Source organism: Priestia megaterium (genome assembly GCF_009497655.1).
GTDB lineage: Bacteria > Bacillota > Bacilli > Bacillales > Bacillaceae_H > Priestia > Priestia zanthoxyli.
The window spans coordinates 3182134-3237850 of the sequence record NZ_CP023317.1 but is presented as its reverse complement, the minus strand read 5'-3'; the positions used below and the strand labels follow the sequence as shown (position 1 = coordinate 3237850).

67 protein-coding genes, 1 other RNA gene and 1 pseudogene (2 of these 69 running past the window's edge) are annotated in these 55717 nt (G+C 39.5%); 45 read left to right on the top strand and 24 right to left on the bottom strand.

Features of this window, described 5'->3' with window-relative positions; all coding sequences use genetic code 11:
* On the bottom strand, positions 1–385 hold the beginning of the coding sequence (locus CEQ83_RS16510) for a histidinol-phosphatase (protein ID WP_028414591.1). Its footprint begins 434 nt before the window's first position; the window shows 385 of its 819 coding nt (coding positions 1–385); its start codon is at positions 383–385; its stop codon lies off the left edge, out of view.
* 248 nt (positions 386–633) lie between these two features.
* Here CEQ83_RS16510 and rnpB point away from each other — a divergent pair.
* Positions 634–1022: RNase P RNA component class B (rnpB, locus tag CEQ83_RS16505), an RNA gene on the top strand.
* Between the two features lie 221 nt (positions 1023–1243).
* Positions 1244–1633, top strand: coding sequence for a VOC family protein (locus CEQ83_RS16500; RefSeq protein WP_028414590.1), 390 nt, complete (start codon positions 1244–1246; stop codon positions 1631–1633).
* 328 nt (positions 1634–1961) lie between these two features.
* On the opposite strand, the gene CEQ83_RS16495 is transcribed toward CEQ83_RS16500, so the two are convergent.
* Complete coding sequence (locus CEQ83_RS16495) at positions 1962–2834, bottom strand: LysR family transcriptional regulator (protein WP_098112413.1); 873 nt, start codon at positions 2832–2834, stop codon at positions 1962–1964.
* Positions 2835–2973: 139 nt separating this feature from the next.
* Here CEQ83_RS16495 and CEQ83_RS16490 point away from each other — a divergent pair, with 139 nt between their 5' ends.
* Positions 2974–3549, top strand: coding sequence for a LysE family transporter (locus CEQ83_RS16490; protein ID WP_098112412.1), 576 nt, complete (start codon positions 2974–2976; stop codon positions 3547–3549).
* 215 nt (positions 3550–3764) lie between these two features.
* On the opposite strand, the gene CEQ83_RS16485 is transcribed toward CEQ83_RS16490, so the two are convergent.
* Positions 3765–4982, bottom strand: coding sequence for an MFS transporter (locus CEQ83_RS16485; RefSeq protein WP_098112411.1), 1218 nt, complete (start codon positions 4980–4982; stop codon positions 3765–3767).
* Positions 4983–5235: 253 nt separating this feature from the next.
* Here CEQ83_RS16485 and CEQ83_RS16480 point away from each other — a divergent pair, with 253 nt between their 5' ends.
* Positions 5236–6120, top strand: coding sequence for a LysR family transcriptional regulator (locus CEQ83_RS16480; protein WP_028414586.1), 885 nt, complete (start codon positions 5236–5238; stop codon positions 6118–6120).
* A 32-nt stretch (positions 6121–6152) separates the two neighbouring features.
* Here CEQ83_RS16480 and CEQ83_RS16475 read toward each other — a convergent pair whose 3' ends face one another.
* Entirely contained in the window at positions 6153–6704 is a 552-nt protein-coding gene (locus CEQ83_RS16475) for a MerR family transcriptional regulator (RefSeq protein WP_028414585.1), read from the bottom strand.
* 345 nt (positions 6705–7049) lie between these two features.
* Here CEQ83_RS16475 and CEQ83_RS16470 point away from each other — a divergent pair, with 345 nt between their 5' ends.
* Positions 7050–7376, top strand: a complete 327-nt coding sequence (locus CEQ83_RS16470) for an MGMT family protein (RefSeq protein WP_028414584.1) — start codon at positions 7050–7052, stop codon at positions 7374–7376.
* A 22-nt stretch (positions 7377–7398) separates the two neighbouring features.
* Here CEQ83_RS16470 and CEQ83_RS27645 read toward each other — a convergent pair whose 3' ends face one another.
* The gene (locus CEQ83_RS27645; RefSeq protein ID WP_260503756.1) at positions 7399–7533 is read right to left on the bottom strand and encodes a hypothetical protein; all 135 of its coding nucleotides are present in this window, start codon (positions 7531–7533) and stop codon (positions 7399–7401) included.
* A gap of 108 nt (positions 7534–7641) precedes the next feature.
* Positions 7642–8259, bottom strand: a complete 618-nt coding sequence (locus CEQ83_RS16465; protein WP_028414583.1) for a LysE family translocator — start codon at positions 8257–8259, stop codon at positions 7642–7644.
* A gap of 137 nt (positions 8260–8396) precedes the next feature.
* Between CEQ83_RS16465 and CEQ83_RS16460 the strand changes: the two genes are divergently transcribed.
* The 5 genes from CEQ83_RS16460 to CEQ83_RS27150 all read left to right on the top strand — a co-directional run bounded on the left by CEQ83_RS16460 (position 8397) and on the right by CEQ83_RS27150 (position 12399).
* Entirely contained in the window at positions 8397–8942 is a 546-nt protein-coding gene (locus tag CEQ83_RS16460; RefSeq protein WP_028414582.1) for a helix-turn-helix domain-containing protein, read from the top strand.
* Positions 8943–9113: 171 nt separating this feature from the next.
* Positions 9114–10046, top strand: coding sequence for a class A beta-lactamase (gene bla, locus CEQ83_RS16455; RefSeq protein ID WP_028414581.1), 933 nt, complete (start codon positions 9114–9116; stop codon positions 10044–10046).
* A gap of 101 nt (positions 10047–10147) precedes the next feature.
* Positions 10148–10411 carry an excalibur calcium-binding domain-containing protein gene (locus CEQ83_RS16450; RefSeq protein WP_028414580.1) on the top strand — a complete coding sequence of 88 codons (264 nt, stop codon included), beginning with the start codon at positions 10148–10150 and terminating at the stop codon, positions 10409–10411.
* Between the two features lie 239 nt (positions 10412–10650).
* Positions 10651–12048, top strand: a complete 1398-nt coding sequence (locus CEQ83_RS16445; RefSeq protein WP_098112409.1) for an NCS1 family transporter — start codon at positions 10651–10653, stop codon at positions 12046–12048.
* Positions 12049–12249: 201 nt separating this feature from the next.
* Positions 12250–12399: a hypothetical protein gene (locus CEQ83_RS27150; protein WP_013058052.1), complete on the top strand. Its 150-nt coding sequence runs from the start codon at positions 12250–12252 to the stop codon at positions 12397–12399.
* 77 nt (positions 12400–12476) lie between these two features.
* Here the strand turns inward: CEQ83_RS27150 and bglA are convergent, their stop codons facing one another.
* Positions 12477–13916 carry a 6-phospho-beta-glucosidase BglA gene (gene bglA, locus CEQ83_RS16440; protein ID WP_155017407.1) on the bottom strand — a complete coding sequence of 480 codons (1440 nt, stop codon included), beginning with the start codon at positions 13914–13916 and terminating at the stop codon, positions 12477–12479.
* Positions 13917–13929: 13 nt separating this feature from the next.
* A complete protein-coding gene (locus CEQ83_RS16435; RefSeq protein WP_098112407.1) occupies positions 13930–15816 on the bottom strand; it encodes a beta-glucoside-specific PTS transporter subunit IIABC in 1887 nt (628 codons plus the stop codon).
* Between the two features lie 168 nt (positions 15817–15984).
* Here CEQ83_RS16435 and CEQ83_RS16430 point away from each other — a divergent pair, with 168 nt between their 5' ends.
* From CEQ83_RS16430 to CEQ83_RS16420, 3 genes are all read left to right on the top strand, one after another.
* A complete protein-coding gene (locus CEQ83_RS16430) occupies positions 15985–16695 on the top strand; it encodes a GntR family transcriptional regulator (RefSeq protein ID WP_014459154.1) in 711 nt (236 codons plus the stop codon).
* Between the two features lie 169 nt (positions 16696–16864).
* The gene (locus CEQ83_RS16425; protein ID WP_223546684.1) at positions 16865–17047 is read left to right on the top strand and encodes a hypothetical protein; all 183 of its coding nucleotides are present in this window, start codon (positions 16865–16867) and stop codon (positions 17045–17047) included.
* 23 nt (positions 17048–17070) lie between these two features.
* Entirely contained in the window at positions 17071–17562 is a 492-nt protein-coding gene (locus CEQ83_RS16420; protein WP_098112406.1) for a GNAT family N-acetyltransferase, read from the top strand.
* 82 nt (positions 17563–17644) lie between these two features.
* On the opposite strand, the gene CEQ83_RS16415 is transcribed toward CEQ83_RS16420, so the two are convergent.
* Positions 17645–18073, bottom strand: coding sequence for a hypothetical protein (locus tag CEQ83_RS16415; protein ID WP_141483523.1), 429 nt, complete (start codon positions 18071–18073; stop codon positions 17645–17647).
* Between the two features lie 160 nt (positions 18074–18233).
* Complete coding sequence (locus tag CEQ83_RS16410) at positions 18234–19127, bottom strand: DMT family transporter (protein ID WP_098112404.1); 894 nt, start codon at positions 19125–19127, stop codon at positions 18234–18236.
* Between the two features lie 114 nt (positions 19128–19241).
* Between CEQ83_RS16410 and CEQ83_RS16405 the strand changes: the two genes are divergently transcribed.
* From CEQ83_RS16405 to CEQ83_RS16395, 3 genes are all read left to right on the top strand, one after another.
* A complete protein-coding gene (locus CEQ83_RS16405; RefSeq protein ID WP_098112403.1) occupies positions 19242–20114 on the top strand; it encodes a LysR family transcriptional regulator in 873 nt (290 codons plus the stop codon).
* Positions 20115–20244: 130 nt separating this feature from the next.
* Complete coding sequence (gene fabI / locus CEQ83_RS16400) at positions 20245–21024, top strand: enoyl-ACP reductase FabI (RefSeq protein ID WP_013084067.1); 780 nt, start codon at positions 20245–20247, stop codon at positions 21022–21024.
* A 149-nt stretch (positions 21025–21173) separates the two neighbouring features.
* Complete coding sequence (locus CEQ83_RS16395) at positions 21174–21710, top strand: complement C1q domain-containing protein (RefSeq protein WP_049165631.1); 537 nt, start codon at positions 21174–21176, stop codon at positions 21708–21710.
* 107 nt (positions 21711–21817) lie between these two features.
* Here the strand turns inward: CEQ83_RS16395 and CEQ83_RS16390 are convergent, their stop codons facing one another.
* Positions 21818–22036, bottom strand: a complete 219-nt coding sequence (locus CEQ83_RS16390; RefSeq protein WP_028414570.1) for a hypothetical protein — start codon at positions 22034–22036, stop codon at positions 21818–21820.
* A gap of 158 nt (positions 22037–22194) precedes the next feature.
* On the opposite strand from CEQ83_RS16390, the gene CEQ83_RS16385 reads away from it, so the two are divergent.
* From CEQ83_RS16385 to CEQ83_RS16335, 11 genes are all read left to right on the top strand, one after another.
* Positions 22195–22512 (top strand): hypothetical protein, encoded by a 318-nt coding sequence (locus tag CEQ83_RS16385; RefSeq protein WP_028414569.1) that lies wholly within the window; start codon positions 22195–22197, stop codon positions 22510–22512.
* 343 nt (positions 22513–22855) lie between these two features.
* Positions 22856–23215, top strand: coding sequence for a sulfurtransferase (locus CEQ83_RS16380; RefSeq protein ID WP_098112402.1), 360 nt, complete (start codon positions 22856–22858; stop codon positions 23213–23215).
* Positions 23205–23465: a metal-sensitive transcriptional regulator gene (locus CEQ83_RS16375; RefSeq protein WP_098112401.1), complete on the top strand. Its 261-nt coding sequence runs from the start codon at positions 23205–23207 to the stop codon at positions 23463–23465. The genes CEQ83_RS16380 and CEQ83_RS16375 overlap by 11 nt, the downstream gene beginning before the upstream one ends.
* Before the next feature lie 92 nt (positions 23466–23557).
* Positions 23558–23785 carry a sulfurtransferase TusA family protein gene (locus tag CEQ83_RS16370; protein ID WP_045290688.1) on the top strand — a complete coding sequence of 76 codons (228 nt, stop codon included), beginning with the start codon at positions 23558–23560 and terminating at the stop codon, positions 23783–23785.
* A gap of 46 nt (positions 23786–23831) precedes the next feature.
* Positions 23832–24314, top strand: coding sequence for a DsrE/DsrF/DrsH-like family protein (locus CEQ83_RS16365; protein ID WP_013058040.1), 483 nt, complete (start codon positions 23832–23834; stop codon positions 24312–24314).
* 27 nt (positions 24315–24341) lie between these two features.
* Positions 24342–24698: a rhodanese-like domain-containing protein gene (locus CEQ83_RS16360; RefSeq protein ID WP_098112400.1), complete on the top strand. Its 357-nt coding sequence runs from the start codon at positions 24342–24344 to the stop codon at positions 24696–24698.
* 22 nt (positions 24699–24720) lie between these two features.
* On the top strand, positions 24721–25017 hold the full coding sequence (locus tag CEQ83_RS16355; RefSeq protein WP_098112399.1) for a rhodanese-like domain-containing protein: 297 nt from the start codon (positions 24721–24723) through the stop codon (positions 25015–25017).
* A 55-nt stretch (positions 25018–25072) separates the two neighbouring features.
* Positions 25073–25624 (top strand): sulfurtransferase TusA family protein, encoded by a 552-nt coding sequence (locus CEQ83_RS16350; RefSeq protein WP_098112398.1) that lies wholly within the window; start codon positions 25073–25075, stop codon positions 25622–25624.
* Positions 25625–25686: 62 nt separating this feature from the next.
* Complete coding sequence (locus CEQ83_RS16345) at positions 25687–26814, top strand: MBL fold metallo-hydrolase (protein ID WP_049165625.1); 1128 nt, start codon at positions 25687–25689, stop codon at positions 26812–26814.
* Between the two features lie 24 nt (positions 26815–26838).
* Positions 26839–27063, top strand: a complete 225-nt coding sequence (locus tag CEQ83_RS16340; protein ID WP_048019562.1) for a sulfurtransferase TusA family protein — start codon at positions 26839–26841, stop codon at positions 27061–27063.
* 70 nt (positions 27064–27133) lie between these two features.
* Complete coding sequence (locus CEQ83_RS16335) at positions 27134–27910, top strand: sulfite exporter TauE/SafE family protein (RefSeq protein ID WP_098112397.1); 777 nt, start codon at positions 27134–27136, stop codon at positions 27908–27910.
* A 26-nt stretch (positions 27911–27936) separates the two neighbouring features.
* On the opposite strand, the gene CEQ83_RS27145 is transcribed toward CEQ83_RS16335, so the two are convergent.
* The 3 genes from CEQ83_RS27145 to CEQ83_RS16325 form a co-directional block, all read right to left on the bottom strand.
* Complete coding sequence (locus CEQ83_RS27145) at positions 27937–28113, bottom strand: hypothetical protein (RefSeq protein WP_165573543.1); 177 nt, start codon at positions 28111–28113, stop codon at positions 27937–27939.
* A 95-nt stretch (positions 28114–28208) separates the two neighbouring features.
* Positions 28209–28748 (bottom strand): DUF2812 domain-containing protein, encoded by a 540-nt coding sequence (locus CEQ83_RS16330; RefSeq protein WP_028414559.1) that lies wholly within the window; start codon positions 28746–28748, stop codon positions 28209–28211.
* Positions 28749–29075 carry a PadR family transcriptional regulator gene (locus CEQ83_RS16325; protein WP_028414558.1) on the bottom strand — a complete coding sequence of 109 codons (327 nt, stop codon included), beginning with the start codon at positions 29073–29075 and terminating at the stop codon, positions 28749–28751.
* 458 nt (positions 29076–29533) lie between these two features.
* On the opposite strand from CEQ83_RS16325, the gene CEQ83_RS16320 reads away from it, so the two are divergent.
* The 3 genes from CEQ83_RS16320 to CEQ83_RS16310 all read left to right on the top strand — a co-directional run bounded on the left by CEQ83_RS16320 (position 29534) and on the right by CEQ83_RS16310 (position 32067).
* The gene (locus CEQ83_RS16320; protein WP_098112396.1) at positions 29534–30736 is read left to right on the top strand and encodes an aminotransferase-like domain-containing protein; all 1203 of its coding nucleotides are present in this window, start codon (positions 29534–29536) and stop codon (positions 30734–30736) included.
* Positions 30737–30742: 6 nt separating this feature from the next.
* Positions 30743–31345, top strand: a complete 603-nt coding sequence (locus CEQ83_RS16315) for a dienelactone hydrolase family protein (RefSeq protein ID WP_155017406.1) — start codon at positions 30743–30745, stop codon at positions 31343–31345.
* Between the two features lie 107 nt (positions 31346–31452).
* Complete coding sequence (locus CEQ83_RS16310; protein ID WP_098112394.1) at positions 31453–32067, top strand: GNAT family N-acetyltransferase; 615 nt, start codon at positions 31453–31455, stop codon at positions 32065–32067.
* A 48-nt stretch (positions 32068–32115) separates the two neighbouring features.
* On the opposite strand, the gene CEQ83_RS16305 is transcribed toward CEQ83_RS16310, so the two are convergent.
* The 4 genes from CEQ83_RS16305 to CEQ83_RS16290 all read right to left on the bottom strand — a co-directional run bounded on the left by CEQ83_RS16305 (position 32116) and on the right by CEQ83_RS16290 (position 36603).
* Positions 32116–34062, bottom strand: a complete 1947-nt coding sequence (locus CEQ83_RS16305; protein WP_098112393.1) for an ABC transporter permease — start codon at positions 34060–34062, stop codon at positions 32116–32118.
* Positions 34052–34813, bottom strand: coding sequence for an ABC transporter ATP-binding protein (locus CEQ83_RS16300; protein ID WP_098112392.1), 762 nt, complete (start codon positions 34811–34813; stop codon positions 34052–34054). Before CEQ83_RS16300 ends, CEQ83_RS16305 begins: the two co-directional genes overlap by 11 nt.
* A 100-nt stretch (positions 34814–34913) precedes the next feature.
* Positions 34914–35918: a sensor histidine kinase gene (locus CEQ83_RS16295; RefSeq protein ID WP_098112391.1), complete on the bottom strand. Its 1005-nt coding sequence runs from the start codon at positions 35916–35918 to the stop codon at positions 34914–34916.
* Positions 35911–36603, bottom strand: coding sequence for a response regulator transcription factor (locus CEQ83_RS16290; protein ID WP_098112390.1), 693 nt, complete (start codon positions 36601–36603; stop codon positions 35911–35913). The genes CEQ83_RS16295 and CEQ83_RS16290 overlap by 8 nt, the downstream gene beginning before the upstream one ends.
* 168 nt (positions 36604–36771) lie before the next feature.
* Here CEQ83_RS16290 and CEQ83_RS16285 point away from each other — a divergent pair, with 168 nt between their 5' ends.
* Positions 36772–37686 carry an NAD(P)-dependent alcohol dehydrogenase gene (locus tag CEQ83_RS16285; RefSeq protein WP_154973820.1) on the top strand — a complete coding sequence of 305 codons (915 nt, stop codon included), beginning with the start codon at positions 36772–36774 and terminating at the stop codon, positions 37684–37686.
* Between the two features lie 46 nt (positions 37687–37732).
* On the opposite strand, the gene CEQ83_RS16280 is transcribed toward CEQ83_RS16285, so the two are convergent.
* A complete protein-coding gene (locus tag CEQ83_RS16280; protein WP_155017405.1) occupies positions 37733–38956 on the bottom strand; it encodes an acyl-CoA dehydrogenase family protein in 1224 nt (407 codons plus the stop codon).
* Between the two features lie 42 nt (positions 38957–38998).
* Positions 38999–40072 carry a dimethylsulfone monooxygenase SfnG gene (sfnG, locus tag CEQ83_RS16275; RefSeq protein WP_154973816.1) on the bottom strand — a complete coding sequence of 358 codons (1074 nt, stop codon included), beginning with the start codon at positions 40070–40072 and terminating at the stop codon, positions 38999–39001.
* Positions 40073–40518: 446 nt separating this feature from the next.
* On the opposite strand from sfnG, the gene CEQ83_RS16270 reads away from it, so the two are divergent.
* Both CEQ83_RS16270 and CEQ83_RS16265 read left to right on the top strand, forming a co-directional pair.
* Positions 40519–41871, top strand: coding sequence for an LLM class flavin-dependent oxidoreductase (locus CEQ83_RS16270; RefSeq protein WP_155017404.1), 1353 nt, complete (start codon positions 40519–40521; stop codon positions 41869–41871).
* The gene (locus CEQ83_RS16265; RefSeq protein WP_155017403.1) at positions 41849–43033 is read left to right on the top strand and encodes a M20 family metallopeptidase; all 1185 of its coding nucleotides are present in this window, start codon (positions 41849–41851) and stop codon (positions 43031–43033) included. Before CEQ83_RS16270 ends, CEQ83_RS16265 begins: the two co-directional genes overlap by 23 nt.
* Here CEQ83_RS16265 and CEQ83_RS27825 read toward each other — a convergent pair.
* Both CEQ83_RS27825 and CEQ83_RS16260 read right to left on the bottom strand, forming a co-directional pair.
* Positions 43030–43227 (bottom strand): annotated as a pseudogene (locus CEQ83_RS27825) (hypothetical protein); the annotation flags it as partial. The gene CEQ83_RS16265 and the pseudogene CEQ83_RS27825 overlap by 4 nt on opposite strands.
* Before the next feature lie 312 nt (positions 43228–43539).
* Entirely contained in the window at positions 43540–43977 is a 438-nt protein-coding gene (locus tag CEQ83_RS16260) for a hypothetical protein (RefSeq protein ID WP_228123013.1), read from the bottom strand.
* Between the two features lie 93 nt (positions 43978–44070).
* Between CEQ83_RS16260 and CEQ83_RS16255 the strand changes: the two genes are divergently transcribed.
* From CEQ83_RS16255 to CEQ83_RS16245, 3 genes are all read left to right on the top strand, one after another.
* The gene (locus CEQ83_RS16255) at positions 44071–44613 is read left to right on the top strand and encodes a GNAT family N-acetyltransferase (protein ID WP_155017402.1); all 543 of its coding nucleotides are present in this window, start codon (positions 44071–44073) and stop codon (positions 44611–44613) included.
* A gap of 569 nt (positions 44614–45182) precedes the next feature.
* Positions 45183–46781 (top strand): FAD-dependent oxidoreductase, encoded by a 1599-nt coding sequence (locus tag CEQ83_RS16250; protein WP_154973811.1) that lies wholly within the window; start codon positions 45183–45185, stop codon positions 46779–46781.
* Positions 46781–47110, top strand: coding sequence for a 4Fe-4S dicluster domain-containing protein (locus CEQ83_RS16245; RefSeq protein WP_014459184.1), 330 nt, complete (start codon positions 46781–46783; stop codon positions 47108–47110). Before CEQ83_RS16250 ends, CEQ83_RS16245 begins: the two co-directional genes overlap by 1 nt.
* Positions 47111–47139: 29 nt before the next feature.
* Here CEQ83_RS16245 and CEQ83_RS16240 read toward each other — a convergent pair whose 3' ends face one another.
* On the bottom strand, positions 47140–48528 hold the full coding sequence (locus tag CEQ83_RS16240; RefSeq protein WP_155017401.1) for an alpha/beta fold hydrolase: 1389 nt from the start codon (positions 48526–48528) through the stop codon (positions 47140–47142).
* Between the two features lie 176 nt (positions 48529–48704).
* Here CEQ83_RS16240 and CEQ83_RS16235 point away from each other — a divergent pair, with 176 nt between their 5' ends.
* The 3 genes from CEQ83_RS16235 to CEQ83_RS16225 all read left to right on the top strand — a co-directional run bounded on the left by CEQ83_RS16235 (position 48705) and on the right by CEQ83_RS16225 (position 51754).
* On the top strand, positions 48705–50315 hold the full coding sequence (locus CEQ83_RS16235) for a gamma-glutamyltransferase family protein (protein ID WP_155017400.1): 1611 nt from the start codon (positions 48705–48707) through the stop codon (positions 50313–50315).
* 288 nt (positions 50316–50603) lie between these two features.
* The gene (locus tag CEQ83_RS16230; RefSeq protein ID WP_115654403.1) at positions 50604–51104 is read left to right on the top strand and encodes a CBO0543 family protein; all 501 of its coding nucleotides are present in this window, start codon (positions 50604–50606) and stop codon (positions 51102–51104) included.
* Positions 51105–51142: 38 nt separating this feature from the next.
* Positions 51143–51754, top strand: a complete 612-nt coding sequence (locus tag CEQ83_RS16225) for a CBO0543 family protein (RefSeq protein WP_115654402.1) — start codon at positions 51143–51145, stop codon at positions 51752–51754.
* Between the two features lie 29 nt (positions 51755–51783).
* On the opposite strand, the gene CEQ83_RS16220 is transcribed toward CEQ83_RS16225, so the two are convergent.
* The gene (locus CEQ83_RS16220) at positions 51784–52122 is read right to left on the bottom strand and encodes a hypothetical protein (protein WP_014459189.1); all 339 of its coding nucleotides are present in this window, start codon (positions 52120–52122) and stop codon (positions 51784–51786) included.
* A 246-nt stretch (positions 52123–52368) separates the two neighbouring features.
* Here CEQ83_RS16220 and CEQ83_RS16215 point away from each other — a divergent pair, with 246 nt between their 5' ends.
* The 6 genes from CEQ83_RS16215 to CEQ83_RS16190 form a co-directional block, all read left to right on the top strand.
* Positions 52369–52533 carry a hypothetical protein gene (locus tag CEQ83_RS16215; protein WP_228123012.1) on the top strand — a complete coding sequence of 55 codons (165 nt, stop codon included), beginning with the start codon at positions 52369–52371 and terminating at the stop codon, positions 52531–52533.
* Positions 52534–52565: 32 nt separating this feature from the next.
* Complete coding sequence (locus CEQ83_RS16210) at positions 52566–52766, top strand: hypothetical protein (RefSeq protein ID WP_115654400.1); 201 nt, start codon at positions 52566–52568, stop codon at positions 52764–52766.
* An 87-nt stretch (positions 52767–52853) separates the two neighbouring features.
* Positions 52854–53192 (top strand): zinc ribbon domain-containing protein YjdM, encoded by a 339-nt coding sequence (locus CEQ83_RS16205; protein WP_154973800.1) that lies wholly within the window; start codon positions 52854–52856, stop codon positions 53190–53192.
* Positions 53193–53394: 202 nt separating this feature from the next.
* Positions 53395–54639, top strand: a complete 1245-nt coding sequence (gene gltP / locus CEQ83_RS16200) for a glutamate-aspartate/proton symporter GltP (protein WP_029715022.1) — start codon at positions 53395–53397, stop codon at positions 54637–54639.
* A gap of 253 nt (positions 54640–54892) precedes the next feature.
* Positions 54893–55372, top strand: coding sequence for a DUF2798 domain-containing protein (locus tag CEQ83_RS16195; RefSeq protein ID WP_155017398.1), 480 nt, complete (start codon positions 54893–54895; stop codon positions 55370–55372).
* A 191-nt stretch (positions 55373–55563) separates the two neighbouring features.
* Positions 55564–55717 carry the beginning of a general stress protein gene (locus tag CEQ83_RS16190; protein WP_154973796.1) on the top strand. 332 nt of this gene lie beyond the right edge of the window, so the window shows 154 of its 486 coding nt (coding positions 1–154); its start codon is at positions 55564–55566; the stop codon falls past the right edge of the window.

Below are 55717 nucleotides of genomic sequence, written 5' to 3'. Positions count from 1 at the left end.
TTTTATGAAAGATACTGATTTCATCAACTTGATGAACAGAGCCGATTATGTAGTCAAACGGATATTTTTTATAGTAGCTCTGATATATTTCCGCATGCTCGGGAAAGAAATCAGACTCCACGCCTAACAGCACTTCAATTTTCTGTTTATATTCTTCTTTTAGTTTCAAAATCTCAGCTACATATCCGGAGAATGCGCTTTTTCCCATCGCAATGTGAGGAAACGGCTGGTCTTCTTCGCTCGCAAAATAAGGAGAATGATCCGAAATCCCAATGATATCAAGGCCTTTATCAATAGATGCCTCTATATAATCTCGAATTGTTCCGCGAGCATGTCCGCATCGGTCGTGATGGGTATGAAAATCAAATTTTAACTCAGCGTTCATGTTTCATCACCTCTGTCATCTTTTTATGTGGTTTATAGAATATTCTACAAAGAAACAAAGTATCCCCCGTAGAAATGGATGAAGAGAACATTTCTTGAATTTGCTTGTAATTCACCTACTAAAAAGAGTGTACAGAAACAAGTTATTTTATTTAATTTGCTGTAAAAATTGAATTGGAATCCATACCAAAAGTTACATTTGATTCGGCAAGCTAAAACGCATATACTACTCATACACGATCTGAAATAACGTTCAGGTAATTGCTGCATCATTTGATGTAGAGGAAAGTCCATGCTCGCACGGTGCTGAGATGCCCGTAGTGTTCGTGCCTAGTGAAAAAATAAGCTAGGGCAGCTTGGCTTATAGCTTAGCTGACGGCGGGAAAAACCACCTAAGTCCTCGGATATGGTCGAGTATCCCTGAAAGTGCCACAGTGACGAAGCTTTGCTGGAAACAGCAAAGGTGGAACGCGGTAAACCCCACGAGCGAGAAACCCAAACAATGGTAGGGGAACTGTCTTGAAGGAATTTAACGGAGAGACGGACGATTACATGCGTAATCGTAGATAGATGATTACCGCCTGAGTACGAGATTAAAATCGCTTGCAGTACAAAGGTACAAAACATGGCTTATCGAACGTTGTTGAAACAGAGACTGACTATAAAATACGTAACCAAAACAAACCAATGAGGTTTGTTTTTTTGTTTGTTATTTTTCAACTCATAGCCGACTCATTGATAGAGTGCTTGAATTTTTTTAACCATAGTATCAGGATTCAAGGTATATGGAAATACATATTGCCTAAATTGCGGTATAGTTTACTTGTACTTACTAAATACGGGGAAAGGGAGAAGATCGATGATTAAAAAAATGGAGCATACAGCAATTATTGTTGGAAATATGGATGAGACGATTCACTACTACTGTGATATGTTTGGCTTTAAAGTTCGCCTTCAAGGATCTACCGAAAAAAGAGAGATGGCTTTTTTGTATCTTGAAGAACAGCCGGGGATCGAAATTGAGCTCATTCGAGATATTGATCCAATTGGCGAATACAACAAAAGCGGGATTGTTAACCATCTTGCCTTTACGGTAGAGGATATAAATAAGGCGATTCAACATTATAAGAGCAAAGGAATTGAATTTTTATCATCTGAGCCTCAGCCAACGCTTGAAGGCGGACGTATGATTTTATTTCACGGACCAAATGAAGAATTGCTGCAGTTAGTAGAAAGAGTTAAACTCTAAAAAAGGTTACTTTAAAGGGGTACATACAATAAAGAATGTGTTTTGCAGTCAGGTTTTTAATAAAATAGCCTTGCCAAAATACACCTATAGCTAACACGAACGCTATTGATAGCAAGTAGACAGTAAACTTAGGTCATAGATTGGCATCAGTTCGTTCCACGTATCATTATATAAAAACGGCTTGTATTCATCTAGAAATTTACCACTTTTAACTTGGTTTCGAGTATGTGCTGTGATAAAAAAACTGGCCCCTCTAATTAGAATGACTGACAACTGGAGGGGCAGTTTTGTATGCAAAAAAGTTTATTAATTTTTATCGAGGCCGTGTTTATACGGATTCTAGAGTTAACTCAATAAATTTTTCAACAGCAGGAGATTGCCACTTTTTTGACTTGACGAGTAGATGCGAGTAAAAGGGCACAAATTGTTCATTGTGTTCAAGAATGTTTAATAATCCTTTTTCAACCTCATTTTTTACGGTGATATAAGGAAGTACAGAAAACCCTAATCCGCTCATTACCGACTGTTTGATTGCTTCTAAACTCCATAGCTCCATTGTTTGAAATTTAGGCAGTTTATGAGCAGCCAGATACTTTTCAAACATCGAACGATAACTGCATCCCTCTTCGTTTGTTATAAAGAAGTCAGTAGTTCTATCGGTTTTATAATCATCAAAGTGCTGATTTTTATCCGGGCTTGTAATTAAAACAATTTCTTCTTTATGCAACTCATGATGAATGAAATTATCTGCTTCTAATTTTGGCCAAACCATAAACGCAACATCAACATCTCCGCTCATAAGATCTGTTTGATTTTGCCCGCAAGTTCCATTGCTTAATATAACCTTAACATCGGGATACTTAGTTGAATATTTTTTTAGAATAGGTCCTAATCTTGAAATAGTTAGGGACTCAGGTGCAGCAATTTTCAGCTCGCCGCTGACCTTATTATGAGTTTTCAGATGAGATATACGTTTATACGTATATAACAGTTCGTCGGTTAAAGGTATTAATTCTTTTCCTAGAGCAGTCAATTTTAACTCTCGTTTAGTATAAGTGAATAACTCTCCGCCAACTTCGCGTTCTAATGCTTTAATATGAGAAGTGATAGTTGACTGAGTATAGCCTAATTTTAGAGCCGCATTTGTATAGCTCCCCACATCGATAATCGTTCGAAACGTAGTAAATTGTCGTATCTCCATTGGTCATAAACTCCTCTTATCTATTTAAAAAAACGATAGTAGTTATTTGTTATTTCAATTTTACCGATAGATAGGCTTATATTACAATGAAGCACGTAACTCATTCAACAATTTTTTAGTAAGAGGAGAAATTAACTATATGAATTTTACAGCATTCCTTTCCTATTTAATTATTACATCTTTTACTCCAGGCCCAAGTAATATCTTGGTAATGAACGAAGGGAGAAGGTTTGGATTCAGAAGATCCCTACGCTTCAGCGGTGGAATTATGTTGGGGTTTATTATTCTAGGTGTAGTAACTGCATTATTAGCAACAAGTCTGTATCAGTGGATACCAATGGTAGAACCTTACTTTAAGATCGTTGGTGCGGCCTATTTAGTTTACCTAGCATGGCAAATGGCTTTTTCTAAGAAGAAAAAAGAGGATGATTCCTGTACACATTCTTCTTTTTTTTCGGGGCTGTTTTTTCAAATTCTCAATGTAAAAAGTATTTTGTATTTTTTAACGGCCATGACAACTTTTGTGCTCCCTTATGCTAATTCAAAACCAGCTGTACTCTTTTTGGTGTGTCTAACGATATTTATAGGGTGCACCGCATTGCTACTGTGGACTGCATTTGGTTCTGTATTTAAAAAACTATTTGCAAAATATGATAAAAAAATAAATGTAATAATGTGCGTGTTGCTTATTTATTCGGCAATTGTAATTTTCTAAAACTTGCTTGTTTATAAATTCATCTTGTATTAAATGGTGAAATGTGCGCAAAAGAATCAACTGCAAGAGGTAAGTAGGATTTAGGATAAATAAGTAATATAAATAGTTACATAATGACTGCATCAAAAAAGACCTTTTTTAGGGGGTCTTTTTTGATGTGTATTTTTCTACTTCTTGATCTAGATAATAGGACATCCCAATTAGCTTTCCTTCATTTAATAACTTTCCTTAACATTTGTAACGCGTCTTGCCTTTACTGAGCTTTTTAAAAGAAAACCGGAAAGGATAAAAGCAATCAGTAAAAAAACAATAATCATACAAATAAGGCCTTTCCAGCCGAACATCGACCAAAAGACTCCTCCGAGCGTTCCGCCTACGCTTGACCCCGTGTAATATAGAAACAAATAAAGTGAAGAAGCCTGAGCTTTATTTGTTAAAGCGCGCTGACCTACCCAGCTGCTGGCAATCGAATGGCTGCCGAAAAACCCAAACGTAAACAAGCCCAAGCCAGCTACTTTAGCAAGTAAAGCAGGATCTAACGTTAAAATCACACCAGCTAGCGTAATCGAAAGGTTGATCATAAGTATTTTTTGTTTTCCGTAGCGGTCTACCAGTCTGCCGGTCCACACCGAACTAAACATTCCGATAATAAGAATTAAAAAGACCCAGCTGACAATCGTTTGGCTTAAGGAATAAGGTGGAGCCGTTAGTACATACCCAATATAGTTAAATAAGGCGACGTTGCTGCCTAACAACAAAAATCCTAAGCCATATAAACAAACTAACCTCGGATCTTTAAGATGATCAAGTAACGATTTCCCTAACTTTCCAACTTCTAATTTACGAGATTGAAAGTGCTGTGAAGGAGGGAGGCTAATCCAAAAGATAACGGTCGCTGCTATACTTATAATACCAATTCCTGCTATTGCACCGTGCCAGCCGAAATACTCACTAAGCGTTCCGGAAATCACTCTTCCGCCAACGGCGCCAATTGCATTGCCGCTTATATAGAGGCCCATTGCTGAACCAAGGCTTTTAGCTTCGATTTCTTCCCCTAAATAAGCCATTGCCACTGAAGGTAGACCGGCTAGTGTAATTCCTACCATTATTCGGAAAAATAGCAGAATATGAAAAGTAGGGCTCCATGCAGTCAACAGGCATAATAAAGAAGCGGCAAGCATGGAATAGACCATGACAGGCTTTCTTCCCCAAACTTCCGATAGCGAACCGAAAATAAGCATACTAATAGCCAAAGCTATGGTTGTAACGGAAAGTGATAGGCTAGAAGTTGTTGGAGAAATATGAAATTCTTTTGTGAACGCCAGCATTAAAGGCTGTGCGCAGTATAAAATCGCAAATGTATTGAACCCGGCTGCAAAAAATGCAAAGCTCGTTTTGCGAAAAACGGGCGTTCCTTTTTTTATGTAACTCATAGAGCAACCAGCTTACGCTTTCTCAGATGTACGATACGTTTCATAACAAATCCTTCTTTCTGCTAGAAAATGATGATTATAAAATTTTGTAGGAGCTGTATACAGCAGTCGTTAAAAGAAACTAAAAACATCCTCGAGTATGTTTCCATTTTTTATCGTAACACCTGCTATTTATAATGTATAATTCATTATAATCATATTTTTCATACATCTATGTAATGAGTAGAGCCGCTTGATAAGGAGATGGTACAAAGTGGAATGGCAGCAGTTTAAATATTTTCAAACGCTAGCACGTACGCAGCATATGACGCGCGCAGCAGAAGAGCTGTTAATTACGCAGCCTGCGCTCAGTCGTTCAATCGCTCGTTTTGAAGAGGAAGTAGGAGCACCGCTATTTGACCGGCAAGGACGTTCCATTATATTAAATCAATATGGTAAAGTTTTTTTAAAGCGTGTAGATAACATAATGAAAGAATTTGATAAAGGACAAGAGGAAATTCAAGCGCTGCTAGATCCTGAAAAAGGGCAGGTGTCACTTGGATTTTTACATACGCTCAGCACGGATTTGATTCCAGATTTAATCGCTTCGTTTCGCAGTTTATATCCTAAGGTGAATTTTCAACTGAGGCAAAGTCCTTCGCACGTGCTCCTTGAACAGCTGGAGCTCGGCGAACTGGATCTTTGTTTGATTGCGCCGATGGAAGAGAAATCGTTCATTAAATGGCAGCATCTTTGGAGTGAAGAGCTGTTTGTAATCGTACCGAAAAATCACCGGTATGCTGATCGTGAATGTATTGCACTAGAAGAAATTGCTGAGGAATCATTTATTCACTTAAAAGAAGGCTTTTCTCTTCGTCTTACGTTTGAGCAGTTATTTGAAGAGTCAGGAAGAATGCCTCACATCATGTTTGAAGGAGAGGAAGCTGATACCGTAGCAGGACTAGTAGGAGCCGGCTTAGGAATTTCTATCCTTCCAGATTTACACGGAATAGATCAAAGCAAAATAGTGAAAATCCCATTAGCTAAAGCCAACTGCCACCGAGTAATTGGACTAGCATGGATTGAAGGAAGATATCTATCGCCGGCTGTTAAACAGTTTAGAAACTTTGTTTTACATAAATTCCATGACCAGAAATAAAGGTGTTTTTTAACCTAGGCTCGTATACAAGCTTAGTCCTTTTTTCGTTTGAATAACCGTTTTAAAATCGATCTCTTTTTACCTACTACGCTGCTTTCTTTTGAAGCTTCTACTAATTCTGAAATGGCCTGCTGTTCACGCAGACTTTTACGCAAAGATTGAATAAGCTGCTTATCTTTTTCCTGAAGAATTTGTTTTGTATCAGGCTCTTGTTGGGGTGAAGGCTGTACCGGCTGTTCGGGAGGTGTCGGCTGCTGGTCATCGGCTTCGGGCTGGTCATCGGCTTCTGCTGTGTTCTCTGTGTCCTCTTTGTCTTCGTCTAGAGACACGGCAGCTTGATCCTCGCTTGTAGTCAAAGAGAATTCTTTTTGCAGCGCTTCATTGATTTCTTCTGCTTGACAGCCTTCATCATAAAGCTGCTTAATTTTCAGTAAAACGGTCGCAGCTGCAGCTTCATATTGTTTTGGTCGATGATCTTCTTTTTGTATAAAGAAATCTTCGAATTTATCTATGTATCTTCTGATAGTTGAAGTAGGAATACTCGTTTCTTCAGATAATTCTTTTACACTAAGCCATTTTGTCATTTTCTCACCACTTTTTAAATGATTACTTATTCGTCAGCATCAATTTGAAATTGTACTAGTATCTACTGTTTATCTTATCACGTAACGCTTCTACGTACTTTGCTGTGTTGATTTCTGTAACGTTTTTATAATCACAGTGTCATAAATAAGGGATAAGCTGCCACTCGCGCAAAGATTTGCTAGTTGAAGAATAGGAAATACAAGCATTTACCTGAAGAATGTTGCACAATGATGAGCGTACTTCTTATGTATTATCTTATAATGTTGCTGAAGAAAAATCGAGTGATTACTTCACTGTTTATTAATTATGGTAATGTTGTACTAAAGAATAAAAGGAGGGGCAGCATGAGTTTTACAGAGCGAACAGTAGCACTTATTAAACAAATTCCTCATGGGAAAGTCATGACATACGGACAAATTGCCCGCCTGGCTGGAAGCCCTCGAGGTGCAAGACAAGTTGTACGAGTACTGCACTCAATGAGTAAGAAACATAATCTTCCTTGGCACCGAGTCATCAATTCCAAAGGAGAAATTGGATTTAAAGATGAAGAAATGCATGTTGTCCAAAAACTTTCACTCGAAGCGGAAGGAATACTCGTTTCTTCGGATGGAAGACTTGATCTTAAAGTCTATCTCTATGAACCTGACGTGCATAAACAACAATTGAGATAAATGATTGAGTATGAATTGCTTGTTACACGTCTGTTGATTTCCGTGCAAGACTTCGCTTTCCGCAGACGGCCGATGAGCCTCCTCGTCGCTTGCGCTCCTGCGGGGGCTCATCTATTCCGCTTTTCCTGCAGGAGTCTTCGCCTTGCCCTTCAATCAACGGCTAGAAGCACCTGCATTTACCCTATTAATAAAAAAATCCGAACGAGTTTGATTCTCCATCAAAAATCAAACTCGTTCGGAACTTTCTTCAACTAACTTATTTTTGTTATTTATGTTTTTCAAAAGCGAGCTTTAATCCAAACCCGATTAACACGACGCCCGTTGCTTTATCCATAAAGCGCTGCACGCTAGGTGTTGTAAGCCATTTTCGTAAATAGTTAATAAAAAAGACGAATACGAAAAACCACGTGATAGCCAGGATCGTATACGTTATTCCCATAAGAAGCAATTGAAGCGTTACGTTTTGATCGCTTTGAACAAATTGAGGTAAAAAAGTTAAGAAAAACACGGCTACTTTTGGATTAAGTACATTTGAGACAAGGCCTTGACGAAAAGCGGATGTTTCTTTTGACTTTTCCTCTTTTACAGAAGAAGATGCATTGCTTTTTTTAGAAAGGAAGGCCGAGATGCCTAAGTACATTAAGTAAATGGCTCCTGCGTATTTTACGATTTCAAATGCCAAAGCTGACTGAAGGAGAAGAGCCGATAAGCCAAACGTGGCGGCGAGCGTATGAACTAAAGAGCCGCTCGCTAAGCCTAATGCCATTTTATAGCCGCCCGTTTGTCCGTCTGCCATCGTTCGTTTCGTGATAAGGGCGGTATCGATACCAGGGCTCATAATAACAAACAATGTAAGAACCAAAAAGGTCAAGATGTCATTCATTTTTTTCTTCCTCCTCGCTGTGATAAAATTAAAATATACTTTATTTATTAAATATAATTTAACACACTTAACTCAGTTTATTAAGTTTAATTTAATAAAATTAAATATAATTAAACATCTTTTACGGAGGAATCATCATGGAAAACATAGATATTGGAAAAAAAGTAGAGAAATTTCGAAAAGAAAAGGGACTAAGCAGTCGTGAATTAGCAAAATTAGCGGATGTCACGCCGTCTATGCTAAGTCAAATTGAACGAGGGTTAGCTAATCCGTCTATTTCAACGCTTAAGATTTTAGCTAAATGCCTCGACGTGCCTACTTTTAGCTTTTTGCTTGAAGACATAAATACCTCTCATTTAGTCGTACGGTCAAACGAGCGTAAAACGATGAAGGTAAAAGAGTTAACGTATTCGCTAGTATCACCAGATTTTACTGGAAATCTAGCTACGGCGATTATGGAAGTCCCTCCCATGATGTCTTCATCTGAAACTCCTTTAGCGCATAAAGGGGAGGAAGTGGCATACGTTTTAGAAGGAAAAATTAAAGTGTATTTGGACGAGGAAGTATACGTGCTAGAAAAAGAAGATAGCGTCAAAATCCCTTCGCATCTTAAGCACAAATGGGACAATCCGTTTGATGAGAAAGCCGTTATTTTATTTTCCGTTACGCCGCCGGTATTTTAAATTTATTAATAGGTGGTATGCTAGTTATTCTTCATTATCGGGTACTTTATTATATAAATGTGATAAAACTATCATGTTTGTGAGAGTAAACAATTGATAAAATAGAATTGTTGGTAACCTCTACCTAAGAGACTACATACTAAATACTTTTTGGAAAGGTGTTGAAAGGTAATGAAGAGATGGAAAGAGATGTTTTACACTTCAAAGCTTAAAAAAATGATGCCTGCACTGGCTCTATCATGCGCGGCGGTTGTAGGCTTTTCAAGCAGCGGAGTACAGGCTGAAACGGTGAAGTGTCAAAAACAAGAAACTAAAAGTGATCGAGAGTTTGCTAAGCTTGAAGAAAAATATGATGCGAATCTTGGCATTTATGCATTAGATACCGGTACAAATAAAACGGTAACGTATCACCCGGACGAGCGTTTTGCTTATACGTCTACTCATAAAGCGCTTGCTGTCGGTGCACTTTTACAGCAGAAATCAATTGAAGATCTCAACGAGCGAATCTTTTATACGCGCGATGACCTTGTGAACTATAACCCTATTACAGAAAAACACGTGGATACAGGCATGACTCTTAAAGAACTCGCGGATGCATCGCTTCGCTACAGCGACAATACGGCAGGGAATTTAATTCTGCAGCAGCTGGGCGGACCGGACGGATTTAAAGAAGCTTTAGAAAACATAGGAGACGATGTAACGCTGCCTGAGCGGTTTGAGCCCGATTTAAATGAAGTGAATCCAGGAGAAACCCACGATACAAGTACACCAAGAGCACTTGCTGCAAGCCTTCAAACGTATGTACTTGGACAGGCACTTCCTGAAGACAAACGTGCACTTTTAACGGATTGGATGAAACGAAATACGACAGGGGATGCCTTGATACGAGCGGGCGTGCCAAAAAGCTGGGAAGTAGCCGATAAGACAGGCGCAGGCTCCTACGCGACGCGAAATGATATTGCCATTCTTTGGCCGCCAAACGGAGATCCAATTGTTCTTGCGATCCTTTCCGATCGTACGGAAAAAGATGCGGAGTATCATGATAAACTGATTGCAGAAGCGGCTAAACAAGCGGTCAAGGCTCTTAAAGTTACTCATAAATAAAAAATGGATAATAGTAGTTTAAATGTAAAAAAAAAAGATTGAAAAGATTGATAGAACATTCTATTATTAATGAGACAAAATATAGGAAGGAAGTATCTCTTATGAAAAAGATTTTTCCAATTGTTCTATCTTTCGGTTTATTAACAAGCGTATCTTTTGGCATGGTTTCAAACGTAGATGCGGCAGCTAAATCTTACAAAAACTGTACCGAATTAAACAAAGACTACAAAGGCGGCGTAGCTCGTGCGGCTAATGTAAAGAATAAAGGCGGCAAAACAAAGTACAAACCGTACGTATCAAAAGCACTGTATGATGCCAATACAAAGCTAGATCGAGATAAAGACTACATTGCCTGTGAAAAATAAATACTGAGTGACTCATCCAAGCGCTTATTGTAAGCGCTTGGATTTTTTATTATCAACTTTTGTTTGTTACGAACTGAGGTCAACAATTAGTCAAGTTGCACAAATTAATATCAGAAAATTCACATAAATAATGATGAACTTACACTGCAATTCGTATACACTATGTACATGTTAAGTTAACTTACATTTGATGTTAGGTTAGGGCGTGGAATCACCATAAAAAAGGAGTTGAGTGTATAGTGTCTACAAATGCAACAAGTACCGTTATAGAAGAGGTACATTCTCATCAAGATAGGGGTCTTGATCCGTCACTAAAGCCAAAAGCGGAAAGTGATCGAAAGCTAACACCGCTGTCCTATATGTTTATGTGGATTGGAGACGGCGTTAATTTAGGAAATATGACGCTTGGTGCGAGCTTAGTAATTGCGGGTACAGCGGTATTAAATCTTTTTCAAACGTTTGTGGCAGCCATTATTGCCATTGGTATTATTTCTACTTTTTTTGTGTTAAACGATCGAATTGGCTATAAGACGGGTATACCGTATGTGATGCAGCTTCGAATGTCTTTTGGAATAAAAGGATCCGTCATCTCGTCTCTTTTACGAGGTATTCCAGCTATCATTTGGTATGGTTTCCAAAGCTGGACAGGCGGTACAGCTTTAAACGAAATTGGTAAAATTGTGAGCAAAGGGTCTTTTGACAATCTTGTTCTTTGTTTTATTATCATTCAACTGCTGCAAATTGTTCTTTCGCTGTACAGCTTCCACGCGGTTAAATGGGTAGAGATGCTTGCGTCAATCATTATATTGCTTGGTCTTGTGTATGTATTTGGTGTTCTTTTAACGTCTCATAGTGAAGTAGTAGGGGAGAAGTGGGTACATACAAAAGGTTCGTGGGGACTTCCGTTCTTTTCTTTCATTATGATGTTTATGGGTAATTATGCGGCGATTTTTCTAAGCGCAGCCGATTACTCCAGAGAGCTAAAGCCAGGCATTAGCGACAAGAAGCGCGGATTTTTATACTTTACACCGATTCTAGTAGCCTACGGATTCGTTCTGACAATCGGAGCAATGCTTGCTTCTGCTACGGGTATTTCCAATCCAGTTAAAGCGTTCGCGGTTGTAGTCGATAATTCGTATATCACTGTTGCTGTATCAGCATTTATTGTGATTGGCGTGATTGCCGTAAACATGGTGGCAAACATTATTCCGCCTACGTATGTCATTACGCTGCTGACAAAAGCAAACTATAAAGTAGCGGTTACGATTACCGGGCTGCTTGCCTTTTGCTCGTTCCCTTGGGTGCTTGTTCAAGATTCATCAGCTGCAGGTCTTGGTTTGTTCATTTTGATTTACTCTGCTTTTTTAGGGCCGATTGTTTCTATTTTACTAGTCGATTACTATATTTTACGGAAGCAAAAAGTGAATGTAGAGGAATTGTATCAAGAAAAAGGGCCATTTTCCGGCTACAATCCATGCGCTTTGCTTGCGATGCTCATCGGTGCAGGTGCTGCGTTTATTGAAGTTGATTTAGGCTGGATTATAGGAGTAGTAGTCGCAGGAGTTGCGTATATTCTTTTAACGAAATTTGCTTTTAAACAGTCAAAGTTCAAAAAAGGAACCATCTTTGAACAATAACTCATGAGATAGATATTAGCCTTTGCTTGCCGCAAAGGCTTTTTGTGTGTCTTTTATCGCGTCAGAGCAAATCTCTTTGTCTAGTTTCCCAAAAAGTGGGTAAAGTAAAGAAGAGAAAAAGTTATCTCTATTATGAGTTGCTTTTAATAGGACCGCATCTAATGTATCGCATCAATCATAGCTTAAAGGAGAGGGCAGAGTATGTATGAATTTAGAGTGTATACTCTTCGAGATGGAAGCGAAAAGGTAATTAAAACGCTGAAGCATGAATCGTTTGCGGATGAAATTCAACGAGCGGGAATTAAGCAAACAGAAATTGCGCAAACGCAGCTAGTAGATAAACCGAGATAACGTATTTGCATTTATTTTTACATTTAAAAAAGCCGGTTTCCTGTGTCTTCACGCAGGAACCCGGCTTTTCTGATTTCTTACAGTTCTTCACCGTTTGTTTCAATCACATGTTTATACCAGTCAAAAGAATCTTTTTTGTAGCGCTCCATCGATCCGTTTCCTTCGTTGTCACGGTCGACATAAATCATCCCGTATCGTTTTTTCATTTCGCCTGTTGTAAAGGAAACAATATCAATAATTCCCCACGGCGTGTAGCCCATTAAATCAACACCATCGTACGTTACGGCCTTTTCTAACGCTTCGATGTGCGATTTTAAATATTCAATTCGCGATGCGTCATGAATGGAACCGTCTGCTTCAACCGTATCGATGGCGCCAAATCCGTTTTCTACAATGAATAGCGGAATTTGATAGCGGTCGTAGAAACGATTTAACGTATAGCGCAAGCCCGTTGGATCGATCGACCAGCCCCAATCGCTTGATTTGATATAAGGGTTTGGTACGCCGTTTGGCAATCCGCCGTTTACGATATCACCCGTATTATCAGCTTCAACGTCGCTTTTAACCGTTGTGGACATGTAATAGCTGAAGCCTAAATAATCTACTTTTCCGTCTCGTAAAATTTCTTCGTCACCTTCTTCAAACGGAATGTGATAGCCTTCTCGTTCGAATTCTTTTAACGCGTAGCTCGGGTAATAGCCGCGAACTTGAACGTCAGGGAAGAAGTAGCGCTGTCTCATTGTTTCTTCTGCTAACATCACGTCTTCAGGGTTTGAAGAATACGGATAAATTGGCACATGTGACACCATTGCTCCGATTTGGAAATCTGGATTAATTTCTTTTCCTTTTGATACGGCAAGAGCGCTTGCTAAAAGTTCATGATGTCCCGCTTGATACATCACTTCTTTTGCATTTTCACCAGGCTTTACAGAAACGCCTGAGTTCGTCCATAGAAATAGAGGATTGTTTACGTCCATTTTATTGTTGATTTCATTAAACGTCATCCAGTACGTGACTTTGTCTTTGTAGCGGTCGAAACAAACTTCAGCGAATTTCACAAAGCAATCTACCACTTTTCGGCTTCTAAATCCGCCGTATTCTCGAGCTAAATGCAGAGGCATTTCAAAGTGAGACAGCGTAATAACCGGTTCAATCCCGTGCTTTAACAGTTCATCAAATACATCGTCGTAAAATTTTAGTCCTTCTTTGTTTGGCTCAGCTTCATCGCCTTTAGGGAAAATACGGCTCCAGCCGATAGACGTTCGCAAACATTTTAAGCCCATTTCTGCAAACAGTGCGATATCTTCTTTGTAGCGGTGATAAAAATCAATCGCTTCGTGATTTGGATAAAATTTATCATCTTCCACTGTTTCAGTGATTTGTCGCGGTACACCGTGCGCACCTGCAGTCATAACGTCTACTACGCTCGGTCCTTTTCCACCTTGGTTCCATCCACCTTCAAATTGATGAGCTGCTAATGCGCCGCCCCATAAAAAATCTTTTGGCATTTTTGTCATTGTTAGTTCCTCCTTATTTCACTACGGTAAATAATGTTTGATTTAGTCCGCTATTTTCAACATCTTCAACGATTACTTCTCGGTAAGCGTTTGAATTTGTGATAATAACCGGTGTAATCGTTTGTAACCCTTGTGTTTCAATAAATTCTTTATCAAATTCAATTAGTAAATCGCCTTTTTTAAACTTTACACCGTCTTCTACGTGCAGGGTAAACGGCTTGCCGTCTAACGTAACGGTATCTAATCCAATATGAACAAGCAGCTCAACGCCGTATTCTGAACGAAGGCCGATAGCATGCTTTGTTGGCGCTACCATGACTACCGTTCCGTCAAAAGGTGCATAAAGCTTGTTATCTGAAGGATCAATCGCTAATCCTTCTCCCATCGCACCTGAGCTGAATACTTCGTCCGGTACGCTAGAAAGTGGGATAACTTTCCCACTAAACGGTGCGCTGATCGTTTCTTCATTTTCGTTCGGGTTGCTGACAGCTACTTCGTTTAAAGGAGCAGCAGCAGCAGCTTCTTTTGCTGCGTCTTCTCCGTAGCCGAATACTTGAATAAGCACAACTGGAAGAATAATCGCAATAGCACATCCAATTAAAATTCCCCAGATTGACATCGGATAGTCTTGGCTGATGCCGTTTACAATGGTCAACGGTCCAGGCAATCCTGCGTAAGCAAAGTAATATGGGTGAAAGAAACTTGCTACAACGGCACCAATAGCACCTGAAACGCATCCAAAGATAAACGGCTTTTTAAAACGTAAGTTTACGCCGTAGATAGCTGGCTCTGTAATACCAAATAATCCTGTTATTCCGGCTGATACGCTTACTTTACGTGCTTCTTGGCTTTTTGCTTTTAAAATAACCCCAAGCACCGCTCCAACTTGAGCTACTACGGCAATTGTTTGATACGCTTGAAATGAATCTCTGCCGTTTAAATCAAAGTTTGCAAGCACCATCGGCGTAATTCCCCAATGTACTCCAAAGATGACAACAATTTGCCAGAAGCCACCAATGATTGCTCCAGCTAAGGCAGGTACGTTTTCAGCTAAAAAGTTATAGCCGTGAGCGATTCCGTTAGCTCCCATCGTTGTAACGGGACCAATGAGTAAAATCGTTATAGGAACCATAATCACCATACATAAAAACGGAACAAACAGCGGTCTAACCACTTCATGAATGCTCTTGTTTAGGAACCTTTCAAGGTAAGACAAAATCCATACTAAAAATAAAGGCGGTAAAACAGAAGAAGTATAGATCGTTTCGGATAAGGGAAGACCTAAAAACGAAATGCTGCTTCCATCGGCAATTTTGGCCGCCATTTCTGCCCATGTTGGACTGACTAATGCGGCACAGCACGCCACTGCGATGTAGGTGTTGGTTTTAAAATGCTTGGATGCTGTGATGGCAATAAAGATAGGTAAAAAAACAAACGGTGCCCACGAAATAAAGCTTAATACTTGATAGGTGCCCGTTTTGGCAAAGCTATCCGAAAACAAATTAATTAAGATTAACGACCCCTGTAAAATTCCTGCCGCTGCTAAGATATATACAAATGGTGCAAACACAGCGGACATTGTAGCAATCACACGGTTTAAAATCGTGCCTTTGTTTTCAGTTTGCTCCTCTGCTGTATCCAAATTTACTAAACTAGCAAATTCTTCATAAACGTCTCCTACGTGCTGTCCAATAACGACTTGAAACTGCCCGCTGTTTTCAACAACCGTAATGACACCAGCCATAGAAGACACCTTACGTTTGGCTTCTGGCTTCGAGCGCTTTAATACAATTCGCAGCCTCGTAGCACAGCGTGTAGCGCTTACGATATTTTCTTCGTCACCTACTGCATCTAAAATATCTGCTGCAAGCTTGTGATAATCTCTAATTTTCCCTCCCATATGTTCAACCCCCTTGTTGAGTATACGCTTTCAGTATAATTGTACCGATACAATTTATCAATACCCAAATAAAATAATAATCAATAAATAATTTAAGTTTATGGGATGGAGTTAGATTATGGTATAATCGTGTTATTCTTGAGACAAATTCAGTAAAGAGGTATAGCTATGATCAAATACCAACAAATTGCAATTGAAATTGAAACCTATATTGAAGAACACAAGCTTCAGCAAGGAGACAAGCTGCCGGTATTAGAAACGCTGATGGCACAATTTGAGGCGAGTAAAAGTACGGTAACAAAGGCCTTAGATCTATTAGAGAAAAAAGGCGTTGTTTTTCAAGTAAGAGGAAGCGGCATTTTTGTCCGTCGTCATAAACGAAAAGGATATATTGGCTTGCTTTCCAATCAAGGATTTACAAGTGAACTTGAAGATTTTCAGTTAACGTCGGAAGTAATTGAGCTAGATGTACGGAAACCGACGCAAGAAGCGGCGTTAAATTTAAACATAGAAGAAAATAGCGACGTCTATTATGTAAAAAGAGTACGGTATATTAACGGCCAGACGCTTTGTCTGGAAGAATCGTTTTATAATAAGTCCATCGTTACGTACTTAAATAACGAAATTGTTTCTCAGTCTATTTTTCATTACATTAAAGAAGGCCTTGGCTTAAAAATCGGGTTTTCTGATCTATATCTTCACGTCGGCAAGCTGAACGAAGAAGAAGCAAAGTACTTAGGATTAAAAGAAGGCGATCCTAAATTATTTATTGAAACACTTTTTCATTTAGCGAACGGCCAGCCGTTTGACTTTTCAAAAGTGACATATAACTACGAACAGTCTCAGTTCTTTTTACAAGCAACGAGTCATGTTTTATAAAAAAGTGCCCGTCTCTCAATTACTAAGGAACGAGAGGCAGGCACTTTTTTTCATTTCTTTGATAAAAACATGAAAGAAGATAAAGATTGTAATAAATAGGAAATTAATATACGATAAAATGGTTACAGGGTTTATAGAAATAAGGAAATGAGGTGCTAAGTTGAAAAAGATGCTGAGTTATCTTATTCCAATGCTTTTTATGTTTGGTCTGCTTTCCATGAATTTATTTCAGCCGACTAAAGGCGATTTTATCGCTGTAGGTGTGATATCGATTCTTGCAGGTGCCGTAATTGGTTTTATAATGAACATAGGTTGTGCAGTATTAAAAACAGTCAAAAATAAGGTGGAGTAAACTGATTAGAGGCGGTGGAGGTTTTGAGTGAAAGTATCATCATTCAGCCATATGCTAGTAAGTATCAACAAGAAGTAGTGGACTTAATTCTTCCTATTCAGCAGCAAGAATATCACATTCCAATAACGGAGAAAGATCAGCCCGATTTATTTAAAATCGAAAGCTTTTATCAACAGGGCAACGGAAACTTTTGGGTTGCTGTTTGCAACGAAAAAGCAGTAGGAAGCGTAGCTTTAATAGACATTGGACACCGTCAAGTAGCGCTACGGAAAATGTTTGTAGCCAAACCTTATAGAGGAGCCACCTTCAAAACAGCTCACCGTTTATTGCATACAGCCATCGCGTGGGCAAAAGAGAGGGAAGTGGAAAGAATATACTTAGGAACGACGTTACAATATAGGGCTGCGCATCGATTTTATGAGAAAAATGGATTTCAACATATAGAAAAAGAAAAGCTGCCTGCAAATTTCCCAGTGATGAACGTAGATAAAAAGTTTTATACATATGAGGTATAAGCTTAGCCTTTATGCAAAATCATATCGGTTAGTGTAATGAACGATAGCGATGTGTCTGTAGCAAAGCATCTAAAAAGACGGTCTATGTATAATAGACCGTCTTTTTAGATAGCTTGTTTATGAGTATAGAAGATAACCCAAACGGCAATGAGCAGCTCAACGTTACAATAAGGATTCGCGGAAAGAGACTAAAAGCCGATATTCCGTCACTTAGCAAAAATAAAGTTAATACGGCGAGTGCTCCCACGATACCGAAAAGAAGATATAGGATTAGTTCAATTAATATTTTAAATGAAGCTATGTATTTCATGATGTTTGCTATAGCTATTGAACAAGGGATGCCTACTATAATAATAAATGGAGCGGTAAGATACACACCAATAAGCAAAGTCGATAAATAATCTACTATACTTGTATAGCCAAGGGAATTTAATTCAAATATTTCGATGCAAACCACACCGCCGCATATCGATGAAATAATAGTTGAAAGTATTCGTTTAATAAGCTTCACAGTCGTTCACCTAGACGTACTTTTTTATATAGAATAGCAAGGTAGTCTGAAAAATACTAGCATCTATTAAAAGAAAAGTGGAAATAGTGTTGGGGCTGCTATAAGAAATCTTATATCTTAGCTTCATAACAAAAGCCGCTAGGTTCTTATCTAGCGGCTTTTACTTTGGCAAAGTCTCTTGGTAATGAACTCTTTTTTTAAATAGCAAATCGTCTAATTGAGCAATTAAAATCCCCGCAATCACAATAATAGAACCAACAAGGTCTTTAAGCGTAAACAGCTCATGCAAAAAGAGAACGGCAAACAGCGCAGCAAAAATAGGCTCTGTTGCAAAAATAAGTCCTGTGTGAGTAGGAGTTGTGTAGCGCAGCGCAATGGCTTGACAAATGAATCCAATCGCGCTGCAAAGAACGCCAAGACCTAAAATCGCAATCCATGATGATAACGTAGTTGGAATGCTGGGGTGTTCAAATAAAAAGCTGCAAGTCAGTGCAAATAATCCAGCAAACCCTAGCTGTAAAATGCCGAGTGCAATTGGATTTTCATTTTTCGTAAACGTGCCGGTCAAGGTAATATGAATGGCATAACATAGCGCCGTTCCGATGCAAAGTACATCACCAGTATTCATATGAAAGGAGTGCTTTAAAGTTAACACACCTATACCGGTTAGGGTAACAATAACTCCAAGTCCAATCGGCCAAGAAGGAAGCTTCTTTACTAACAAACAGTTGAGCAACGGAACAAAAATGACCGTTAAACTGACAAGAAATCCGGCATTTGAAGCAGACGTCATGCTGACGCCAAACGTGACAAACGAAAAAACGGAAAATAGTAAAAAGCCTAAAATAGCTGATGATAAAATCGTTTTGCGCGTGATATGTAGTAAAGGCTTATAGAAAAACAGTCCGGCAATCAAAAAAGCAATTAAACATCTGAGTGCAATGATAGTAAATGACCCGAGCGAACCCAGCCCCATTTTCATAAACACGTACGACATGCCCCAAAATACATTTACACCAACCATCATCATATTTGCTCGCGTGCGGTAACTCACGTTCAACCCTCCATTGTTTATGATGTACTCACAGTATACAAAGGAATTTGATATTAATAAAATGAATCTTTATAATGATGAACATGAATTAAATTCATATTAAGGCGGGATAAAATGAGCTTAGTGAAATATGAAATTTTAAACAAAGTAGCTGAAGTGAAAAGCTTTACAAAAGCGGCAGATGCGCTGGCACTCACGCAGTCAGCGGTCAGTCATGCCATTACAAATCTCGAAACAGAATTTGGATTTTCGCTTGTGAATCGAAACAGATCAGGTATTACCTTAACAACAGAAGGCGAAACGATGCTTCTTGCCATTCGGAAAGTGCTGCAAGAAAGTGAAAAAGTTCATCAAGAAGCAGCCAGTCTCTTAGGTCTTGCAAAAGGAACGATTAAAGTTGGGATTTTTAAAAGCGTATCCACCAAGTGGCTCCCCGAAATTATTCAGCTGATGGAAAAAAGCTATCCGGCCATTCAAATTCAGCTAAAAGAAGGCGATTATCTTGAAATTGAACAGTGGCTGCTAAGTGGAGAAATAGACTGCGGTTTTATTAACATTACGCATTCAAGTCAATTTCATATTATCCCTTTAAAAAAAGACCCGCTGCTGTGTGTCGTATCAAATCAAAGTGCTTTGTATCATCAAAAAAACGTTTCATTTAAAGATTTAGAGAAAGAACCGTTTATTATGCCGACATACGGCGGATATCATGATATTAAGCAATTGTTTGAAGAACAGGGGCTTCAGCCTGAAATTCGCTTTGAATTAATGGATGAAAGTGCTATCCTATCGATGATTACGTATCACTTAGGCATTAGCATTTTACCTGAAATGCTTTTGGATTCTATCCCGCAAGAGCTGCGTGCGATTCCATTTCAAGTGGACAGCTACCGTTCAATTGGTCTAGCTACTCGTTATCATCTTTCACCTGCAGCTAAAAAATTTGCTGAAACAACGCAAGCATGGCTGCAAAATTCGGACAAGTAAGAGATTATTTATAAAGCAAAATCGGTTAATTCATAAGACTCTTAGGAACTAAGAGCATCTTTGTGCTATAATAAAGCTATACAATTACCTATTAGTCATCATTGATGACTAATTTTTTTTGGAGGATAATATGGAAGATTTATTACAATTAAAGAACAAGAACATTGTGATTATGGGAGTTGCCAACGACAGAAGTATTGCTTGGGGTGTTGCAAAAGCCCTTCATCAAGTAGGAGCAAACTTAATTTTTACATACCGTAAAGAACGTTCACTAGGAAAATTGAACAAGCTTTTAGAAAAAAATGAAATTCAAGCATCATTAATTGCTGAATGTGACGTAAACAGCGACGAAAGTATTGAAGCAGCTTTCAAAAAAATCGGAGAAGAAGCAGGCACAGTTCACGGAGTGATTCACTCTGTTGCGTTTGCTCACTCAGAAGATTTAAACGGTGAGTTCATCAATACATCAAGAAGCGGATATGCATTTGCTCAAGATACAAGCGCTTATTCATTTATCGCCGTAGCGAAAGCAGCGAAACCTCTTATGACAGAAGGCGGTTCTCTTGTAGCGATGAGCTATCTTGGTGCAGAGCGCGCAGTTGAAGGCTATAACGTAATGGGCGTAGCAAAAGCAGCGCTTGAGTCTTCAGTAAAATACTTAGCATTAGACTTAGGGAAAGACAATATCCGCGTAAATGCGATTTCAGCAGGCCCAATTCGTACACTTGCAGCGAAAGGCATTTCTGACTTTAACCAAATTCTTCACCATGTTGAAGAAAAAGCACCTCTTAAGCGTAACGTAACGCAAGCAGAAGTTGGCGACATGACGGTTGTATTACTGAGCCACCTTTCACGCGGCGTAACGGGAGAAATCGTACACGTGGACGCTGGTTATAATATTGTAGGTTAATTGCAAAACACCTTCTCAAATGAGAAGGTGTTTTTTTGTGGGAAATTCAGAAATCTATCGTTTCCTCTATTAAAAATTATGAGTCAAAGAACAAGCATCCAAGCATTTTTCCTGCGAATGAATAAAATAGATAGACACACAAAGAAAGGATGATTACGATTAAAAAAGATGATAAATATCATGTAGAAAGATCTTATTCTTCTAAGAAACATCACCATAGTTCTTGTCCACAAGACAAGCAAGGAAATACAAGAGACTCAGCGTTTCGTGCTCTTAACCTTACAAATCAGCCAGTATCAGCAAACACGTCTGTAAAAGTTTCCTATCAGTTTAAACAGTTTGATTTAGCAAATGAATACAATCCCGTTACGTCTGTTTTTCGCCCCAAAAAAGATGGCGTATATTCCCTTGTTGCTACAATTGGATTTCTTCCTAATGATACGACTGTCGATTATCGAGCGCGCGTAGAAATTCGTGTCAACGGCACGGCGGTTATCGCAATTGATAACGATTTCTTTGGTGGAAACACTATATTTGTTAACGTAGTATCGGTCTCTACTATTTACAATTTAGAAAAAGGAGATCGAGTTGAAGTCTTCGCGGAAAGTAATGTTGACGGCACAATTGTCACAACAGAAAATGTGTCGCATTTCGAAGCAGCAAGATTTCCATCTCCTTCCGAATAAAGAGCTATATGCATCTTTTGGTGTAAAGAAGTCGAAAAAAACAAGTTTAATACAAGCTGACAAAGGAAGCAGACTTCTCATAAGAAATCTGCTTCTTTTGCTTATATTCATTTAAACGTTTCTTTTAGATTTTTCTCAGCTTTTTTCATAGGAAGGTAAAGGAATACGTGTAAAGAAAGACCAATCACGGCAGTAATATTAGCAATAAGGCTAATAATAAAAAATATCCATTCTATACTTCCAGATAAGTTTATGCTTCCGCTTATAAGAGAAGAGCTTACTCCTATAAGTAAGATAGCCATTAATAAAGGTAAGTTTTTAACCAACTGAAATCCTCCTGGATGTTTTATATTGATATTACCATATAAAAACAAAAGTGTTATGTAATTCATAATTAATCAAACGCCTATATATTTTAAAATAGATAAGCTCTAAATCCTAAAAAGAACATATGATGTGGCAAAGGAAAAGGAGTTGAAGAAACATGCATCAAGGACAGCAACAATATATTCCATGGGAACAATGGCATCATCAGCATCCGCACGGCACGTGGAATCAATGGCATCAGCAACATCCACATGTACCTTGGGAACAGTGGCACAAACAGTATCCGCACGGCACATGGAATCAATGGCATCAACAACATCCATACACACCTTGGAATCAGTGGCACCAGCAGTATCCGCACGGTACGTGGAATCAGTGGCATCAGCAAAATCCATATGTGCCATGGAATCAGTGGCACCAGCAGCATCCACACAGTTCGTGGAATCAATGGCATAATATTTATCATCAAAGCTAATCAGCTTTTTACCACAAAAGATCCAGTTCTCCTTGGGAACTGGATCTTTTGTGTGTAGACGTGAATGATACAGTAAGCTTATTTTCTAGTCATTTATATGAGCCCAGGTGATGCATGAAAACGGAAAAGTATGTTTGATCTATAGGGTAGGGGGTACACACAATAAAGCAGGTTAAAGAAAACATTCATGATTCCTAAGCTGTATAAAGTGGATTGGTTCATATGAAAGGATCCATGTAAATAAGCAAAATCAACTATAATTTTCTCGCTTGACAATATACCTGTAGGGGTATAATATGGAGTATGTAAACAACATCAATTCGATAGCAAGGCGGTGATTGTTATGCTTTATATAGCAGTATTGTTGCTTGCTATTTTATTTATTGCATACAGACGTTATTATCCTGTTAAAGGAATACAGTGCATACGGAAATCTGAAGCAAAAGAACTTGGGCGAACGATTGTAGATATTCGCCATTACCATGAAGTTCATGATTCTAAGGGGTTAGTTATGCCGTATGCGTATCTCAAACGCTTTTATTCAGAAATTCCACAGGGCAGCGTTCATCTGATTGCCGGAGATAGAGTGGAGTTAAATTTAGGCGTACGGTTCTTACGAAAAAAAGGTTTTGAAGTACGCAGCTATGAGTTAGCAGCGTGTAAAAGTAAAGGAAAGAAAGGGGTATTCGATTATGGAGTATAATCAACAAGTGAAAAATCGCATGCGCCGAATTGAAGGGCAGTTAAAAGGCGTGCTTAGCATGATGGAACAAGGAAAAGACTGCCGAGACGTCGTGACTCAATTATCTGCTGCAAGAAGTGCCATTGATCGCACAATGGGAGTTATTGTGAGCAACAATCTTGAGCAGTGCGTCAGAGAAAGCCTTCAGCAAGGAGAGCCAACGGAAGGTTTAGTGAAAGAAGCTGTACAGCTGTTAGTGAAAAGTCGTTAATAATTGTCACCTTGTTTAAGGTTGACGAATATCATTATTTAGTATAATATACCCTTACAGGTATATGTATATAAAAAGGAGAGATAAATACGATGAAAATTGATCAAGTTTTAGATGCAAAAGGATTAGCTTGTCCAATGCCAATCGTCAAAACAAAAAAGGCAATGGATACTTTAACAACAGGTCAAGTATTAGAAGTGCAAACGACAGATAAAGGTGCTAAAAGTGATTTAACAGCTTGGACAAAATCAACAGGACACGAGCTTATTGATTTTAAAGAAGAAGGCAGTACATTTATCTTTTACATTCAAAAAGGCTAATTTTTTTGGAATTAAATATACCCCATGGGGTAAGAGGAGGAACAACATGACTGAACAAAAGAAACGAACAACAATTGTATTATTTAGCGGTGATTATGACAAAGCGATGGCAGCTTATATTATTGCCAACGGAGCGGCTGCTTATGACCATGAAGTGACAATATTCCATACGTTTTGGGGATTGAATGCGCTTCGTAAAGAAGAAATGGTGCCGGTGAAAAAAGGATTTTTAGAAAAGATGTTTGGCAAAATGATGCCGCGCGGTGCGGATAAAATGGGCTTATCTAAAATGAACTTTGCAGGTATGGGACCTAAAATGATTAAAAACGTAATGAAAAAGCATAATGCTCTAACGCTACCGCAGCTTATCGAAATGGCACAAGAACAAGATGTGAAGCTAGTGGCTTGTACGATGACGATGGATCTTCTAGGGTTACAGGAAAAAGAACTGTTAGATAATATTGAATATGCGGGCGTAGCGGCGTATTTAGCCGACGCAGAAGACGGAAACGTAAACTTATTCATCTAAAAGATAACTCATGAAGCGAGGGTCAATATGATTGTCAATGCGCTTATTATCGTTTTTCTGCTGTGGTTTTTGTATCAGCGTTTTGCAACAGTAAAAGGTATTCAGCAAATAGCCACAACGGAGTTAAAAGCAAAGTTAAAAAATAAAGATAACCAGTTTATCGATGTGCGAACACCACATGAATTTCGTACCAAACATATTAAAGGGTTTCGAAACATTCCTTTATCAGAATTGCCAGCGCAAACAGGTCAGCTTTCAAAAGACAGAGAAGTAGTCGTTATTTGTCAAAGCGGAATGAGAAGTATGAAAGCAAGTAAGCTGTTGAAAAAGCAAGGTTTTATAGCCATTACCAACGTTAAAGGCGGCATGAATACGTGGAGATAAATCAAGAAGGAGGAGACGCAGAGTGAAGACAATAGCAGCACAAGAAGTAGAACAATTAGTACAGAACCAAAAACAAATTCACATTTTAGACGTGCGTGAAGTAGAGGAAGTAAAAACAGGTAAAATACCAAATGCGTTAAATATTCCGCTTCCTTTATTGGAATTCCGTATGCATGAGTTAGATAAAGCAAAGAATTATATTGTTGTCTGTCGTTCTGGTGGCAGAAGCGGAATGGCAGCTCGTTTTCTTGAGCAGCAAGGCTACAGTGTAACGAATATGACCGGCGGCATGATGGAGTGGAAAGGGGAAACGGTCTAATTTTTTTAGATAAAAATATACCCCTACTAGTATTTAAACCAAGGAGGAAAAAGAAATGATGCAAGCAAACTTCATATTAGATGCAAAAGGGTTAGCATGTCCAATGCCAATCGTAAAAACAAAGAAGAAAATGAATGAATTAGAAGCAGGTCAAGTGCTAGAAATTCAAGCAACGGATAAAGGCTCTACGGCTGACTTACAAGCGTGGGCAAAAAGCACAGGTCATGAGTATTTAGGTACCGAGGCAGCAGGTGACGTTCTTCACCACTTTCTTCGTAAAGGCGGAGCTGAAGAAAACGTAACGCCAATTCCTGAAATTTCATTAGAAGAATTTGCGAAAAAAGTAGAAAATGATAAACATCTTCATATTTTAGACGTTCGTGAAGTAGAAGAATACGATAAAGCTCATATTCCAGGCGTAGTTCATATTCCGCTTGGTGAAGTAGAAAAACGTTTCAATGAGTTAAATAAAGAAGATGAAATTTATATTATTTGCCACTCTGGAAGACGAAGTGAAATGGCAGGACAAACAATGAAAAAGCAAGGATTTAAACATTTAATTAACGTGGTTCCCGGTATGCGTGACTGGACGGGTAAAGTAGAATAACCAATCGATTATAATGGATTAAAAAATTTTGATAGTTCATATACCTAAGGAGGTATTTTAATATGACAGTACATGTACTTACTGCAAAAGAAGTTACATCTAAAATTATCAATAAAGAAGCGTTATTTATCTTGGACGTTCGTAACGAAAGTGATTTTAGCGATTGGAAAATTGAAGGTCATCAATTTCAGCATTTAAATGTTCCATACTTCGATCTTTTAGACGGAGTAGAAGAAATCTTAGAAAAAATCCCTTCTGATAAAGAAGTGTTAGTTGTCTGTGCTAAAGAAGGTTCATCCGTGATGGTAGCTGACATGCTTTCAGAAGCTGGTCTTACCGTATCGTACCTTAAAGGCGGTATGAAAGCGTGGAGTGAGTACTTAGAGCCTGTTAAAGTTGGCGATTTAAAAGACGGCGGAGAAATTTATCAGTTTGTTCGTATCGGTAAAGGGTGCTTATCTTATATGATCGTATCAAACGGGGAAGCTGCTATTATTGACGCGACGCGTATGGCAGATGTGTACATCAACTTTGCCAAAGAACTTGGTGTCACTGTTAAGCACGTGTTTGATACGCACCTTCATGCAGATCACATTTCAGGAGGAAGAGTCATTGCGGAAGCAACAAATGCAGCGTACTGGCTACCTCCAAAAGATGCAGAAGAAGTGATGTTTGACTACAAGGCTTTAGAAGAAGGCAGCGATGTCGTGATTGGTAACACAACCATTACGATTCAGCCGCTTTATTCACCGGGTCATACGATTGGATCAACTTCTTTTATCGTAGACGATCAATACTTGCTTTCAGGTGATATTTTGTTCATCGATTCAATTGGACGTCCTGATTTAGCTGGTATGGCTGAAGACTGGGTAGGCGATTTGCGCGAGACGCTTTATACACGCTATAAAGCATTGTCAGATGAGTTAATCGTATTACCAGCTCACTTTATGATTATTGATGAGCTAAATGACAACGGCAGCGTAGCTGAAAAGTTAGGTACGTTGTTTGCGGAAAATCACGGATTAAATATTGAAGACGAAGCAGAGTTCAGACACTTAGTAACAGATAATTTACCGCCGCAGCCAAATGCGTATCAAGAAATTCGTGAAACCAACATGGGAAAAGTAAGCCCAGATGAAGAAAAACAGCGTGAAATGGAAATTGGACCAAACCGCTGTGCGATTCGCTAAAACCTAAACAAAGGAGAGAGAGAAATGGAATCAAATAAAGTACTAGATGCAAAAGGGATGGCATGTCCAATGCCGATTGTTAAAACAAAAAAAGCAATGAATGAACTAGAAGCAGGTCAAGTGTTAGAAATTCACGCAACGGATAAAGGGGCAAAAAACGACCTTGCAGCCTGGGCAAAATCTGGCGGTCACGAGCTTCTTCATACAGAAGAAGGCGACGTTCTTAAATTTTGGATTAAAAAAGGATAAGAAATAATAGACGAAAAGGGTATCTCTTGTAAAAGGTACCCTTTCCTTATATGAAACGGAGCGACTATAGATGGATCTTACATTTATCATCACGCTTTTTCTTATTGGATTTATTGGGTCGTTCATTTCCGGTATGGTCGGTATTGGCGGGTCTGTTATTAATTATCCGATGCTGTTGTATATTCCTCCATTAGTAGGAGTAGGAGCACTAACAGCTCATCACGTCTCAGGTGCAGGAGCCATTCAAGTATTCTTTGCGACATTAGGCGGCGTATGGGCGTATCGAAAAAGCGGATTTTTAAACAAATCATTAATTTTATACATGGGCAGCAATATTCTAATTGGGAGCATGCTTGGAAGCTACCTCTCACATTATATGAGTGAACAAGGATTAAATGTTGTATATGGAGTTTTAGCTCTTATTGCGGTTGTTATGATGTTTATTCCAAAGAAAAATGTAGATGAGATAAAAGAAGGCGAACTTCAATTCAATAAAGGATTAGCTTCTATTTTATCACTGCTTATCGGAGCCGTAGCAGGCGTGTTAGGAGCAGGAGGAGCCTTTATTTTAGTTCCTGTGATGCTTGTGGTGCTTAAAATTCCAACTCGAATAACCATCGCAACTTCACTAGCCGTTACCTTTATTTCTTCCATTGGTTCAACGGTTGGAAAGCTGGTGACCCATCAAGTCCCATTTATACCGGCACTTATTTTAGTTGCGGCAAGTTTAATTGCCTCTCCAGTCGGTGCAAAAGTTGGTCAGAAAATGAATACAAAAGTGCTTCAGTGGATCCTTGCCGGTTTGATTCTAGCAACGGCAATTAAGATTTGGTGGGGGCTACTATAAAAAGCTATGGATTCCCATAGCTTTTTTTATAGCACTTCATCACTTTCCACATACGTTTCAAGCGCAGGATGAAATTCTTTTTGATAGTGGTTAGACGGACACACTTTCACAACAGTAGCGTGAAGTGCGTTAGATTTTGATGTATTTAACACTTGCTTGCATTTTGGGCATCGTTCATTAAACAGAAAATGAAGCCATTTCACTTTTCATCACTCCTGTACTAAAACCTTTAAATCTTATCGAGTTAATAAGGATTATAACGAGTTTTATACGGCAGGTCAATGAAAAGGGAATCTCTTTAGATGTTACTAAGCTTTTTTAGCTTACGCTGATACGCAAGGTAAGGAAGTCCTGGAAATACTAAAATTACTGTTGAAATCGCTAATAAAATCTCGCTTATTGTACCTACTGCTTCCGGAAGCCAGCCGTATAAGCTCATAACGTCAAAAAGCAGCAGAAACACCATCGCGACAAGAATAGATAGAGCTGCTTTTCCTACAGAACGCTTTTCTCGTTCGTATCTGTCAATGATCGTTTCTACATCGGAATAAATAGGTTTTGTTCCCGGAGATGCGCTGAAAATATGCATAGCATGACCTGTTGAACAAACGTGCTGCCATCCGGCTTCTTTAAAAAGCAAAAAATATTCATCATCTGCATGTTCTTGAAAATCTAGTGAATATTGAAGCTCTTGAGCCTTTCCTTTTTTTAATGTATATCCAAAAAGAGCCCAACGGTCTAAAAGCCAGCCTTTTTTTGCATAGTCGCTGAGCTTTTGTAAATCTTCTTTTTCGGCAAAAGCAGTCCCGCCGCTCAGTATGTATTTTGTCTTTTTCATTTATAAACCTCCTAAAATATCTTCAGCGTGCTTAATCATTTCTTTGCGGCGCTGAATTTCTTTTTTTAAAAACTGAATTCCTTTTTCCGTTGCAACATACGTTTTCTTTTTGTCTTTGCTTTCGCCATAAAGCATGATTAACTCAGCTGCAAGAAGTTTTTTAATTGTAGTGTACATAGATGCAGGTCCAATCGAAAACTGTTGATTGGTCATATCTTCAATGGTTTTCATGATAAGATACCCGTGTTTTGCTTCTATGAGGGACACTAAGATGTAGTAAGACGTGTCGGTAAGTTCCCCCGTCTCTAATGAATCGTTTCGCGGCATATTCAACCTCCTTATATCATTTAATGATATAAATAGTCAATAGAAAATGTTAAATTTTAGGTCTATAATTGCGCCATGAACTTCTTTGACACATATATAAAAGGAATGATTTTGAAGAATCGTTTAGTGAGATAAATATATTTGTATAAAAAATTAAGAATTTGTAGAATTTATTGTTTATTTATTTGAATTTTATGTTATCCTTTTTAACATACATTAAATATAAGGCCACATTTATCGTACGACCTTTGAATTGTATTACAGATAGGGAATAAGAAAAATATATATTGAAAGGAGAAAGGGAGAGTCAGAGAGGACGCACATGCTAGTTGTCTGTTAAAAAGGCATCTTGCACGGTAACTGTCTGATTTCATAAAGGTAATTGTCCACAGTTATTTTTCTGACTATTCGAATAATTAATGTTAAAAGTTTAAAATCTAAAAAAGGAATGATCATCAATGAAAGATAAATTTGCCGAACGAGCTAGTCTTGTAAAATCCTCTGAAACGCGCGAAATCTTAAAAGTCACGGAACGACCAGAAGTCATTTCGTTTGCAGGAGGACTTCCGGCTCCAGAACTGTTTCCCGTTGAAGCAATGAACGAGGCGTGCCGCGCCGTATTAAATGAAGACGGAGCCGCTTCGCTTCAATACAGTACAACTGAAGGGTATATTCCTTTGCGAGAAGCCATCTCTACACGAATGAAGCATATTGGCATCGAGTCCACTGTTTCGAACATTTTAATTACGTCCGGATCTCAGCAGGCAATCGATCTTACAGGAAGACTGTTTCTTAATGACGGAGACGTGGTAATCTGTGAAAGTCCAACGTACCTAGCAGCCATAAACGTCTTCAAATCTTACAATGCAACGTTTGTAGAAGTAGATATGGACGAAGACGGAATGATTATGGAAGAGCTGGAGAAAAAACTTCGAGAAAATCCGCATGCTAAATTTATCTATACAATTCCAGATTTTCAAAACCCTACAGGACGCACCTTAACGCGAGAAAGACGTCAGCGAATGATCGAGCTTGCGAATGCATACGACGTGCTGATTGTAGAAGACAATCCATACGGAGGCGTACGATTTGCAGGAGAAACCCTTCCGCCCGTCAAGCATTTTGATACAGAAGGCAGAGTTATTTACATCAGCACATTCTCTAAAATCTTTGCACCAGGTCTTCGAATCGGCTGGGTGTGTGCAGACGAAGCTTTCATTGATAAGTACGTAGCGTTTAAGCAAGTGGCTGACTTGCATACGGACAACTTTGCTCAGCGCGTAACGGCTAAGTACATGGAGCTTTACGATATCGAAGTGCACATTCAAAAAATTAAAGCCGTATATAAAGAGCGATGTACGCAAATGTTATCGTGCATTGAAGAATTTTTCCCGGAGAATTTGTCTTACAGTAAGCCAGAAGGCGGATTGTTTATTTGGGTAGAGCTGCCCCAAGGAATCGATTCAGCACATATCTTTTCAGAATGTCTAAAAAATAACGTAGCCTGCGTGCCGGGAACTCCTTTCTTTCCAAACGGTACAAGAAACAACGCGCTGCGCTTGAATTACTCGAATATGTCTGCTGAACAAATCGTTGAAGGCATGAAGCGCATGGGAGACGTATTGCATCGTGAACTGACAAGGGAAACGACTGTTTTGTAAAAAGGTATGGAAAAATCAAATAAAGCAATTTTATTAATTCATGAAATATACGGTGTAAACGATCATATGAAGTTTATGAAAGAGAAATTGTCTAAGTTAGAGGCAGATATTATCTGTCCTAACTTATTATCCAAAGACGTTCCTTATCGTTATGAAGAAGAGGACATGGCTTATCAAAACTTTGTTCAAAACATCGGTATTGATGAGGGTTCAAGACAAATCAATAACATGTTAATTCAGCTAAAGCAAGAATATGAAGAAGTAGGGGTCATAGGATTTAGTGTAGGAGCCACAATATCGTGGCTATGCAGTGAAAACAATTTGTGTGACTTCGTGATTGGCTGTTACGGATCGCGCATTAGAGACTATATAAATAGACGTCCTGTGTGTCCAACTCTTCTTATTTTTTCCGCTGAGGAGCAAACATTTGATGTAGACTGTTTAATAAACTCACTAGAGCAAAAAAGAGAGCCGCTTTTGGAAATTAAAACGTTTCATGGCTTTCATGGGTTTATGAATCCTTTTTCACAAGCCTTTAATAAAGAAGCAGCGGACCAAGCCTTCCAAACAATGAGTGAGTTTCTCAAAAAACACTTAGCTGATTACTAGCTGTATATGCTGAAAGTGATACCTTACAATAAGCAGAAACTGACCCTTTTTCAGTACATATACATGTATTAACATTTCCTTTAGATATATAGAAAAGGAGTGAGGTTATGCTAAAGTCAGGTGAGCTTGTAGGAACAGCGGTAAAGCTAGTGCCGCTTGAAAAAATGCATGAGCAAGAACTCTATGAAGCTGCAAAACCGAAAGAAATTTGGGAGCATCTCCCGGTAAAAGTTCATCGTCTAAGGGATATGAAACAACTGATTGAAAGTGCTTTAAAAGCAAAGCAGGAAGGAAGAGAGCTGCCTTTTGCTGTGTTTGATATAGAGTCACATTTGATTATAGGAAGCACAAGATTTTTAGATATATCACTTCCTAACAAAAGCGTGGAAATAGGGTGGACGTGGTACCATCCATCCGTGTGGCGAACTCGAGTCAACACGGAATGTAAGTATTTATTATTAAAATACTGTTTTGAAGAGCTGAAGTTTCACCGCGTTCAGTTCAAAACGGATGTGCGAAACAAGCGGTCTAGAGCGGCTATTAAACGGTTAGGTGCCACGCAAGAAGGCATTAGCAGAAAACATATGGTTTTACCAGGTGGATACGTACGAGATTCGGTCATCTTCAGTATAATCGATGACGAATGGCCGTTTGTCAAAAAGCGGTTAGAAAATTTTTTGCATGCAGCCAGTGCGGAAAATAGAGAAAACGCCAGCAATTAATGGCATTTAAAGATAAAAAGCACAAGCTACAGCTTGTGCTTTTTATCTTTAAAGAGCTTCTTTAATAATTTTTTTATAGTAAAGAACGGATAAAATACCAAAAATAGAGTAGAGGGACGTATAGACAATCATGACGATAATAATAGGTGTCCAAAGCTCTGTCCCAAAAAAGAACCAGCCGGATTGTACGGCAAAATAGCTGTGAAGCAAGCCTACGATTAACGGAATGCCGAAATTAAAAAGCTGCTTTATTTTTATGCCTTTTAGTAAATCATTTTCAGTGAAGCCGAGTTTTCTAAGAATCGTATAGTTTGGCTTTTCATCTTCACTTTCGTCCATTTGTTTAAAGTAAAGAATGCACCCTGACGTGATTAAAAAGGCCAGTCCTAGAAAAGCGACAATGAACATAATTAGACCCATACCTTGTTTTTGGCTTACTACCGTTTCCATACGCGAATCATTTAAGCTGTTATCTCTAAAAGTCATCTTTGCAAAAATTTGATTTGCTTTTTTTATGTTAGCTTCTTTTGTTATGTCTATTCCTGTATAGACAGATGATTCTTTTTGAATAGAAGGATCTGCATCGTGCTTAAGCTTATTAAATATGGAATCGTCTACAATCGCAGTAGGTAAACCGCCTCCTGTAAAATAAGTGGATAGCAGGAACTTTCGATCCAACCCTACATATTTTTGCGGAATTACTTCTCGTTTTCCTTTAAGCTCAATTTGTCCTGAGTCTTTAAATCCTGCTGTTCTTTGAAGTACATCGTTATAGCCGGTAAATAATGTTTCGTTTGGAGCTATCTCTACACCATTAACGGATTTTTCACTAATCATTGGAAGAGTCATTGCTGACGAGTCCACCATGGTATTTTCAAAAGTGTTTTCTGAGATGTTTTTTACGTTTGCTTTTACTTGGATGACGTCGATCTTTTTTTCCGTATATGCTATTTTCTTTCGATCCAGCGCGGCTTTAAACGAAGCAGCGTCTTTTGTATTGTTGATCGAAAAATCGTTAGGCACATAATCTTCGGCCGACTTTTCAGCAGAATAATAAGAGATATAGCTCAAGCACAATAGGCCAATAGCCAGAGCCGATACGGTTGTAATAACCGTCAGCAACAGTGCGTTTGATTTCATCCGAAACATAATAGAAGAAAGAGATAATACATTGTTAATCGACAAATAGCCTTTTTTGCTTTTTCGCACAAGATTTAATAAAAAGCGAACTGAGCCTTTATAAAACAAATAGGTTCCGAGGATAACTGAAGCTAAAATAGACACCATTGCGATTGACAAAGCATTCATGCTTGTAAAAGATCCGTCAAACAATTTAGCAGAAATATAGTAGCCGGAAACAATAAAGATCATGCCAAGAATTCCAATAATAATTTCAAATATACTAATTTTTTTCGTTTTGCCTTCTGTAGATGAAGTAACTCGGAATAGGGCTAAAATGGTCTGTCTTTTAATAAAAAGATAGTTCATCGTCATAATTAACAAATAGATGACTCCGAACACAATCAGCGTTTGAATCAAGGCTTCTTCTGAAAAATGAAGCTTGGCAATGCCTTTTGTATCGGTGATTTTAAATAAAATCATGATGATTACTTTTGAAAACGAAAACCCAATTAAAATGCCGACAATCAGTGAGGCAAAATACAGCATAAAATTTTCAACGGTCAAAATACGGAAAATTTTTGTTTTGGTCATGCCAATTAGCTGAAATAAGCCAATTTCTTTACTGCGCCGTTTGATAAAAATCGTATTTGCATATAATAGAAAGATAGAAACAATGGCTACAAGTAAAACAGAAGCGGCCCGGATCCCTGCTCCTCCTTTGATGGAGCCTTTGGTTGCATCAAGAGCAGGATCGTACTGAAGCGTGACAAAAGCAAAATATAAAGCTGCGCTGAAAACCAGTGCAAAAACGTACAGATAATAGTTTTTTACATTCTTTTTGAAGTTGCGGAAGACGAGCTGATTAATATTCATCTTGCACTCCGCCTAGTACACCTTGAGTTTTCATAATATCTTCAAAGAAGTCTTTTCGCGTTTGATCCCCTTTATACAGCTGCGTATAAATTTGTCCGTCTTTTATAAAAATCACTTTACTGCAGTAGCTGGCTGCCACTGGGTCATGCGTTACCATCACAATACTTGCGCTTCTTTTGTCATTAAGCTCGGTCAGTTTGTTTAGCAAATCGCTAGCTGCTTTTGAGTCAAGTGCACCGGTTGGTTCGTCAGCAAAAATCATACTTGGCTCATGAATAAAGGCTCTTGCAGCAGAAGTACGCTGCTTTTGTCCGCCCGAAATTTCATTTGGATATTTATCTTTGAGCTCATAGATGCCGAGCTGTTTGGCTAGCGCGTCAAATTTTTTGTGAGCTACTGCTGAAGGAGTTTTTACAACAGAAAGAGGCAAGAGGATATTTTCTTTGACTGTCAGTGTATCGAGCAAGTTATAGTCTTGAAAAATAAAGCCTAAATGTGTTTTTCGGAAGTTTGCTAACTGCTTTTCTTTCATTCTGCTAATTTCATTTCCTTCAATTTTGATGGTTCCCCCGTTGATTTTATCAATCGAGGAAAGCACGTTCAGAAGCGTGGTTTTACCTGAGCCGGAAGCGCCCATAATTCCTACAAATTCTCCTTTCATAATGGTAATATCTACACCTTTTAATACTTCTTGTTTATTAAATTTATTTCCGTAGCTTTTATGAATATTAGTAGCTTCTAATATGTTCATATGTATTCACTCCTTTGATCTGATACGTTTATTATAAAAAAAGAGCCTTGCGTTTTCCTTTGATTCACCGAACAAATGACGAAAGCATGTGACATTTTTGTCACATGCTTTTCATATCAACAAAATCATTTGATTTAGGAAAGGCAAGCGTAAACGTCGTGCCTTCGTTAAGAACTGACTTCACACCAATGTGAATAGAAAGAGCGTGCGCAGCTTTTTGAGCGAGATACAAACCCATACCTGTGGCACGGCTGTCTTCATGCTGAGTGGTTGAGGTAAAACCTTTCTCAAAAATGCGCGGCATATCTTGAGGAGAAATGCCGCGTCCGCTGTCTTTTACCTCGACGTACACTTGACCATGGTGCTTATAGCTTCTAATCATTACGTCAGATGCTTCACTGTACTTGACTGCGTTTGTTAAGAGCTGTCTCATAATAAACGAAAGCCACTTTGCGTCACACAGTACACGTCCTGCCTGTATGTCCACATCAAACCCAATATTTTTTTGCATACACCAAGCTTGTAGCGTTTTGATTTCAGTGAAAATAAGGGACTCTAAATCCAGATGTTCAATATACATATCATTTTCGATAAAGAAAATGCGCTTTTGATGCAGCTGTTGATCAAGTAAAAAGTGAATACGGAGCCACTCGAACGTCAAGTTTGCTTTAACTTCTCGATTTTCTAAGCGTTCAATTATTAAATGCATTGCAGTTAACGGCGTTTTAATTTCGTGAATCCAAGCTAACATTTCATCTTTTTCCTGCGTCACGTGCAGCTGAGTTTGCACCGCATCTTTTTTCGCCTGTTCTAATTGTTGCATCAGATTTCGCTGAACAATCTTTTCAAAGGGGCGCAGCGGATGAGAAAGAGTAGAAGAATCAAAGAAATCCTCTTCATCTTTTAACCCTTGGTAAAATTTCGTTTCTTTCTGATAGCGGAAGACGCAGAAAATAAGAAAGATAATCGATGATAAAAACACGATATAAAGAATCGAAGACAGCGGAATGGAGCTATCAATATAAGCGATAAAAAGCATTAAAAGATGCATCATAAAAAAGAAAAGAATCCAGCTTAGACGCTCGCGAATAAAGAGTTTAATCATAGCGTTCCTCTTCAATCGCTACGTAGCCTTGACCGACTTTTGTTTCAATAAAAGTTCCTAGTCCAATTTCATCTAACTTTTTTCGCAGGCGATTGACGTTTACCGTTAGGGTATTATCACTGATAAACCGTTTATCTTCCCACAAACTATTAATCAGCTCATCTCGGCTTACAATCGTATTCTTTTTATGTATTAAGCATTTTAAAATAAAGATTTCATTTTTGGTTAACTCAATAGCTTTAGATTCCGTTGATACTTTATTTTTTTCATAATCGATCGTTGCGCCTTGCCACGAAAGAAGGTTTACTTGTTCAACGCTGTAATTATAGACGCGGCGGAGAAGGGCCTGTATTTTTGCTACAAGCACATCAAAATGAAACGGCTTTTGCACAAAGTCGTCGGCTCCAAATTGCATAGACATCACCATATCAGAAGGGTGATCTCGTGAAGATAGAAAGATAATAGGAATTTTTGAGTGAGAGCGAATCATTCTGCACCAGTGGAATCCGTCATACTTCGGCAGTTGAATATCCATAATCACTAAATCAGGTTTTACCTCGCTAAACTCCTGCATAACGTTACTGAAATTACGGATGCCGTAAACATCATATGACCATTGCTCCAACCGCTCTTTCAGTTCGTTAAACAGCGTTACATCATCTTCAATTAAAAGAAGTTTAAACAACCGTACTTACCACACTTTCTGTTTTTATACTCATTTTATAGTAATATCCTTTTATTTACCATATATGTTAGTAGATTCATAGGGTTTCTTTTTAAAATGTACAGAATAGCACTGGCTGAGCATAGTTTATAAACATACGCTGAACTCTAAGGAAAAAGGAGAGCTGTTATGAAAGCAATGGTATGTACAAAGTATGGTAAACCGGATGTTCTTCAGCTTCAAGAAGTGGAAAAGCCTATTCCAAAAGAGAATGAAATACTGATAAAAGTTCATGCCACCACGGTCACATCGGGCGACTGCAGAGTGAGGAGCTTTAATAGTCCACTGCTATTGTGGCTTCCAATGCGAATAGTTTTGGGGTTACGAAAGCCTAGAAAATCAATACTAGGCGTAGAACTGGCCGGAGAAGTAGAGGAAGTCGGAAAGAACGTAACGCGTTTCAAAAAAGGCGACCAGCTGTTTGCAATGACAGGTATGAAGTTCGGAGGATATGGGGAATATATCTGCTTACCAGAAAAGGGGACAATAGCCGTAAAGCCAGAGAATGTAACCTATGAAGAAGCCGCCTCTATTTCTTTCGGCGGCACGACGGCTCTGCATTTTTTTAGAAAAGGAAACATTCATGCCGGGCAAAAAGTGCTTATCTACGGTGCTTCAGGTGCCGTAGGAACTGCCGCTGTACAGCTTGCTAACTATTACGGAGCTGAAGTGACAGGCGTGTGCAGTGCTAAAAATAATGAACTAGTAAAGTCTTTAGGAGCAGACCGCGTCATCGACTACCAAAACGAAGATTTTACTGAAAAACAAGAAAGATACGATCTTATCTTTGATGCCGTTGGGAAAATCACAAAAAATCAGTGCAAGGAAGCGTTAGCCTTAAATGGACGCTTTGTTTCGGTCGAAGGGCAAGGAATTGCCAAAGTGCAGACGAAAGATTTATTACTTCTTAAAAAACTTATGGAAGAAGGACAGATCCAATCAGTGATTGATAGATGCTACTCTTTAGAACAAGTGCCAGAAGCTCATGAGTATGTAGAAACCGGACATAAAATAGGGAGCGTAGTCATTACGTTAAAAAATTAAAAAAGAGAATCTCTATAAAAGATCCTCTTTTTTATGATATTAAACTTTACTCTCCGCCTTTAATCCAAAGTTCAAGAGGAAGCCCTACAAGGTTCTTTCCGATCCATTCTCTGGCAATATTATTAGAAGGGCCCATAGCAATGCCCGCTCTGGCATCCCGGAACAAACGTTCAATAGGGCCTTTTTTATAGCCATATCCGCCGCTTACATCCAATGCAATTCGCGTTGCTTTGTTGGCTACTTCTGAAGCGTGCACTTTAAATTCAGTCAGCGGGAGGGTAAGGATACCTTGTGCTTTTTGTTCAGCTTGTAAAATATCAAGCTGTTCTGCCAAGTCAATTTGCCATGGTTTTGTGCTTTCAATGAGCACTTTTGCTTCGGCAATCTGCTGGCGAATGACTTGATAGTCGCTAAGCTGGTTATTAAAATCACGGTGAATCGTTCGCGTTGCATGGTTAACCGCAAGCTCTAGCGCATGTTCCGCTACGCCAAGCCAAGCAGAACCAAGGCCAATTAAATAAATAGGGGAAACGCCGTTTAAGACGATTTCTTTCCCTGTTTCTTCACTGCCTAGAAGATCTTCTTTTGGCACGTGTACATTTTTATAAGAAATCGGACCGCTGTGATTACCGCGAACGCCCAGCGCTTCCCACGGACTTGCAGTGATGCCGTCTGATTTTCCGTCTACAATAAAAAAGCTAATATCAGTTGCTTCTTGTGCTTCAGGACCGCGTGTTTGGACGATATAAAAATCAGCTTGCCCGGCGCTCGTAGTAAACGATTTGTCAGCATTAACTACATAATCTTCACCATTTCGCTGCGCTTGACTGAAGTTGTACCACCACCAGTGTCCTCCTGAGGCTTTTTCACTTGTAGAGTACGTACCAATCAGCCCTTGGTCAATTGGTTTTAACCAGCGTTTCTTTTGATCGTCGTTTCCGTACAGCGTAATAGTTTGAATCGCTCCGACATGCATCACGTAAACTAAAGCAGTAGAAGCACAAGCTTTTGCAATTTCCTCAGCTACAATCGCAAAAGCCACGTGATCAAGTTCTAGGCCGCTGTATGCTTTTGGTACAAGAATATTTCCCCAGCCTGCTTTAATAAGCGCTTCTAAATTTTCTCGTGGAAAAACGCCTTCTTCATCTGTACGGGCTGCATTAGGCCGGATCACTTCATCTACGAGAGAAGCAATTTTCTCCCGAATAGATGCGTAATAAGCGCGCGTTGATTGATTGTATACAGGACGTGCAGAAACTTCGATTGACATAACATACCTCCAAAAATTTTAATGTTCGTTACGATAAACTATTTATAATGCACCCGCTTTTTCTTTTAGTTCCTGTTCTTTTTGTCTTACGAGCGGAATAATGGTTTCGCCAAACGTTTTGATTTCTTCTTCATAATGTAAAAAGCCTGTCAAAATAATATCCACACCGATTTTTTTCAGTTCGATAATTTGATTGGCGACTTGTTCGGCTGTTCCGATAAGGCCAGTTCGGAAACCATCATTATACTGAACTAAGTTTTCAAACGAAGAGTTTGCCCACATGCCTTCACCTTGAGGAGAAGCTTTGCCTGCAAATTTCACTTGACTTTCAAACCCTTCAACGGCTTCTTTATCTGCTTGTAGAACAATTTCTTTTAGCACTTGTTTTGCTTCTTCTTCTGTTTCACGGACAATGACAAACCCGTTTACGCCAAATTGAATATCATGGCCGTTTGCGTTTGCTTTTACGTCTTTAATTTGATTTTTTAAGTTTTCAATCGAGTTGCCGTTCATGAAATAGACGTCTGATACCCGGCTTGCCATTTCACGCGCAGCTTTAGAGTTTCCTCCTTGAAATATTTTCGGCGGCTGAAGAGGCTTTGGTTTTAATGGTGCGTCATTTAATCGGTAAAAGTCTCCTTTGAACGTGGTCGTTTCGTTTTTCCAAAGTTCTCGAAGCACGTTAATAAATTCTTCAGAACGGCGGTAGCGCTCATCATGATCTAGCCACGGTTCGCCGTAGCCGTTAAATTCGCCTTTAAACCAGCCGCTTACCACGTTCACGGAGACGCGCCCGCTGCTGATATGATCAATAGTCGAAATGATTTTAGCAAATACGCCGGGATGCCATAACCCCGGAAGAACTGCTGTAATAATGTTGATTTTTTTAGTAGTGGCGGCCAGTGCAGAAGCAAGAGTCGCAGCTTCTAGTTGATTTTCAGCGCCGTAGCTTGCAAAAAACCTAGTTTGCAAGAGAACGTAATCAAAGCCTACCTGCTCGGCAATTTGTGCGTACCGGCTGTTTGCTTCAAATGACCACTCTGTTTTTTGAGGAATGTTGGAAATGACAAGGCCTCCGCTTACGTTCGGGGCCCAATAAGCAAATTGCAAACTCATATGTAACGCCTCCTTAGTTAAGTAGTGAAAATAAATGAGCTGAGTAAAACATTCACCTCCTTAAATGCCAAAGGCCCTTATCCCTCTTCAAGTTGAAGAGAAAATAAGAGCCTTCAGTAGCCTGACAGGCGGTATGGATGCTGAATGTACATATAGTTATATCACCGGTTATTCCGATAGTCAAAGTGAGTTTTAAGGAATTTAAAAGAAATGAAATCGTAATTAAGTTTAACTAAAGAAGGAAGAAATCATCTATTTGAACCAAAAGCAAACTTGACTTATAGGAATAGTGAGTATACTATTCAAATAAGCTAAATAAATGAGAGGTCAACAGCTATTTTCTCTAAATAAACAGCTATTTAAAAACAATCGACCAGACGACTGGAGATGCTTTGAACAATCAAAGCATCTCTTTTTTATTTGTCGTAAAAAGGAGGAAGTATACGTTGAGTGAAAAAAGAAAGCTGAAGCTAGGAGCAAATATTAAAGGGCTTGGAAATACGACGGACGGATGGAGACATCCGGACGTAGAGCCTGATGCGAGCATTAATATTGCGTTTTATAAGAAACAAGCGCGTATATTAGAAAAAGGACTGTTCAGCTTTGTTTTTATTGCGGATGGATTAGCGATATCTGAAAAGTCTATTCCTCACTTTTTAAATCGTTTTGAGCCAATTACACTGCTGTCAGCTCTCGCTGCTTCTACGAGTCACATCGGACTAGTTGGGACGGTTTCAACAAGTTTCAGTGAGCCTTTTACCATCGCTCGTCAGCTGATGTCTCTTGATCATATCAGCGGCGGGCGAGCAGGATGGAACTTAGTCACTTCTCCGCAAGAAGGGGCAGCGCGCAATCACAGCAGAGGACATCTTCCTCACCACAGCGAACGATACGAAATTGCAAAAGAGCATCTCGACGTAGTAAAAGGGCTGTGGGATTCATGGGAAGATGATGCTTTTACCTATAAAAAAGAAACCGGTCAGTTTTTTGATCCAAAGAAAATGCATACGCTTGGATTTAAAGGCAAGCACTTTCGAGTTCAAGGGCCGTTAAATATTGCTCGTTCAAAGCAGGGACATCCGGTTGTGTTTCAAGCCGGGTCATCAGAAAAAGGAAGAGGATTTGGCGCAGAAAATGCGGATGCCATTTACACCAATGCACATACACTAGAAGAAGCGCAGGCATTCTATCAAGATATGAAAAATAGAGCAAGAAATCATGGGAGAAATCCTGAAGAGCTTCTCATTTTTCCAAGTATTGATTTAATTATAGGAGATAGCGAGGAAGATGTAGAAAGAAGATATGGAGAGCTTGCCGCTTTAATTCCAATTAATCATGCCATTACATATTTAGCTCGTTTTTTTGATGATTATGACTTTCAGCAATTTGACGTAGGCGCACCGTTTCCAGAGCTGGGAGATATCGGAGCAAATGCTTTTCAAAGTACTACAAATAAAATTAAACAAGCGGCGGCTGCTCGAAAGTTAACGTTAAGAGAGGTCGCGCTTGAAACAATTTTGCCGCGTTCGCCATTTTCAGGAACACCTGAGCACGTAGCGAATGAAATGCAAAAATGGTATGAGCAGGAAGCAGCGGATGGATTTGTGCTTCGCCCGTTTATGAGCGAGACGTTTCATCAGTTTGTGGAAAAAGTGGTGCCTATTTTACAAGAGCGTGGGCTTTACGACACTTCATATGAAAGCGATACGCTGCGCGGAAATTTAAATCTTTCCGTTCCAGCCAATCGATATAGTCAAACAAAGGGGGAATTTGTTTATGACAGTCAAATCAATCGGTGAATACAGCGTCACAGAAAGCTTGAAGAAGCAAGTAATTGAATGGAGAAGACACTTTCATCGCTATCCTGAATTATCGTTTCAAGAGCACCGAACGGCTCAGTTTGTTGAAGATACGCTTCGTTCGTTTGGAAGCTTTATCATTACGCGTCCTACACCAACAAGCGTGGTGGCTAGATTAATAGGAAAAGAGCAGGGAAAAGTGGTTGCGATTCGAGCGGATATGGACGCGCTGCCGATTGAAGAAGAAAACACGTTTGCATTTGCTTCGGTTCATAAAGGCGTGATGCATGCATGCGGACATGACGGTCACACGGCTATTTTGCTAGGAGTAGCTTCCGTGCTTTCTCAGTTAAGAAATGAATTTAAAGGAGAAATTCGCTTGATTTTTCAACACGCGGAAGAGCTGCTGCCCGGGGGAGCGCAGGAGCTTGTGAAAGAAGGCTTGATGGAAGGTGTGGATTACGTGATTGGCACACATTTGAATTCTGGTCTTCTCGTCGGAGAAATCGGCGTGCTTGCAGGTCCTATGATGGCTTCGCCTGACACGTTTAACATATCGATTAAAGGAAAAGGAGGACACGCCGCAGCGCCTCATGAAGCAGTTGATGCGATCGTTGTAGGAGCGCAAATTGTGACGAACCTTCAAACCATTGTTTCAAGAACGACGAATCCAGTCGATAAATTAGTCGTATCGGTTACACAATTTCACGGAGGAACTACGCACAACGTACTTCCTGATAAAGTGGAGCTGAACGGTACCGTTCGAAGCTTTGACGCGGCTCTGCGAGAAAAAGTTCCAGCACAAATTGACCGGATTGTAAAAGGACTAACAGAAGCCTACGGCGCAGAGTACACGTTTACGTATGAAAAAGGCTATCACCCTGTCATTAACTCTGAAGAAATTACAAGGTTAATTGAAGAAACAGCCATTGAAGAATACGGAAAAGACCGTGTAAAGACGCTGTCTCCTAAAATGGGAGGAGAAGACTTTTCAGCTTACCTGCAGGAAACGGAAGGAGCATTTTTTAACATTGGAGCGCGAAATGAAGAACAGGGCATCGTATACCCTCATCATCATCCGAAGTTTACGGTAGATGAAGCCTCGCTTGAAGTCGGAGTAAAAATGTTTTTGCGCGTTACTGAAAAGCTGTTGGCTCGTTAAAAAAGAGATTCAGACATACAATTACCCAATCTAAAGACGAAAAAAGGGACAAAGGAGCTTGTATGGCTCGCTTGTGACACCGCTGTTGGTTTCCGTGCAAGACTTCGCTTTCCGCGGGCGGCCGGTGAGCCTCCTCGTCGCATACGCTCCTGCGGGGTCTCACTTCTTCCGCTTTTCCCGCAGGAGTCTTCGTCTTATCCTCCAACCAACAGCTAGAAGCTACTACATAGATTAAATTTACGTTCGCCAGCACAATGAAAAGATCCTAACGGTTTATGGTTCGGATCTTTTTTCAACTAAACTACGTTTGTCCCACCCACTCTTCTCTACGACATCTTAATTTGTATCCTTATAATTCGTCGCAAATCCTGCTGCAATTAAACCAATTAAACCCAGCACTCCTACAATAATCGTTATGACCACTATGCTCACCTCAATCGCTCTTAATAATACGCTTTCATTTGTTTAATTTTACCATGAGTCTTCGTGTGAAAGAAGCTTTTCTTTTAAAGGCTCGAGCTTCTTAAATTTTGATCATAGCTTTGCCGTTTTAACATGTCGTTAGTGATTATCAAGGCATCTTCTTTACGCCCTGCATACAAGTAGGCTTCAATGACTTCGTCAAATCCCTCTGAGTAAGGGAATTCTTCATACTTTGCTAGTTTAAATGAGGCATCGTAGTGTTTCGTTGATTCTTCATATTGCTTTAGTTTTAAAAGCATACGCCCGTTGGCTAAATGTAAATCAGCTCGTTCTAGATCGGTAAGGGTATGGAGTTCAATTCCATGGTTGCGTATATCAAGCGCATCTCCATAGCGCTTTTTCTCTTCCAGCTCAAACGCTCTCTCGTAAAAATGATCAAACTTCGTTAGCGGTCTCCTTGATTTATAGAACTTGTAAATGCCGTATAGAATCAAAAGCAATAACCAAAGCAATTCCTTCAACTCTCTTTCATCTCTTTATGTATAATATTTATACTAAAGGAAATTAAAACTAATTGATAGATTGAATGAAAGAAATACATTTGGAGGTATAGGGTGGTCATCAAACAGCAGATTTACCATGTAAAAGGACTTCAGTACATCATTCGTTCAGCTGACATTAGCGATGCAGACGAACTGTCTCACCTAAGAGTTCAGCTAGACGGAGAAACGGAAAACTTAGATCGTGAATCAGGAGAAGGGTATATGGACGAATCCGACTTTGAAAAACTTATTCAACGTGACGCAGAAAGTAAACGAAACTTATTTTTAGTAGCGGTTGTACATAATGAAATTGTCGGATTTTCAAGATGTGAAGGTAATGAGTTGAAACGATTTGCCCACAAAGTGGAGTTTGGCGTATGCGTCGCAAAAGAATGTTGGGGATACGGAATTGGCAAAGAGCTTTTACAGCAATCTATATTGTGGGCAGAGAGCGCGGGCATGAAGAAAATGACGCTGAATGTGTTAGAGACGAATAAAAAGGCAATTGATTTATATGAGAAGTTCGGATTTGAAGTAGAAGGAGTATTAAAAAATGACAAGGTGCTGTCAGACGGGAAGTTTTATAACACGGTAGTGATGGGGCGCTTTGCATAGTCTTTTGCGAGGATTTTTTATCGATTTTTAAAGGAAAAACACCTTCAAGGCTAATGTGCTTGAAGGTGTTTTGCGTTTCGCCTGTTTTACTAGAATGATAGTTAGTCATAGACCTCACTTTTTTCACTAAAGCTTTTATTGATTTCAAATCCTTGTTCTTCTTCTTTTTCGACATCTGTACCAATAGGCTCCCACTTAATAAGGAGTGTCGCGACCAGACCAATAACGGGAACGATTGTAAGGACGAGAAATAAATTCTAAGAATAACATAATCGTTGACAAACATAGCATAAACTTTTAATATATAATTAAACAAAGTGAATTACTTGGTATTGATGATGCTGTACGAAGAAACGCGCCTACTAGGCAACTGGAGGCCAGACCATTGTGTTGAAACAAATGGACTGGTCTCCTTTTTATATTAAATGGGTGTTATGGAAGAGTTGGATTCTGAAACGGAATAGTTGGTATAGATTTAGCGATGAGCAAAATAGTCGAATGGACAGTAAGTAAGGTTTTTCTTAATAAGGTTTTTGAGAGCGCAAACATTTTAAGAGGAGGATCCGTATATGACTGCCGACTTTCATTTTCATACAGATGTATTAATTATTGGAGGAGGCCCTGCTGGTGCATGGGCAGCTCTGCAAGCAGTTAAAGAAGGTGCAAAAGCTGTACTTGTAGATAAAGGATATTGTGGAACGAGCGGAGCAACTGCGCCTTCGGGTACAGGAGTTTGGTATGTAAAACCTACTTCTGATGAACAGTTGGAAGCAATGAAAAGCAGAGAAGAGCTGGGGGGATATTTAGCTGAAAGAAGCTGGATGAAACGAGTGCTTGATTGTACGTTTGAACAAGTAAATGAATTAGCTCATTTTGGCTATCCGTTTCCTGTAGATGAAAAAGGAATTTCTCAGCGAACGACACTTCAAGGGCCTGAATATATGAGGCTAATGCGGCGTCAGCTTCAAAAGGCAGGGGTTCAGATTTTGGACCATAGCCCTGCACTGGAGCTTATTGCAGATGAACACGGTGTGGCAGGTGCTTGCGGAATCAATAGTCAAACAAAAGAAACATGGAGAGTGGAGGCTGCTGCAGTTGTGATTGCAACGGGAGGCTGTGCATTTCTAAGCGGAGCACTCGGTACAAATGTTTTAACAGGAGACGGTTACTTATTAGCTACAGAAGCAGGTGCGTCGCTTTCAGGCATGGAGTTTTCAAATGCTTATTCGATTTCACCAGCTTTTTCTCCGATTACAAAATCTGCATTTTATAAATGGGCTACATTTTATTATGAAGACGGTACAGTCATTGAAGGAGCCGGTTCTCATAAAGGGCGCTCCATTATAGCCAGAACGTTAATGACCCAGCCTGTTTATGCAAAGCTGGATAAAGCGGATGAACGTATTCAAAAAGCAATGCGCTTATCACAGCCAAATTTCTTTTTATCGTTTGATCGTCTTCATATGAACCCCTTTACTCAAATGTTTCCAATCACCTTGCGTTTTGAAGGAACTGTTAGAGGAACAGGCGGTATTCACATTACAGACGAAACGTGTAGAACCGACATTCCAGGTTTATATGCGGCCGGAGATGCCGCAACACGCGAATTAATCTGTGGAGGGTCTACGGGAGGAGGCAGCCATAATGCTGCGTGGGCTATCTCTTCAGGCTGCTGGTCAGGAAAAGCAGCGGCAGCATTTGCTGTTAAGCAAGGAAGAAATGCTGCAAGTCGACATGCTAAAGGCTTATCAGAAGCGTCAGGAATCACAAAGTCAGTAGCTTCTTCTGATGCAGCTGATACGAAGGAAATGATAGCATCGGTTCAGCGCGAGGTCTTTCCATATGACCGGAACTGGTTTCGTTCAGAAGCAAGGCTGCAAGCTTCTCTGACAAGGTTAAATGCCGTATGGAATGAGTTGAAGAACGGAGTGTATGATAAAGAAAGAAACCTCGTGAGAAGTCGAGAGCTTGCGGCCATGACGGCAACGGCGCGATGGATGTATACAAGTGCATTAGAAAGAAAAGAAACGAGAGGGATGCACCGCCGTGACGATTTTCCGTTTATGGATTCCAAACAGCACTACCGGATTCTAAGCGGAGGCGTGCAAGAAGTCTGGGCGAGACCCTTAGGAACAAAGTCTTCTAATCACGTAAAGGGGGTTATTTAATGATTGAGCTCCTTAGTGAAGACCGGTGTATTAACTGCAATCTTTGTGTATCCGTTTGTCCAACAAATGTCTTTGACCGCTCTCGCATGGGAGGAGCTCCTTCCATAGCTCGTCAATCCGATTGTCAAACTTGCTTTATGTGTGAACTGTATTGTCCGGTAGATGCTTTATACGTAACGCCTTTAGCTGATCAAACTGCAGAAGTAGATGAACAGGATGTAATTAATCAGCACCTGCTCGGAAGTTACCGAGAAGCTGTAGGCTGGGGAAAAGGAAGAAAATCCACCGCTTCTTCCGATCAATCGCATATCATCTTAAATAGGAAATAGAAAAAAAGAGCGGACAAAGCCGCTCTTTTTTACTTTTGCGTTTCCCGAACCCATTTCACAATATCATCAATGACATAAGAAGGGATGTTGGCTGAAACAGCATATTCATCGGGCGTGCTTTTTTCACCAGTTCCTTCTGTGAAAAAGTGGTTGAGCTTTGGATAAAGCTTAAAAGAAGCGTTGGAACGCTGAGACAAGCTTTGCTTCCAGCCTTCAAAATCTTCGGTCGTTACTTGATAATCACGCGCTCCTTGTAAAAGAAGCAGCGGCGTTTTCTGAGATTTTGCAATTTCTGCGGGGTGCCAGTGAGCTAAGTCATACCAAAAATAAGGCGTGCCAAGCAAGAATTCTTTTGGCGGCTGAGCTGGCGAAAAGCTTGGGTCTTGTAAAATGGCAAACTGCTGCTGGAAAAAAGAAAGCTGCTCTTTCGGAAGCTGATTAAGCGATACAAGATAGGCAAATTGTTCAAGCATTAACTCTGGGAGTGTGCGGCTCGGTGCAGAAAGTAAAACAGAGCCCCGCACGCTTTTATCCGGCGTTTGATTTAAAATTCTGGGCACCATCATACCACCTTGACTGTGTCCCAGTATAAAAACATTGCGGCTGTCGATGCCTTTTTGTTTTGCCATTGCTTTGACTGCGAGTACGGCATCATTCGTTGTTTCATCGTCAACGCTTATTTTACTTTCACCGGACATTTTAGCTGTATGTTCGTATGTACGCTTGTTGTAGCGTAAAACGGCAATTCCTTGAGAAGCCAGTCCTGAAGCCAGATCTCGAAACGGCTTTAAGCTCATAAAGGTTTCATCTTGATCAGAAGGCCCTGATCCGTGAACTAAAATGACAACGGGTACATTTTGATGCTTTGAACGTGTTGGAAGAGTGAGCGTTGCTGGAAGTTCGTAAGGTGCTTTGCCGATTGAAAGCTGTTTTTCTCTGTAGTTCTTAGGGGTGTCATAAGGTGGTGTGGAAAACGAAAACTGGCGCTCCTCCGGTACGATTCGCCAATCATCCATTTGACGATTTTGACTAAAGCGAACGGTTAAAGTAGCTGATGCATGTTCAAATTCAATGGGGATTTCTACATTTCGATGAACGGTATTGACTTCACCTTGTACAGCTGTCCCAATCTTTTTTACAGCACCTAACTGAGCCGTTAGAGATGACCACCACGTTTTTAGGTTGTCTTCACTCATTTTTGACTGCAGGCTGCGGGAAAAGTAGCGCGTAGCTTCCTTTGTTTTTCCGTTTGCTACATTCGTTAAAAATGCGTTTGCTCGTTTGTATTCAACTTTTGCTGAGTGATGGGCAGCATTCGCCGATGCTTCAGCTTGAACGGTTGAAGTGGACATAGGAAGCGCTTGAAGGCCGAGTGCTAAAGAAACAGCGAGTGGAAGGGCGGCTTTTACTTTTTTCATACATCATCCTCCTTGGCAATTCTTGTACTCTATTAGTATACCAATTTTAGGTAAATGGAGTCATCTCCTTTTGAGATAAAAAGAAAGGCGCTAGGCCGTAAATATGGTAAAATAAAGAAGTTAAATTAGTTAGAAAATTAAAATAAATTTAGAGGTGTAAAAGAGGAGGAGCTTTTATGACCTATGATCCGCATTATCATCCATATCCATCTTACCGAGTTCCCGTTTATGCAAAAAAAGGAATGGTATCCACATCTCAGCCGCTTGCAGCGCAGGCAGGTCTTGATATTTTAAAAAAAGACGGCAATGCCATTGATGCAGCGATCGCGACAGCAGCAAGTCTTACCGTATTAGAGCCCGCCTCTAATGGAATCGGAGGAGACGCGTTTGCGCTTGTTTGGACGAATGATCAGCTGTACGGACTGAACGCGAGCGGACCTTCTCCGCAGTCTATTTCCATTGATGCGCTGAAGGAAAAAGGATACAAAGAAATTCCTAAGTACGGAATGATTCCCGTTACGGTTCCCGGCGCTCCGGCTGCTTGGGCTGCTTTATCGAAGCGATTTGGCAAACTGCCTCTTTCTCAAGTGCTGCAGCCTGCCATTCAATATGCCAAAGAAGGATTCCCGCTAGCGCCTACTCTTTCTAAACAATGGAAACAAGCGTACGATACGTTTAAACGAGTTCATACAAGCGAAGAATTTGAATCGTGGTTTCAAACGTTTGCCCCAAATGGACAGGCACCAAAAGCAGGAGAAATGTGGTCATCCATCGATCATGCTTATACGCTTCAGCTTATTGGTGAGACCAATGCAGAAGCCTTTTATAAAGGTGAACTTGCAGATCGTATTGATGCATTCAGCAAAAAATATAGCGGCTTTTTATCAAAAGAAGATTTGGCAGCTTACGAACCTGAGTGGGTGAATCCTATTTCCGCTCACTACCGTGGATATGACGTATGGGAAATTCCGCCGAATGGTCAAGGGCTTATTGCATTAATGGCATTAAATATCGTAAAAGGCTTTGAGCTTCAAGAAAAAGATGCGGTGGATACGTATCATAAACAAATCGAAGCGATAAAGCTTGCATTTGCGGACGGAGAAAAATACATTACGGAAGAAACGAAAATGACCGTACCTGTCAGCGAACTGCTGTCTGATACATATTCAAACTATCGCCGCACCCTTATAAAAGAACATGCCCTTCAGCCTGAAGCAGGAGAACCTGTTGGAAGCGGAACGGTGTATTTAGCAACGGCTGATGAAGAAGGAAACATGGTTTCATTTATTCAAAGTAATTATATGGGCTTTGGTTCTGGAATCGTTGTGCCAGAAACGGGAATTGCTTTGCAAAACCGCGGTCACAATTTTTCAATGGACCCTAATCACGATAACTGTCTTGCTCCGAACAAAAAAACGTTTCATACCATTATTCCAGGCTTTCTCACTAAAAATAATGAACCTGTAGGACCGTTTGGCGTTATGGGAGGTTTTATGCAGCCGCAGGGACATATGCAAGTTGTCATGAATACGATTGACTTTCAGCTTCATCCTCAAGCTGCTTTAGACGCGCCAAGATGGCAGTGGAAAAAAGATAAAACGGTGCTTGTGGAGCCGACGTTTCCTTTATACGTAGCACAAGCGCTTGAACGAAAAGGGCATAAAATTGAAGTAGCCGTGGATTCGATGGCATTTGGGCGCGGACAGATCATTTGGAGAGATCCTGAAAGCGGCGTGCTGTGCGGAGGAAGTGAATCACGAACGGACGGATTTGTGGCTGGATGGTAAGAACAAAATAGATCAAGAAAGAAGCCCGTACTGATTAGAGTCGGGCTTTTTTCATGTCTCAACCATATGTATAAATCTCTTCAAAGAACTGAAAACTAAAACAAACATTTACGTATGTATGGATAACGTGAACTTAGGGATTATGTACGGGAAATTTACATTAGACTCTGCTGCGTATCTTTATAAATTAACATAAGCAATAATTGAGCATGGTTAGAACAACCGTCTTAAGCTGCCAATCGACACGAAGGTATACTAACAACACTTGGTGAAAGGAGCGAAAAGGTTATGAGAAATAAAAAATTTGAAGTGAATTTTTTACGTACAATGCTGATTATAGGACTGGGAATGCTCCCTTTTTTATTTAGAAAACCACCGATCAAAGACTGGCTGCTGGCTTATGCATTTAATGCATTAACAAATGGTATTATTGATAAATTTATTGTCTCTCACGGCCTTCTTCGATATCCAACTCGCTTGCTGAAAAAACAGTTTAGAATTAATGTGTTGTTCGACTTTTTACTGTATCCTAGCATATCCGTTATGATTAATCAGGCTACGTATCACGATAAAGGGTTAAAGATTTTATATAAAATTGTGCTTTTTACGATTCCCATGTTTTTTATTGAATTATGGGCTGAAAAACGAACGAAGCTCATCGAGTGGAAAACAGGGTGGATGTGGTACCACACCTTTACTAGCGTAACATTAAAATCGTATCTTAACCGGCTGCTGATTGGATGGATTCGGAAAATTGAAAAGAAGCAGGACGAAACGAAAATAAAATAACATTGGTTCTAAAAACGACGTTAGAGAGGTGAACAAAGGTGCATATTTCTATCCTTCTATGGCTGATTTTTCAAAATATCCAAAAGAAAACGTGGAAAAAAATTCACGAGCTTTATGCTGGGGTTTTATACGTGAGCTTTTTTAATATTCTTTATTACTTTTTATGTAACGATAAGTTGCTTTGGGATTTTAAATCTTCTCATCTTTCATTAAAAGTACTGCGTATTTTACACCTTATGTTTATTACGCCTCTCATGGTTTTGTCGTTCTTAGCTACTTATCCGCCTACACTTCTTAAACAGGTGAAGTATATTACAAAATGGGTATGTACAGCTTCATTTGTAGAATGGATTGGACTTAGGTGTAAGGCTATTACATTTAGGCACGGATGGCATTTAGGGTGGTCAGCACTTATTTATGTAATGATGCTTATCTTTTCGAGATGGTTTCAAAAAAAGCCTTTTGTGGTCTTGCTGCTCTCGGTTTTTGCAACAGTAGTTCTCAGCATTATTTTTAAAGTTCCCGTGAGCAAACGGATGCTAAAACATCCGCTGAAACGAATATTGACTCGGCCTTTAAAAGATCATGTGACTCAAGCTGTTGCGAATAAAGTAAGGCGAAAATGCCTGCTTCTCAAGCTGTTCTCGTAAGTTCCTGCTCTCTGTAAAGAGCAGGTTTTTTAGCTTACTGGAGGAATAACGTCCGTCAGCAACAGAATGAAAAAAATCAGGCCCACTCCCGTAAAGCTTAAAGAAGCAAGAAAATAAGCCGTCCAACGCAAACGAAACGAATTATGTTCAATATTGGCTCCAGACATTAACCTCATGGAGTGAGTGTTATAGTGAGAATGAGCGCTGTTGCTTCCGCTGCTTGAAAACCAAAAAGTTAAAACTGAAAACAAAAGTCCGCTAAAAAACATAAGCTCAATAAAGCGGATAGACAAAAATGATGAGCATGCATAGGTTAATCCAGCTTCAATAAGCAGGGTAATAACAAAAATAAGCTGAGTTCTCTTCAAAAAATTTCCCCCTTTTTTTCTCTATGTCTACTTTTCATTATACAATAATTTACATGTGTAAAAAGTCTCAAAAATTCTTTTATTATGATATAATGGTAATTATTGTATGTTTAAAAAGGGTATTCAAAGCCCGTACGCATCACGATTAGAAGCTCTTTTATAACGATGACACTGATGATATACGCTGCGATTAGTTTCAACTACGTAGAATGAAAGTGAGGAATATCTATGGACTTAGGAGAGACTGTGATTGCAATACTAGCAGCGGGAGCACTACTGTTATACGCTACGCTAGAGCTTTGGTTTGCGCCTCGTAATTCTTCCTTTTTTAAAGGGTGGAAGCAAAAACTAGCCGTCATTTTACCGTTATACGGCGTTACATTTGGCATATGGTTCGCGTTTTTTTCATAACAAAAAAGTCTTACAAAAAGGAGGAATGAAAAATGGAAATCAATTCATACCTCATTCGGTTTTCATGTATGCTGATGCTCATGTTTGGGGGAATATTTATTATTCGGTATGTAAAAACAGGGGACTTTTATTTAGATCAGCTTCTTGTCTTTGGAGCGGGTTTTGTTCTGTTTATCGGCTCACTTATTTGGAAAAGAAAACATCAGCAGCAAGGAAATAGAAAAGCTTGTTAAACGTATAAAATTGTGACAGTATAAAACAGATAAAAAACGTAATCTCGTGACCGTACTATTGTTTACGAGCTGGTGGAGGAAAAGAAAATGAATGTACCTAATTGTCCAAGCTGTCAATCACAGTATACATATGAAGATGGAAGCCTGTTTGTCTGCCCGGAGTGTGCGCATGAATGGGGACAAGATGAAAAAGCAGAAAGCACGGAAGAACAGCTTACTGTAAAAGATGCAAACGGTAATGCTTTAAAAGACGGAGATTCAGTTACTGTCATCAAAGACTTAAAAGTAAAAGGAAGCTCATTGGTTGTAAAAATCGGAACGAAAGTAAAAAGCATTCGTTTAGTAGAAGGCGATCATAACATCGACTGCAAAATTGACGGATTTGGAGCCATGAGCTTAAAATCTCAGTTTGTGAAAAAAGCATAACAATTAAAAAAAGCCAGGATGAAGAAGACTTTCATTCTGGCTTTTTTTTATGTATTTTAAGGAACAAGGTGAAATATATAGACCATTTTGTCTATTTTAGAAGGAATCTAGCTAAATGTCCCGAATTTACTTAAAGTGTCTGAGAACTTGGATATTAATGGAACTGATGTCCGTTTCATGAAGACAAAGGGGAGGGAGAAATGTGAAAAAATTTTTAGCGTTTCAAATTTTAATTGCATTAGTAATTGGAGCTGTTATCGGGCACTTTTTTCCGGACTTCGGGATGGCTTTAAGACCGGTAGGGGACGGGTTTATCCGCCTCATTAAAATGATTGTGGTGCCGATTGTCTTTTCAACCATCGTCATAGGTGCTGCGGGAAGCGGCAGTATGAAACAAATGGGGAGTCTAGGGTTAAAGACGATTATTTGGTTTGAAATTATTACTACCATCGTATTAGGAATCGGTCTGCTGTTAGTGAATTTGCTAAAGCCCGGAGTAGGCCTCGATCTTTCTCATCTTGTTAAAAAAGATATCGGTGAATTGTCTCAGTACACCGACAAAGTCGTGGACTTTAAACAAATGATTTTGAACATCATTCCAACGAATATCGTAGATGTGATGGCAAAAAATGATTTGCTGGCCGTGATTTTCTTTGCTATTTTATTCGGTGTTGCTGCCTCAGGAGTTGGTAAAGCATCCGAACCTGCCATGAAGTTTTTTGAATCCACCGCTAAAATTATGTTTAAATTAACGCAAATTGTTATGGTCACAGCGCCTCTTGGTGTACTAGCGCTAATGGCTGCATCTGTGGGGCAATACGGCATTGTACTTCTGCTTCCAATGCTGAAACTAATTGGAACCGTCTTTTTAGGTCTTTTTATTATTTTATTTGTTTTATTTCCGCTTGTTGGATTTTTGTTCAAGTTCAACTACTTTGAAGTATTCAAAATGATTTGGGATTTGTTTCTTATTGCGTTTTCAACAACAAGTACAGAAACGGTTCTGCCACAGCTGATGGAGCGTATGGAAAAGTACGGATGTCCTAAACGAGTGGTGTCGTTTGTTATTCCGTCCGGCCTGTCGTTAAACTGTGATGGATCTACTTTGTATTTATCCGTTTCATGCGTCTTTTTAGCACAGGCTTTTAATATTGACATGCCCTTAACTCAGCAATTATTTATGATGCTTATACTCGTAATGACAAGTAAAGGAATTGCGGCTGTCCCGTCAGGTTCACTTGTTGTGCTTTTAGCAACAGCCAACGCAGTAGGTCTGCCGGCTGAAGGAGTGGCAATCATTGCAGGAGTAGACCGCATCATGGATATGGCCAGAACAGGAGTCAATGTTCCAGGTCACGCCATTGCCTGTATTGTCGTCTCAAAATGGGAAAAAGTATTTCGAACCCAAACGCCAATTCCGCCTGCATCTCACACGGAATCTCTATAAAACCAACCCCCGCTTTAGCTCATAGAGCGGGGGTTTTTTCTTAAATCATTAACGATGTAGACTAGAGTAATTTGTCATACTCAGCCCTACTCAAAAAAAGAGGACGCGCCGCTTAAGTCTAAAAAAAGCCCTGTGACTGTTTTTTGGTCACAGGGCTTTTTTTTAGATGAATGTTCACAAATTGTTCACTTACGAAGAAGGAAGATAAAAAGCTATACTAAGCCAAGTAAAAAAGATGAAAAGGATGAGAAATATGCCCACAACTAAAAAAGAAAGTATGTATTTTGGAATGATGATGTGCGGAGGGATGGTGCTTGTGATGACGATGTATAACATGTTCATAAATGATGTCATCGGGCATATCACACTTGCAGAAGGTATTTTAAACTTGGTTATCACATTTGTAGTTGCCATGGCTGTCGAAACTTTCTTAGTAGGTCCCGTAGCAAAAAAAGTAGCATTTTCACTGCCGTTTGATAAGTCTAAACAGTTAAAAGTCGTGTTGATTTTATCATCATGCATGGTTATTGGAATGGTGCTTTCCATGTCTGTATATGGATTAATTACGATGTCACTTACGAAAGGTTTAGACGGAGAGCCGATTCTTTTAAGCTATGCATTTATCGTTATGAAAAACTTTATCGTAGCCTATCCGCTTCAGCTTCTCATTATGGGACCTTTAGTTCGCGGATTGTTTATGAAATTTGTGAAAAAGAATCGGGCAACGGCTTAAGCCAAAACCCTAAGAACGCCTATTTTCTTAGGGTTTTGTTGTGCAAAGCTGCTCGGTAAGAAGAGAAGAAAGTCACTAAATGAAAAGTGATGTAGGGCCATTTATTTAAGAATAGAGAAGACCTCTTACTCTCTAAAACGTTTCAAAGCCATGCTCCCGGGTACACACAACATTAATGAGGAGGAGATAGTATGAAAGCAAAAGCAAAGAATGTTGTGGGGGTATATGAAACGGAACAAGAAGCAATTCATGCTGTAGAGAATTTAAAAAAAGAAGGATACGCATCAGAAGAAATATCTATTATCGGTAAACATAAAAAGACCAAAAAAGTTCAGAAAGAAACGA

Coding starts and splice junctions, on each gene's coding strand:
- CEQ83_RS16370 (WP_045290688.1), top strand. CDS start 23,558: ATGAAAATTGATCAAGTTTTAGATGCAAAAGGATTAGCTTGTCCAATG.
- CEQ83_RS16380 (WP_098112402.1), top strand. CDS start 22,856: ATGCTTTATATAGCAGTATTGTTGCTTGCTATTTTATTTATTGCATAC.
- CEQ83_RS16470 (WP_028414584.1), top strand. CDS start 7,050: ATGAGTTTTACAGAGCGAACAGTAGCACTTATTAAACAAATTCCTCAT.
- CEQ83_RS16235 (WP_155017400.1), top strand. CDS start 48,705: ATGACCTATGATCCGCATTATCATCCATATCCATCTTACCGAGTTCCC.
- CEQ83_RS16240 (WP_155017401.1), bottom strand. CDS start 48,528: ATGAAAAAAGTAAAAGCCGCCCTTCCACTCGCTGTTTCTTTAGCACTC.
- CEQ83_RS16395 (WP_049165631.1), top strand. CDS start 21,174: ATGATTACGATTAAAAAAGATGATAAATATCATGTAGAAAGATCTTAT.
- CEQ83_RS16250 (WP_154973811.1), top strand. CDS start 45,183: ATGACTGCCGACTTTCATTTTCATACAGATGTATTAATTATTGGAGGA.
- CEQ83_RS16490 (WP_098112412.1), top strand. CDS start 2,974: ATGAATTTTACAGCATTCCTTTCCTATTTAATTATTACATCTTTTACT.
- CEQ83_RS16245 (WP_014459184.1), top strand. CDS start 46,781: ATGATTGAGCTCCTTAGTGAAGACCGGTGTATTAACTGCAATCTTTGT.
- CEQ83_RS27150 (WP_013058052.1), top strand. CDS start 12,250: ATGTATGAATTTAGAGTGTATACTCTTCGAGATGGAAGCGAAAAGGTA.
- CEQ83_RS16230 (WP_115654403.1), top strand. CDS start 50,604: ATGAGAAATAAAAAATTTGAAGTGAATTTTTTACGTACAATGCTGATT.
- CEQ83_RS16360 (WP_098112400.1), top strand. CDS start 24,342: ATGATTGTCAATGCGCTTATTATCGTTTTTCTGCTGTGGTTTTTGTAT.
- fabI (WP_013084067.1), top strand. CDS start 20,245: ATGGAAGATTTATTACAATTAAAGAACAAGAACATTGTGATTATGGGA.
- CEQ83_RS16330 (WP_028414559.1), bottom strand. CDS start 28,748: ATGAAAAAGACAAAATACATACTGAGCGGCGGGACTGCTTTTGCCGAA.
- CEQ83_RS16310 (WP_098112394.1), top strand. CDS start 31,453: ATGCTAAAGTCAGGTGAGCTTGTAGGAACAGCGGTAAAGCTAGTGCCG.
- CEQ83_RS16500 (WP_028414590.1), top strand. CDS start 1,244: ATGATTAAAAAAATGGAGCATACAGCAATTATTGTTGGAAATATGGAT.
- CEQ83_RS16265 (WP_155017403.1), top strand. CDS start 41,849: ATGACAGTCAAATCAATCGGTGAATACAGCGTCACAGAAAGCTTGAAG.
- CEQ83_RS16425 (WP_223546684.1), top strand. CDS start 16,865: ATGCTGAGTTATCTTATTCCAATGCTTTTTATGTTTGGTCTGCTTTCC.
- CEQ83_RS16365 (WP_013058040.1), top strand. CDS start 23,832: ATGACTGAACAAAAGAAACGAACAACAATTGTATTATTTAGCGGTGAT.
- CEQ83_RS16205 (WP_154973800.1), top strand. CDS start 52,854: ATGAATGTACCTAATTGTCCAAGCTGTCAATCACAGTATACATATGAA.
- CEQ83_RS16285 (WP_154973820.1), top strand. CDS start 36,772: ATGAAAGCAATGGTATGTACAAAGTATGGTAAACCGGATGTTCTTCAG.
- CEQ83_RS16430 (WP_014459154.1), top strand. CDS start 15,985: ATGATCAAATACCAACAAATTGCAATTGAAATTGAAACCTATATTGAA.
- CEQ83_RS16295 (WP_098112391.1), bottom strand. CDS start 35,918: ATGATTAAACTCTTTATTCGCGAGCGTCTAAGCTGGATTCTTTTCTTT.
- CEQ83_RS16280 (WP_155017405.1), bottom strand. CDS start 38,956: ATGTCAATCGAAGTTTCTGCACGTCCTGTATACAATCAATCAACGCGC.
- CEQ83_RS16315 (WP_155017406.1), top strand. CDS start 30,743: ATGGAAAAATCAAATAAAGCAATTTTATTAATTCATGAAATATACGGT.
- CEQ83_RS16375 (WP_098112401.1), top strand. CDS start 23,205: ATGGAGTATAATCAACAAGTGAAAAATCGCATGCGCCGAATTGAAGGG.
- CEQ83_RS16210 (WP_115654400.1), top strand. CDS start 52,566: ATGGAAATCAATTCATACCTCATTCGGTTTTCATGTATGCTGATGCTC.
- CEQ83_RS16450 (WP_028414580.1), top strand. CDS start 10,148: ATGAAAAAGATTTTTCCAATTGTTCTATCTTTCGGTTTATTAACAAGC.
- bla (WP_028414581.1), top strand. CDS start 9,114: ATGAAGAGATGGAAAGAGATGTTTTACACTTCAAAGCTTAAAAAAATG.
- bglA (WP_155017407.1), bottom strand. CDS start 13,916: ATGACAAAAATGCCAAAAGATTTTTTATGGGGCGGCGCATTAGCAGCT.
- CEQ83_RS16320 (WP_098112396.1), top strand. CDS start 29,534: ATGAAAGATAAATTTGCCGAACGAGCTAGTCTTGTAAAATCCTCTGAA.
- CEQ83_RS16435 (WP_098112407.1), bottom strand. CDS start 15,816: ATGGGAGGGAAAATTAGAGATTATCACAAGCTTGCAGCAGATATTTTA.
- CEQ83_RS16405 (WP_098112403.1), top strand. CDS start 19,242: ATGAGCTTAGTGAAATATGAAATTTTAAACAAAGTAGCTGAAGTGAAA.
- CEQ83_RS16325 (WP_028414558.1), bottom strand. CDS start 29,075: ATGCCGCGAAACGATTCATTAGAGACGGGGGAACTTACCGACACGTCT.
- CEQ83_RS16475 (WP_028414585.1), bottom strand. CDS start 6,704: ATGACAAAATGGCTTAGTGTAAAAGAATTATCTGAAGAAACGAGTATT.
- sfnG (WP_154973816.1), bottom strand. CDS start 40,072: ATGAGTTTGCAATTTGCTTATTGGGCCCCGAACGTAAGCGGAGGCCTT.
- CEQ83_RS16350 (WP_098112398.1), top strand. CDS start 25,073: ATGATGCAAGCAAACTTCATATTAGATGCAAAAGGGTTAGCATGTCCA.
- CEQ83_RS16495 (WP_098112413.1), bottom strand. CDS start 2,834: ATGGAGATACGACAATTTACTACGTTTCGAACGATTATCGATGTGGGG.
- CEQ83_RS16335 (WP_098112397.1), top strand. CDS start 27,134: ATGGATCTTACATTTATCATCACGCTTTTTCTTATTGGATTTATTGGG.
- CEQ83_RS16305 (WP_098112393.1), bottom strand. CDS start 34,062: ATGAATATTAATCAGCTCGTCTTCCGCAACTTCAAAAAGAATGTAAAA.
- CEQ83_RS16465 (WP_028414583.1), bottom strand. CDS start 8,259: ATGAATGACATCTTGACCTTTTTGGTTCTTACATTGTTTGTTATTATG.
- CEQ83_RS16460 (WP_028414582.1), top strand. CDS start 8,397: ATGGAAAACATAGATATTGGAAAAAAAGTAGAGAAATTTCGAAAAGAA.
- CEQ83_RS16340 (WP_048019562.1), top strand. CDS start 26,839: ATGGAATCAAATAAAGTACTAGATGCAAAAGGGATGGCATGTCCAATG.
- CEQ83_RS16485 (WP_098112411.1), bottom strand. CDS start 4,982: ATGAGTTACATAAAAAAAGGAACGCCCGTTTTTCGCAAAACGAGCTTT.
- CEQ83_RS16385 (WP_028414569.1), top strand. CDS start 22,195: ATGCATCAAGGACAGCAACAATATATTCCATGGGAACAATGGCATCAT.
- CEQ83_RS16195 (WP_155017398.1), top strand. CDS start 54,893: ATGCCCACAACTAAAAAAGAAAGTATGTATTTTGGAATGATGATGTGC.
- CEQ83_RS16345 (WP_049165625.1), top strand. CDS start 25,687: ATGACAGTACATGTACTTACTGCAAAAGAAGTTACATCTAAAATTATC.
- CEQ83_RS16300 (WP_098112392.1), bottom strand. CDS start 34,813: ATGAACATATTAGAAGCTACTAATATTCATAAAAGCTACGGAAATAAA.